Source organism: Duganella sp. CT11-25 (genome assembly GCF_047302815.1).
Taxonomy (GTDB): domain Bacteria; phylum Pseudomonadota; class Gammaproteobacteria; order Burkholderiales; family Burkholderiaceae_D; genus Rugamonas.
The window spans coordinates 862,851-920,521 of sequence record NZ_JBKBFD010000001.1 but is presented as its reverse complement, the minus strand read 5'-3'; the positions used below and the strand labels follow the sequence as shown (position 1 = coordinate 920,521).

The following is a 57,671-nucleotide window of genomic DNA, read 5'->3' as shown; positions in this document are numbered from 1 at the left end:
ATGTCGGGGTCGACTACTATATCTGGTCGCTGCAGGTGGCCGGTGTGGGGACCACGCTATCGGGCGTCAACCTGATCGCCACCATCGTCAAGATGCGCGCGCCGGGCATGAGCCTGATGAAAATGCCGGTCTTCACCTGGACCGCGCTGTGCACCAACGCGCTGATCGTCGCCACCTTCCCGATCCTGACCGTCACCCTGGCGATGCTGTCGCTGGACCGCATGGTCGGCACCAACTTCTTCACCAACGACCTCGGCGGCAACCCGATGTTGTACGTCAACCTGATCTGGATCTGGGGCCACCCCGAGGTCTACATCCTGATCCTGCCGGTGTTCGGCGTGTTCTCGGAGATCGTCTCGACCTTCTCGGCCAAGCGCCTGTTCGGCTACACCTCGATGGTGTATGCGACCGTCGTGATCACCGTGCTGTCCTACCTGGTATGGCTGCACCACTTCTTCACCATGGGTTCCGGGGCCAGCGTCAACTCCTTCTTCGGCATCACCACGATGATCATCTCGATCCCGACCGGCGCGAAGATCTTCAACTGGCTGTTCACCATGTACAAGGGCCGCGTGCGCTTCGACGTGCCGATGCTGTGGACCGTCGGCTTCATGCTGACCTTCACCATCGGCGGCATGACCGGCGTGATGCTGGCCGTTCCACCGGCCGACTTCGTGCTGCACAACTCGCTGTTCCTGATCGCCCATTTCCACAACGTGATCATCGGCGGCGTGGTGTTCGGCTGCTTCGCCGGCCTGAACTACTGGTTCCCGAAAGCCTTCGGCTTCAAGCTGGACGAGTTCTGGGGCAAGGTCTCGTTCTGGTGCTGGCTGGTCGGCTTCTGGGTCGCCTTCACCCCGCTGTACATCATGGGCTTCATGGGCGTGACGCGCCGCCTGAACCACTTCGACGATCCATCGCTGCAAAAATGGTTCGTGATCGCCGCCATCGGCGCGCTGATCATCGCCGCCGGCATCGGCGCGATGCTGGTGCAGTTCTACGTCAGCTGGAAGAACCGCGAGAAGCTGCGCGACGTCACCGGCGACCCATGGGGCGGCCGCACGCTGGAGTGGGCCACCTCGTCGCCACCGCCGGACTACAACTTCGCCTTCACCCCGGTGGTGCACGAGAGCGACAGCTGGGCCGACATGAAGGAAAACAACTACCAGCGTCCGACCAGCGGTTTCGTGTCGATACACATGCCGAAGAACACGGCTGCCGGCTTCATCATCTCGGCGCTGTCCTTCGTGCTGGGCTTCGCCATGATCTGGCAGATGTGGCTGCCGGCAGCGGCGGCGTTCATCGCCATGTTGGCCGCCATCATCACGCATACCTTTAACTACAAGCGCGATTACTACATCCCTGCGGACGAAGTTGTCCGTACCGAAGAAGCGCATACCCGTTTGCTGGAAAGCCATGTCTGAAACTATCGCTAACGGCGCCGTGAGCGCCGACCCAAGCGCACGCTACTACGTGCGCGACCACCACCCGGAAAACGGCACGCTGCTGGGCTTCTGGCTCTACCTGATGAGCGACTGCCTGCTGTTCGCCGGCCTGTTCGCCGCTTACGCCGTGCTGGGCCGCAACTACGCCGGCGGCCCGTCCGGCGCGGAACTGTTCGACCTGCCGACGATCGCGCTGAACACCGCGTTCCTGCTGCTGTCGTCGATCACCTACGGCTTCGCGATGATCGCGTCGCAGCGCAAGAACGTGAAGGCGACCCTGATCTGGCTCGGCATCACCGGCCTGTTCGGCCTGGCGTTCCTGACGCTGGAAATCCAGGAGTTCATGCACCTGATCCACGAAGGCGCCGGTCCCCAGCGCAGCGCCTTCCTGACCTCGTTCTTCGCCCTGGTCGGTACCCACGGTCTGCACGTGACCTTCGGTTCGATCTGGCTGGTGACGCTGATGTTCCAGGTTGGCAAGCACGGCCTGACCGCCGAAAACAAACGCCGCCTGATGTGCCTGTCGATGTTCTGGCACTTCCTGGACGTGATCTGGATCGGTGTCTTTACCTTTGTTTACCTGATGGGAGTCCTGCCATGAGCGCGCCACATAATCACGACCACCACGGCCACGACGACCATGGCCACGGCCATGAGGATGAAGGCCACCACGGCAGCCTGAAGGACTACGCCATCGGCTTCGTGCTGTCCGTGATCCTGACCGCGATTCCGTTCTGGCTGGTCATGGCCAAGGTCTTCGACAAGTCCAGCACCACGGCGGCGGTCATCCTGGCCTTCGCGGCGGTGCAGGTTGTCGTGCACATGGTCTACTTCCTGCACATGAACGGCAAGGCCGAAGGCGGCTGGTCGCTGCTGGCCACCATGTTCACGCTGGTGCTGCTGGTCATCGTGCTGGCCGGTTCGATCTGGGTCATGTACCACATGAACGTCAACATGATGCCGTCCATGGGCACCGACGTGCACAACATGCAAGACATGCAATGACGACAGGCGCATCGCGCCAACGTTCCCGCGCCCTGCGCGTCAGTCTGGCCATTGCGGCCGGACTGATGTTTGCAGGGTTTTTTGCTTTGGGAACCTGGCAAATCTATCGTTTGCAATGGAAGCTGGCGCTGATCGAGCGCGTGGACCAGCGCGTGCATGGCGCCGCCGCGCCCGCGCCGGGCCCGGCGCAATGGCCGCAGCTGAATGCGGATGCGGACGACTACCGTCCGGTGCAACTGAGCGGCTGGTATCTGCACGGCGCGTCGACGCAGGTGCTGGCCTCGCTGGAGCGCGGCATCGGCTACTGGGTGCTGACGCCGCTGTGCGCGGCCGACGGTACTGTCGTCATGGTCAACCGCGGCTTCGTGCCGGCCGGTTCCGGCGGCTGGTCGCCGCAGGCGGCGCCGCCCGCGGCCGCTGCCGATGCCGGCGCGGCGCCGCGCGCCGCAGGTGAGGCGCCGGCCGCCGTCAGGGGCCTGATGCGCCTGAGCGAAGTGGCGGGGCGCCTGCGCGCCAACGAACCGGCGCGCAACTACTGGTACACGCGCGACGTGCAGGCCATCGCCAGGGCGCGCGGCCTGCCGGCGGTCGCGCCGTACTTCGTCGACGCCGATGCCGCATCGGCGCGGGCCGCAGGGCCGGTCGCCGGCGTGCAGCCGGTCGGCGGATTGACGGTTATTTCCTTCGTCAACAACCATTTGGTTTATGCTCTCACCTGGTTCGCACTGGCGCTGATGGTGGCCGGCGCGACTGTTTGGGTCGTCCGCGATGCGCGCAAAGGGCGGCCGCACTGACCTGGAAAGCGACAATGGCGAGGAAAAACGAGAACCCCTACGATCGCGGCCGTCCCGGCATGCCGGTCGTCGAACCGTTGGCGGCGGTGAACGCCTCCGCCAACACCATCACCCACGCCGCCGGCCACAAGAACATGCAGCAGCTGATCCAGCTGCGCTGGATCGCCGTGATCGGGCAGATCACCACCATCGCCGGCGCCTCGGTGCTGCTGGGCGTCGAGCTGCCGCTGCCGGCCATGCTCAACGTGCTGGCCTGCCTGATCGCCTTCAATATCGCCAGCACCTTGCGCTGGCAGGAAAACCAGGTCGTCTCCAACAGCGAGCTGCTGCTGGCGCTGACGGTGGACGTGGCCAGCCTCACGGTGCAGCTCTACCTGAGCGGGGGCGCCACCAATCCCTTCGTCTTCCTCTTCCTGCTGCACGTGATCCTGGGCGCGGTGCTGCTGGAACGTTGGTCGACCTGGACCATCGTCATCGTCACCGGCGCCTGCATCGCCGGACTGGCGTTGTTCTCCGAGCCGCTGGCCTTGCCGCAGGATCACTCGCTCGGCATCTTCAGCCTGTACGTACAGGGCATGCTGGTGTGCTTCATCCTGGACGCCGCGCTGCTGGTCGTGTTCATCAGCCGCATCACCGACAATATGCGCAGCAGCGCAGCCAAGCTGGCCGACCTGCGCCAGCGCGCCGCCGAGGAGGAGCACATCGTCCGCATGGGCCTTCTGGCGTCCGGCGCGGCGCACGAACTGGGCACGCCGCTGGCCACGCTGGCGGTCATCCTCGGCGACTGGAAGCACATGTCCGAATTCAAAGGCAACCCGGTACTGCTGGAGGAAATCGCCGAGATGCAGACGCAGCTCCAGCGCTGCAAATCCATCGTCAGCGGCATCTTGCTGTCGGCCGGCGAAACGCGCGGCGAATCGTCGGCGGCCACCACCATCAACACCTTCCTCGAAGAAGTGGTGGCGGAATGGCGGGTCGGCCGGCCGGTGGTGCAATTCGAGTTCGAGAACAGGATTGCGCCGGACCATCCGGTGGTGTCCGATTCGACGCTGAAGCAAATGATCTGCAATGTGCTGGATAATGCGCTGGAAGCCTCGCCGCAATGGCTGCGCATGGAAGCCAGCGTCGGCGCCGGCGAACTGGTGCTGCAGGTGACCGACGCCGGCGCCGGCTTCGCGCCGGCGATGCTGGCGCAGTTCGGCACACCGTACAACTCCAGCAAGGGGCGGCCGGGCGGCGGCCTCGGGCTGTTCCTGGTGGTGAACGTCGCGCGCACCTTGGGCGGCGCCGTCACCGCCAGCAACCTGGCGCAGGGCGGGGCGATGGTGCGCCTGACGCTGCCGCTGTCGGCCATTGAAATCAAACCGGAACATCAACCGACATGACTATTGAAGAAGAACGGGTACTGCTGCTGGTCGAGGATGATGCGGCCTTCGCCCGTACATTGGGGCGTTCGTTCGAGCGGCGCGGCTACAAGGTACTGCTGGCCGAGAACGTCGACGAAGCCAGCGCGGCGCTGGTCGATCACTCGCCCGGCTACGCCGTGGTGGACCTGAAACTGAAGGGCAATTCGTCCGGGCTGGCTTGCGTGCAGATGCTGCACCAGCACGACCCGGAAATGCTGATCGTGGTGCTGACCGGCTTCGCCAGCATCAACACGGCGGTCGAAGCGATCAAGCTGGGCGCCTGCCAGTACCTGGCCAAGCCATCGAACACCGACGACATCGAGGCGGCGTTCGAGCATGTGGCCGGCGCGGAGGAACTGGATGTGACCAACCGCACGACGTCGATCAAGACGCTGGAATGGGAACATATCCACGCGGTGCTCGCGGAGACCGACTTCAACATCTCCGAAGCCGCGCGCCGGCTCGGCATGCACCGCCGCACGCTGGCGCGCAAGCTTGAAAAGCAGCGGGTGAAATGATGGACCAGCAAAGCCTGTTCGGCGACGACCTGGAACCGCCGCCGAAGCTCACCGACCGCATCTTCTTCGCGATCGTGCCGGACGCCGGCGCCATCGCCGGCATCGGCGCCTTGACGCCGGCATTGAAGGCGCAGCACGGCATGCGCGGCCGTCCGATCGCCGAAGCGAAACTGCACGCCACCTTATGCAACCTGGGCGACTTTCCCGGCATGCCGCACGCGAAGGTGACGCTGGCGATGCAGGCCGCGGCCTCGGTGGCCGCCGTCACCGCGCCATTCGTCGCCAGCTTCGACACGGCGCAAACCTTCGTCAACCGCGCGCGCAACCGACCGTTCGTGCTGGTCGGCGACGACGGCGTGATCGGCGTCAGCGCGCTATACAAATCGCTGGCGACGGCGATGTTAAAGGCCGGCCTGCCCGGCAATCCGCCGAGCTACACGCCGCACATCACGCTGCTGTACGACGACGTCACCGCGCCACCGCAACGGGTGGCGCCGGTCGCATGGACGGTGCGCGAGCTCGTGCTGCTACACAGCCAGATCGGCCAAAGCCTGCCATATAGGGCGCTGGGCCGCTGGCCCCTGCAAGCCTGACCCCGGATCAGGAGGTTTGCGCCATGTCGGCTTCCTGTGCGCGGAGTTCGATGCTGGCGCTGGCCATGACGACGTCGAACGATTCGACGAAGGCGGATAGTAAATCCGCTAATGAGGTCTGTTGCTCCCTGAGCCGGTCTTCCAGCGCCGTTGCTGTTTTGAATAGTTCTGTCGCGGAGATGTTGCCGGCCGCGCCGCGGACTTTGTGCACCAGGTCGGCCGCCTGGATGAACTCGCCGGAGCGGATGGCGTCCTGGATCTGTTGCAAACTGGGCCCGAAATCGTGGGCGAACAGGCTCAGCAGCCGCGACAGCAGCGCGCCGTGGCCGCCCAGCCGCTCCAGCGCGGCGTCGACATCGATGCCGGGACGGGCCGCGATCGGCACGGCGGCCGGACGCGGCGCCTCCAGTTCGGCCACGGCGGCGGCGGCCCGCGCGCTGTCCGGCTTGACCCAGGTGGCCAGCACCGCGTACAGGGTGTCCGGGTCGATCGGCTTGGTGACGTAGTCGTTCATGTCCATGTCCAGGCAGCGCTCGCGGTAGCCGGCCACCGCGTGCGCCGTCATGGCGATGATCGGCAGCGCCGCGTGGCGCTCGTCGCTCCGTATCAGCGCCGTGGCCTGGTAGCCGTCCATGTCCGGCATCTGGATATCCATCAGCACCGCGTCGTAGCTGCCGGCACCGGTCATGCGCGCCGCTTCCTCGCCGCTGTTGGCGACATCGGTCCGCACGCCGGCGCGCTGCAGGATCTCGCTGGCCACCTGCTGGTTGATCGAGTTGTCGTCCACCACCAGCACGTGCGCGCCTCGGATGCGCTGCACCGCGACCGACGGCGGCGCCTTGATCTTGACCGCGGGCTGGCCGGCGTCCAGCCCCAGCGCCGTCATGATCGCGCTGCGCAGCAGGTGGGGATTGGCCGGCTTGTCGAGGAAGGGCATGATGCGGGTTTGCTCGATGGTCTCCTTGTTGTGCTCCCGCGCATACGCCGTGACCATCAGCACCGCCGGCACCGCCGCCAGTTCCGGCTCTTCGGCGATGCGGTGCAGCGTGTCGATGCCATCGAGGTCCGGCATGTCGGCGTCGATCAGCAGCACGTCGTACTGGTCGAGCTGCATCGCCGCCACCGCCGCCGCGCCGGAGGCGACCGTGCGCGCCTTCACGCCCAGGCTGGCCAGCTGGATCTTGAGCATGTGGCGCACCGCTTCGCTGTCGTCCACCGCCAGCACGCGCTTGCCTTGCACCGATGCGGGCAGCGGCAGCAGGCGCGGCGCCTGGTCGGCGGCCGGCTGCAGCTGCACGGTGAAACTGAAGCTGCTGCCGACGCCAGGTTCGCTGTCGACCTTGATCACGCCGCCCATCTTGCGCACCAGCTGCTGCGAGATCGCCAGTCCCAGTCCGGTGCCGCCGTACAGCCGCGTGGTGCTGGCGTCGGCCTGGGCGAAGGCCTGGAACAGGCGCGCCTGCTGCTCCAGGCTGATGCCAAGGCCGCTGTCCTCCACCGTGAAACGCAGCGCGAGCGCGCCGCTGGCGAGGTCGGACTGCACATCCATATCGCGTTCGACGCGCAGTTCGATGTGGCCGCGCGCGGTGAACTTGAGCGCGTTGCCGACCAGGTTGACCAGGATCTGGCTCAGCCGCAGCGGGTCGCCCAGCAGCTGCGACGGCAGGTCGGGCGCGGCCCAGATCACCAGTTCCAGCCCGCGCTCGGCGGCGCGCCACGCGAACAGGTCGGCGATCTGGTTCAGCGTGTCCGGCAGGTCGAAGGGCAGGGCCTCCAGTTCCAGCTTGCCCGATTCGATCTTGGAGAAGTCCAGCACATCGTTGATGATCTCCAGCAGGCTCTGGCCCGCGCGGCCGATCTTGCGGAAGTAGTCCAGCGGCTGCGGCGACAGGTCGAGGTGCGTGCCCAGGCCGGCGAAGCCGAGGATGGCGTTCATCGGCGTGCGGATCTCGTGGCTGATGTTGGCCAGGAATTCGCTCTTGGCGCGGGTGGCCGCTTCCGCGTTGGCGCGCGCCTGCTCGATCATGCGCAGCGCGCGCGCCTTCTGGTAGGCCGAGACGAACGGTTCCTTCAAGGCCTTGAGCAGATCGAGGTCGCTGGGCGCGAAGGCGGCCTGGTACTGGTAGTTTTCGAAGATCAGGTAGCCCTCGACCTGGCCGTCGATCACCACCCGCACCGACAGCAGCGCGCAGACGTCGCCCGGCAGCGAGTTCTGGTGATGGACCTCGAAGATGTCCGGCGCGATCATGCACTCGGCCGGCGCATAGCGCAACTCGGCCTGGCGCAGGTCGATGCGATAGGCGTCGGCGGTGGCGTCGATGCGGCCCCAGGCCGCGCGCAGGCTGAGCGTCGTGGCGCCGGGTTCGCGCACCAGCGCCAGCGCCGAATCGATGCCCTTGATGACGGTCGATTCATGCAGGATGGTGTGCAGCAGCGCGTCGAAGTCCAGCTGCTCGTTGATCGACTTGACGATGGCGTTGAGCTTTTCCAGGTGCTGGGTGCGCGAGTAGACCAGCGCCTGCAGCGCCTCGCCCTTGCGGTGCAGCTGGCGCACGCGCCAGCGCAACAGTGCCCAGGCCAGCGCGCAGGCGATCAGGAAATAGCCCAGCCGCGCCCACCAGGTCTGGTGCCAGGCCGGCAGGATCACCACGTTCAGCGTCACCTCGTCGGCGTTCCACAATCCCTCGCGATTGCTGCCGCGCATGCGCAGGCGGTAGCTGCCGGGCGGCAGCCGGCTGTAGGAGGCGGTGCGGCGGCTGGCGTCGACCTCCACCCAGCGGGTGTCGAAGCCTTCCAGCAGGTAGGAGTAGCGGTTGCGCTGGGGCGCGGAAAAGTCCAGCGCGGCCAGCTCCACTTCAAAGCCCTGGCTGTGCGGCTCCAGCGTCAGGGTGGGACCTTTGGCGTCGGCCAGCTGCGCAGGCGTCAGCGGGCGCTGGTCGATGCGCACCGCGCTGATCACCAGCGGCGGACGATAGCCCCAGTCGTTGAGCCGTCCCGGATAGACCACCGCCATGCCGCCGGTGGCGCCGAACACCAGGTCGCGTTCGGCGGTGATGGTGCTGGCGCCGATGAAGAAGGTACGGAAGGCCAGGCCGTCGGCGCGGGTCAGCGCGCGCGCCCGCAGCGTGCCGGAATCGATGACGGCGATGCTGTCGGAGGTGGCCGCCCAGACCCGTCCCATCGCATCCGACTGCAGCGCGATGACGGTGCCGGCCTTCAGGCCGGCGCTGGTGCCGATGCGCTGGAACACCGGGTCGCCCAGCGTGTCGCGCCCGGTCATGACGCCGATGCCGCCGCCGTAGGTGCCGACCCACAGGCGGCCGCGCCGGTCGATCACCAGCGAACTGATGGTCGCCTCCGACAGCGCGTCCGGCTTGGCCGGATCGGCCTTGATCTGTTCGACCCGACCGCTGTCGGGATCGAGCCGGTTCAAGCCGTTGCGGGTGGCGACCCACAGTGCGCCGTCGGCGTCGCCCAGCACCGCATGGATGCGGTTGTCGGTCAGGCCGCCGCTTTCGGCCGGGCCCTGCTCGTAGCGCTGCACGGTGCCGGCCGCCGGGTCATAGCGCAGCAGGCCGTCGAAGGTGCCGAGCCAGAGCTGGCCCTTGCGCAGCAGGATGGTGCCGATGCGCGGATAGGGATTGCCCTCCGGGAGCGGCACGCGCCGCACCGCGCTGCCGCGTGCGCTGGTGTGGTAGAGGCCCAGCTGGGTGCCGATCCAGGCCTCGCCCGGCTCGGCCTCGGCCAGCGCCAGCACCACGCGGTTGGGCAGCGCGTGGTCCGGGCGGCCCGGGTCGGGCCGCAGCGCCGCGCGGCGCACGCCGTCCTGCGGGACGATGTCGATGCCCTGGTCGGCCAGGCCGACCCACACGTCGCCGTAGCTGTCGGTCATCAGCGCGGTGACCGCCGCCTCCTGCGCCCCCACGGCGCCGAAGACGGAATCGATGCTTTCGCTGTGCGGGTCGTAGATGTCGACGCCGCGCTCGGTGGTGACCCACATCATGCCGCTGCGATCGCGCAGCAGGGCGGCGGTGCGGTCGTTGCTGATGCTGAAGGAGACCGCCGGCTGGTGCTGGATGCGCGTGGCGCGGCCGGTGCCGGTGCGGTATTCGACCACGCCGCCGCCGTAGGTGGTCGCCCACCAGATGCCCGGCACGCTCTCGGTCACGGCCAGCACCATGTTGGCCTGCATGTCCTTGACGCCCTTGAGGGTGACGATGCGGCCGTTGTCGGCCTGGCCGTCGACGATGCCGATGCCGCTTTTCAGCGTGCCGAAGGCGATCTGTCCGCGGCTGTTCTCGCCCAGCGCGAGCACGCTGTCGCTCCAGCCGCCCTGGCCGTTTTGGCCCTCGGCGGCGATGGCGATGGCGGCGATGGTGCCGCCGGGCTTCATGCGTGACAGGCCGGTGGCCGAGCCTATCCACAGGTTGCCGGCGCGGTCGGTGAGCAGCGCGCGGATCTGGTTGTCCGGCAGGCCGGGGGTGTCCTCGTGGCTGTAGCGGCGCAGCGTGCCTTGCACCACGTCGTAGTACTTGAGGCCCGTCGGCGTGCCTATCCACAGGTTGCCCTTGGCGTCGCTGGCCATGGCGCTGATCGGACCCCGGCTCAGTTCATCATTGGGGCGGACGAAGCTTTCCTTGATCTTGTCGTACATGGACAGGCCGGAGGCGGCGGTGCCGACCCACAGGCGGCCGCGTACATCGACGTGCAGCGACTGGATAAAATCGCCGGGCAGGGAGGTGGGATCGGCGGAGTCGTGGTGGAAGCTGCGCACGGTGTAGCCGTCCCAGCGCGCCAGGCCGCTCTGGGTGCCGACCCAGATATAGCCGTCGCCATCCTGCGCCAGCGCCATGCCGACGGCGTGCGGCAGGCCCTGCTCCAGTCCAAAGTGCTCAAACAGCGGCGTGGCCAGCTGGTCCCAGCGTTCCGGCGCAGCGTGGACGCCGCCGACGGCCATGCATGCCGCCAGTGCGAAGGCGGCGCGGCCCAGCCAGCGCAGGGCGGCTGCAAGGAGGTTCTGAATGAGGATGTGGGCGTTCAAAACGGGGCGCACTCCTGTAGAGGTAAGCCAAAGCATACGGAATCGGCGCCGGAAAGTCCATGAGCGGCAACCGGAATTCGGCAGCCCTTGTACAATCGCCACAGGCAAACCCGAGCGGATACCAACATGAAACCTGAAGTACTTGTATTGGCGGCCAGCCCGTCGGCTGCGGTGATGACGCAACTGGAGGCGCTTTTTCATTGCCACCACCTGTGGCGCCAGCCGCGCGAGGCGCAGGCGGCCTGGCTGGCCGGTGTGGCGGGCGGCGTGCGCGGCGTGCTGACCACCGGCGCTATCGGCATCGGCGCGGCCTTGCTGGATCAGCTGCCCAGGCTGGAGATCGTCGCCGTCAACGGTATCGGCGTCGACGCGGTCGATTTGCCGGCCGCGCGGGCGCGCGGCATCCCGGTGACCAATACGCCGGGTGTGCTGACCGACGATGTGGCCGACCTGGCGCTGACGCTGTTGCTGGCGGCGGCGCGCCGACTGCCGGCATTGGAGGGCTACGTGCGCAGCGGCGCCTGGGAGGAAGGCAAGCCGCTGGCGCCGACCCGCGCCCTGCGCGGCAAGGTTTGTGGCGTCTATGGATACGGGCGCATCGGCCAGGCGGTGGCGGCGCGCGCCGCCGCCTTCGGCATGGAGATACGCTACTTCCAGCCGCGCGCGATCGAGGGCGTGGCGGCGGAGCGCAGCGATTCGCTGCTATCGCTGGCGCAGGCCAGCGACTACCTGGTGGTGTGCGCGCCGGGCGGCCCGGCCACGCGCCATGTGATCGACGCGCAAGTGCTGGCGGCGCTGGGACCGGAGGGCACGCTGGTCAACATCGCGCGCGGTTCGCTGGTGGACCAGGAGGCGCTGGTCGCCGCGCTGCGCGGGGGCACGCTGGGCATGGCGGCGCTGGACGTCTTCGACGGCGAGCCGCATGTGCCGGCCGCGCTGCGCGCGCTGGAGAACGTGGTGATGACGCCGCACGTCGGCAGCCTGACGGTCGAGACCCGCCACGCCATGGGGCAGCTTGTCGTGGACAACCTGCGCGCCCACTTTGCCGGCCAACCGTTGCTGACTATTGTTCCATGAATCGTTTCAATAATCGAAAAAAATAATATATAAGTCCTTGAATATGCTATATTTTGGCTATTAAAATCGTTTCAAATAGCGTTTCATATGGCTTATCCTCCCGATCTGTTGCAGATACTCAGGCTGGCGCGGGTGATTTCCGGCGCCGAGCTGCTGCAGCGTCTGCAAAAAAGCCAGCCGACGCTCAGCCGCGCCACCATGATGCGCATGGTGAAGGCGCTGGGCGGGCAGGTCGTGGTGCGCGGCGCGGCACGGCGCACCAGCTATGCCGCGCGGCGTCCACTGCGTGGCAGCGACGACGCCATTCCCTTGTACCGCATCGACCGCGAAGGCCGCGGCGAGCAGATCGCCATGCTGGATCCGATCTATCCGGCCGGCTGCGCGCTACGCTACGAGCAGCGATTCGAATGGCCGCTGGCGCCCGAGATGCGGGACGGCTGGTTCCCCGGCCTGCCATACCCGCTGGACGACATGCGCCCGCAGGGCTTCCTGGGCCGTAATTTCGCCCGCAATTACGCCGAACTGCTGCAGGTCGGCCCGGACCCGCAGAAGTGGCAGGAGGATGACACGCTCTACGTGCTGTCCACGCTGGGCGCGGATGCCCCCGGCAACTACATCCTCGGCGAGGCGGCCTATCGCCGCCATCTGGAGACCATGCGGCACGGGCACGTGCTGATGGCGGCGCCGGACCTGGAGCAGGAGTACACGCGGCAGGCCTCGATCGCGATGGAGGCCGGGGTGGCCGGTTCGTCGGCGGGCGGCGAGTTCCCCAAGTTCACGGCCTTCCGCGAGCACGATGGCGCACGCGCGCACGTCATCGTCAAATTCTCCGGCAATGACAACACGCCCGGTACCCGGCGCTGGTCCGACCTGCTGGTGTGCGAACAGCTGGCGCTGGAGACCGTGGCCACCCATCTGGCGCTGCCGGCCGCGCGCAGCCGCATCTGCCGCTACGGCCAGCGGACTTTCCTGGAAGTGGAGCGCTTCGACCGTCACGGCGATTTCGGCCGTTCACCGGTCTGCACCTGGGCCGCGCTGGACGCGGCGCTGTTCGGCATGGCGGGCGAGGGCTGGAACAAGGCCGCCGCGCGCATGCTGGCCGACCGCTATATCGGCGCCGATACGCAGGCGAACATCAGCCGGCTGTGGCATTTCGGCCGGTTGATCGCCAACAGCGATATGCATGAAGGGAACCTGGCCTTCGTCCCGGGCGGGACGGGCAAGCCGCCGCTGGAACTGGCGCCCGCCTACGACATGCTGCCCATGCTGTATGCGCCGGTGCGGGGCGTCGAGCTGCCGCAACGGGAGTTCGCGCCGGCGCTGCCGCTGCCGGCGGAGCGCGCGGACTGGCTGGCGGCGGCCGGCGCGGCGATCGAATTCTGGAGCCTGGCGGCGGCCGATGAGCGGATCGGCGCGGACTTCCGCGCGATCTGCAGGGTCAATGGCAGGGAGTTGAGGCGTCTGCGGACGCTGGCGGCGTAGTCGGCGAGGTCGGCCCGGGCAGCGGCAGCTGCCAGTACAGCTTGACGCAGTTGCGGCCGGCGCGCTTGGCCGCGTACAGCGCTTCGTCGGCGCGGCTGTAGGCCAGCTCGAAGGTGGTGCCGGCCGGATTCCAGCTGACGCCGACGCTGGCCGTGATCTGGCGGTTGATCGGCGCGCCGAAGACCTGGTCGGCGATGGTGTCGCAGACGCTGGCCGCCACTTGCTGCGCTTCCTCGATCGAGGCGGTCGGCCATACCACCGAAAACTCTTCGCCGCCGACGCGGCCGATCGCCACCTCCGGCCCGAACAGCTCCTGCAGGCAGGTCACCACGGTCTTGATGACGGTGTCGCCGGCCGGGTGGCCGAAGTCGTCGTTGACCCACTTGAAGTGGTCGATGTCGAGCACGATCAGCGCCATGTCGCCGACCGCCAGGCAGGCGGTGGCCTGGTCGATGACGGCGGCGCGGTTCAGCGCCCCGCTCAGCGGGTCGTGGGTGGCGCGGTATTCCAGCTGCAGCGCCAGTTCGTGCAGCTGGCGGTTCATCTGGTTCATATCGAGTTCGGCGCGGTCGCTGCGGCGGATCAGGCGGCGGCTCTCGCGCATCAGGCGTTCGTAATGAACGATCATCTCGGCCAGCGCGGCGCGGGCGTCGGCGCGCGGATCGTCATGCGCGGCCTTGGCGTTGGCCAGGGCGGCGCTTTCCAGCGCGAACAGGTCGGCGTCGGCCGCGGGATTCATCAGCTGCTCACTGGGTGGTCGTGGAAATCGAGGGCGCCGAAATCGTCCTGCAGCTCCTGGCCGAATTCGAGGATGGTATCGTCGTCTTCATCGTGGTACCAGTTCAGGCGCACCTGGTTGCCGGCCACGGCGGCGTCGTTCAACGCTTCGAAGAACGAGAACAGCATCTTGGTGCTGGAGCTGTTGAAGTAGGCCAGCGAGACGTTGACGGTGATGGTGGCGTCATGGCAGTCGGCCAGGTAGGCCAGCACGCGGGTGATCACCGGGCCGTAGAAGGCGGCTGCGTTCTCCGGATAGGATTCGCCTTTGATCGACAGCGTGTGCTGGTCGAAGCGGAAGTCGATTTCCGGCGAGGTCGGCGAGGCGCTGATGAAGAGTGGTTCCATTATAGTTCTCAGTATTGTTCAGATAATCGCTTTGATGCAGAAGACCGTGGCGTCCGGATGCTGGGCATCCTGGACGAATTCGAACTCCAGCGGCTCGCTGGCGTCGCGCGCCATCGTCAGGAAACCCAGGCCCGCGCCCTTGCTGTCGGCCGGCGTCTCGTCGCGCAGCGCCTTCTTGTAGGCGGACTTGATTTCCTCCATGGTCATCGTGTGCAGCGGTTCGAGGCGGCTGCGGATGCGCTCGACGTTGGCGCTGTCGACCGGATTGGCGCACAGCAGGAAGAAGCTGTCGTCCTTCATGCCGATGCAGAACGAGCCGCGCCGCATCTGGTTGTCATGCTCGTGCGGCGTCAGCGTGTCGGACGAGTAGTGCATGATGTTCTGCGACATTTCGACGAAGGACGAGAAGATGCGGCGCCGGGTCGGGCCGGCCGCGCCGGCCGTGTCCAGGCGCGCCTTGATGGTCTCGGAAATGGCGGCCACCACGTGCTGCGAAAAATAGCCCACGTAGAAGAAGATGATATGGCGCTTGCGGGCCACATCCCAGAAGTCGTTGAATTCTTCGTACAGCAAATCGTGCTCCTCTTAGGGGCGGAAACAGAAAAAGGTCAGGTCGTCGCGGCGCGGCTGCGCGCCTTGCCAGGCCTGGTAGTCGTCCAGCATGGCCTGGCCGACGTGGCGCGCGCACTCGGTGCGCTGGGCCAGCAGCACGTCGCGCATGCGGCGCTTGCCGTAGGCGATGTCCTTGGCGCCGCCGATCTGGTCGATCAGGCCGTCGGTGGTGAGGAACAGCAGGCTGCCCTCGGCGATGGTGATGACCTTGTTGGTCCAGGCGTAGTCCAGCGGCGAATCGACGTAGCCGACGCCCATGCGCTCGGCGTCGATGGTCTGCACCGCCTGCTGGTCCGGGTCGAGCTGGAACAGCGGCAGCTTGGCGCCGGCGAAGTGCAGCTGGCGGGTGGCGTTGTCGAACCAGAGGAAGGCGGCGTCCATGCCGTCGTTGGATTCGGGAGCGCCGTTGCCCTCGATCTGGCCCAGCATGCTCTTGACGCCGCGGTTGACTTCCCCGATCAAGGCGGCCGGATCGCGTGGGCCCAGTTGCTGCAAGGCCTTGGTCAAGGTCGACGACGAGATCAGGGTCATGAAGGCGCCCGGCACGCCGTGGCCGGTGCAGTCGGCGATGGCGGCGAACCAGCCATCCTCGTAGCGCGCGAAGTGATAGAAGTCGCCGCCGACCACGTCGCGCGGCTGCCATTCGAGGTGGGCGTCGTCCAGCGCATCGGCCAGCGCCAGGTCGGACGGGCGCAGCAGCGAGCGCTGGATCACGCTGGCGTAGTCGATGCTGTGCATGATCTGGCGGTTTTTCTCGGCCTGCATATTGGCCACCACGTTCATCAGTTGCAGGCCGAAGCCGACGCCGGCCAGCGCGCCGTCGCGGGTGACGATGAAGCCGTCGGCCAGCGCCTTCTCGCCCGATTCGACGGCGCGGAAGGTCAGCGCCTCGATGCTCATGGCGGCGTCGACGATCAGCGGTTCCTTGTCCATGAAGGCGATGCAGCTCTTCTTGCCGTACAGCTCATGGTAGAAGGGCTTGGACATCTGCGACATGAAGATGTTGCGGCTGATCAGGCCGATCGGGCGGTCGCTCTCGATCACCGGCAAACTCATCAGGTCGCGGCGTTCGGTGAACAGGTCCAGTACCGCGAAATTGCTGGTGTCGGACGACACCGAGACCGTCTCTACGCACAGGTCGGCGGCGACGGACAGGCGAAAACGGGGCAAGTGCAAACGAGAGGCATTGAACTCCACGGCCGGTAACCTTTATCAACACAACAGCCGTACATGCTAGCGGGAAATTGTTACGGGCCGATTACATCTTAATCAAAAGAAAATACTCTTATCACTTTGCGCATAAGTGTTGTCATTATTGCTCTGCGGTAATAACCATGTCACATTTGACGGGTACAGTGCCGGCATCCCGACCTTTTTGAAGACTGGCTATGAAACTCCCCCAATTAAATACCGGCATGCGCGTGGTGGCGTCGTTTGCACTCCTGTTGTTCGTGATGGCCTGCATGTCGGGCGTGTCCCTGTGGCGGCTGCAAACGGCCAACGACACGGCGTCCAGCCTGGTCAACGAGAAACTGGCGCGCCAGCAGCTGACTTCGGAATTGCTGGGGGTGACGGAACTGAACGGCTTGCGCGCCATCACCATCGGCCGCAGCGACAGCCTGGAGGTGGCCGACATCTTCCAGTCGCAGCTGAACGCCGGCGAAAAGCTGGCGGGCGCGATGGAGGCGCGGCTGGCGGCGATGCACGCCGAGGGCGCCGAGGCGGAGTTGCAGCGCGCGGTGGCGGGCAAGAAGGCCGCCTACCTGGCCTTGCGCGGGGAATTGTTCAAATTCAAGGACATGGGACGCATCCAGGACGTGAGCGAGCTGCTGGACAACAAGATGCCGGCCGTGTTCAAGGGCTATACGGGGGCGATGGAAAAACTGCTGGCGTACCAGACCCAGGAGGCCAGGGCGCTGGCGGAGCAGTCGGCCAGCCAGTTCCAAGGCAGCCGCGCGCTGCTGATCGGCCTCGGCCTGGCGACGCTGGCGCTGGGCGCCGTGCTGGCGCTGATGCTGACGCGCAGCATCGTGCGTCCGCTGACGCAGGCGGTGGCGCTGGCCGAGCAGGTGGCGGCCGGCGAGCTGCATGTGGCGATCAGGCATGGCCGCAGCGACGAGATCGGCCAGCTGTTCGATGCGCTCAGCCATATGACGGGCCGTCTGGCCGATACGGTCGGCCGGGTGCGCGACGGCGCGGTGGCGATCGATTCGGCCTCGCGCGAGATCGCCAACGGCAACCTGGACTTGTCGCGCCGCACCGAGCACCAGGCGGGCGCGCTGGAGGAGACCGCGTCGGCGATGGAAGAGCTGACCTCGGCGGTCAGGCAGAACAGCGGCAACGCGCGCCAGGCCAACCAGCTGGCGGTGTCGGCGTCCGAGGTGGCGGGCAAGGGCGGCCAGGTGGTGTCGGAAGTGGTGCGGACCATGGCCAGCATCAACGACTACGCGCACAAGATCGTCGACATCACCAGCGTGATCGACGGCATCGCGTTCCAGACCAATATCCTGGCCTTGAACGCGGCCGTGGAAGCGGCCCGCGCCGGCGAGCAGGGACGCGGTTTCGCCGTGGTGGCGTCCGAGGTGCGCAACCTGGCGCAGCGTTCGGCGACGGCGGCCAAGGAGATCAAGGCGCTGATCAACGATTCGGCGGAACGCATCGCCAGCGGCAGCGAGCTGGCCGAGACGGCGGGCGCGACGATGAACGAGATCGTCTTGAGCGTGCAGAAGGTCACCGCCATCATGGGCGCGATCAGCGCGGCCAGCGCCGAGCAGGAGCACGGCATCGAGCAGGTCAACGCCGCGATCGGCGATATGGATGACGTTACCCAGCAGAACGCCGCGCTGGTGGAGGAAGCCGCCGCCGCGGCCGACGCCATGCAGGCGCAGGCGAGGGAGCTGGCGCAGCTGGTCGGCTCGTTCAAGATCGATGCGGCCGGCTGGCGCGCGGACGTGCGCCATCTGCCGTCCGCCGGCGCCCGCGCCGCGCTGACTGCGCCTGCGCCGGGAGCCTTGCGCAGGGCCGCCTAAGCCGCCATCGCGTCGGCCATTGTGCGCGCGCAAATGTCGTCAGGACCGCCTTTGATCTAATTGAATCAGGAGTATCGCTTCCGATATCTCCACCGGTTCAACCAGAGGGAGGCTCTCATGAGAACGCCGAGAAAGGCGACATGCTGCGCGTTTGCGCTAGCAGCGGCAATTGCGATTTGGCCCAAGGCGCAGGCGCAGGTGGCGCAGCCGTCGCCACCGATGCCGGCCGGCCATCCGACCAGCTATATGAAGGTGGATATCACCGAGGACTTCGGCGTCACGATGGCGCGCATGAAGGCGGCGCGCGCGGCCATCATGCAGCGCCAGCTGGCCTTGCTGGCGGCGCGCTACGACCTGGCCGACCGGCCGGCGCCCGGTGTGACCATGTTTCGCGGCAAGCCGGTGCAGGAAGCGGTGCGCGTGCGCCTGCCCAAGGGCGTGACGTGGGACCAGCTGGCGGCGATGAGCCCGCAGGAGGTCCGCGACAAGAACCTGTTCCCGGCCGGCTTCCTGCCGCTGCCGCACCCCAACCAGGCCGAGGGCGGCATGCTGTTCCCGCAGTTTGAAATCGACGAGATCAAGCGCCAGGAGGCGCGCGACCTGCAGCGCTTCGACCTCGACCTGGATTTGCCGGACCACTTCCTGCCTGAGTTTCCCGCGCCCATCTTCCTGACCACGCGCCATGACCTGGGCGACGTCTCCAGGGGCAAGCTGCTCACCATCGACAATTTCCACGAGATGTTCAACGGCCTGCTCAACCCCAAGCAGCTGGAAGGCCTGCGCCTGCTGTTGACGCCGTTCCCGCAGCAGCAGTTCAACCAGACCGAGGACCGGCGCAGCGAGCGCCCCAGCCGTGGCGTGGCGTGCCTGGATTGTCATTCCAACGGGCATACCAACGCCTCGACCCATCTGGTCGGCGATATCCGTCCGCAGGAATTCCGCCATCGCATTGACACGCCGACCTTGCGCGGCGTGAATATCCAGCGCCTGTTCGGTTCGCAGCGGGCCTTGAAGACGGTCGAGGACTTTACCGAGTTCGAGCAGCGCGCCGCCTACTTTGACGGCGACCCGGTGACCGCCGCCAAGAAGGGCATCAATCCGCTGGAGCGCGGCAGCCAGGTGCACTTCATGTCCGAATTCCAGGCCTTGCTGGACTTTCCGCCGGCGCCCAAGCTGAAGGTGGACGGCAAGCTGGATCAAAAGCTGGCGACGGCGGCCGAGTTGCGCGGACAGGCCGTGTTCAACGGCAAGGGGCAATGCGTCAGCTGTCACGCCGCGCCGTACTTCACGGACAACCTGATGCACAACCTGAAGACCGAGCGCTTCTACAAGCCGCAGACCATCAACGGCATCCGGGCGGTCGGCGACGGTCCGATCAAGACCTTCCCGCTGCGCGGCATCAAGGAATCGCCGCCGTACCTGCACGACGGCCGCTTGCTGACGCTGGAGGACACGGTGGAGTTCTTCAACCTGGTGCTGGAAACCCGGCTCGGCACACAGGAAAAAGCCGACCTGACGGCCTACCTGCGCGCCCTGTGACAGGCGCCTAAAGCCCCAGCAGCGGCGTAAAGGTGGTGCTGTTTGAGGGACTGAGGGGCGGGGCGCGGGCGCATGATGATTCCATGCAGCAAACCCAGTGAGGCCATCATGGATCCACTACCGCAACACACGCAAACCACGCATCCCAGCAAACAGGCCGTGCGCGATCATCTCCTGCAACGGCGCGCCGAACACGCGCCGCCGCCGGCGCCGGAGCGCATCCGGGAAGAGCTGGGCTGGCACCTGATTCCCGCCAACCATCCCTGAGCCCGGCCCGAGCACTTACAGCTTGTACGACGCCTGTATCGAAATAGTGCGCGGCGCCATCGGCATATCGTACGGAATGGTCAGGCCAGGACCCGGACTAGGTTCGCGCACATCGGCGCTGAAGACATTGCGCAGCGCCGCCGTGAAGTTCCACTGGTTGCGCCCGTTGCGGGTGGCCAGCGTCAAGTCCAGCGTGGTGTAGTCGTCGATCGCGGAGCGCGCGTCGCCAAACGCGCGCTTGCGGCCCGCGACCCAGTTCAGCTGCGCACCGGCCTGGTAACCACTGGCGAAGCTCCAGTCGGCGCGGCCGAACAGGTGGTTGTGCGGCGCGTAGCCGGCGTCGGTGTTGGTGGTCTCGTCGACCGAGCGCTGCCAGGCGTAGTTGCCCGACAGCCGCAGGTCGCGCGTCACCGTCCAGTTGGATTCCAGCTCGATGCCATGGCCCTTCTGATTGCCGGTGTTGGCGTAGGTGGCGCCGGTCCCCGGTGTGGCGTTGGTCACGGTGCGGATGATGTCCTTCATGTCGTAGCGATAGAAGGTCAGGTTCACCGTGGCGTCGGCGCGGGCTTGCCAGGCGAACGACAGTTCGGTGGTGGCGTTGCGCTCCGGCTTCAGGTTAGGATTGCCGATCGCGACCGGATTGGTGATGCCATAGCTTTCCGAAAACGACGGCGCGCGGAAGGCGCGGCCGTACAGCAGCTTGGCGGTCAGGTCGAAGCTGGCGTCCCACACCAGCGCCAGGCGCGGATTGGTGGTGTCGCCGAAGTCGGAGTAGTGGTCGTGGCGCACCCCGGCCGTCAGGTTCCAGTCCTTGGCGAAGTTCCATTCATCCTGCACATACAGGTAGTCGATCTTGCGCCGCTGCGGCCGCAGGAAGGGCGTGGTGAACGTGGTCTCGACCACCGCCGGCAGCGGAATCGGCGTGCCGTTGGCGGCGTAATTGAAGTTGCGATACTCGCGCACGCGGTACAGGTCGATGTCGTCATGGCCGGCGCCGATGCGCACATGGTGGCCGGCCAGGCCGCTGTAGTCGGCATAGCCGGACAGGCGGTAGGTCCGTTCCCAGGTCTCGGGAGCGCCTACCATGCCGTTCGGGAAAGTCCCGGTGGGGAAGGCGGCGCCGGCCGGCAGCAGGCGGTACAAGACCGGCACTTCCTGCGAATACTGCTGGGTGCTGAACCCGGCGCCCAGGCCCCAGTCGCGCGTGACCAGCGGCTCGGCCCAGTTCAGGCTGGTGGTGATGCGTTCGCTGCGCTGGCGCCCTACCGGGTCGAGCGCGAAGGCGATGCCGGCGCCGGTGCCCATGTCGTAGCGCTTCTTGTAGCCGAAGCGGGCCCGCCACTGGCCGTAGACCAGGTCCAGGTTGGCGTCGGCGGACTTGACCTGGTTGTTCAGGGCGCCGGGCGCCAGACTGGCGTGGGTCTTGAACAGGGTATCGTTGCGGGTTTGGGCGTCGGCGCCGATGGTGCTGTCGAGACCATCGGTCGCGCCCATGCGCACATAGGCCGCCACCTCGACCGGGCCCAGCTTGCCGCCATGCTGGAGCCAGGCGTCGCGGGTCTGGAAGGTGCCGACCCGCGCGCCGAGTTCGGTTCCTTGCGCCTCGGCGCTGCCTTTGGTGATGATGTTGATGACGCCGGAGAACGCGTCCGAACCGTACAGCGCGGAACCCGGGCCGCGGATGATTTCAATCCGCGAGATATGCTCGACCGGATAGCCGCCCCACAGGTTGCCCTTGTTGCCGATGAAGGCGGTGGTGATCGGCACGCCGTTCTGCAGCATCAGTACCTGCGGGGTGTAGGCGCTGACGATGCCGCGCACCACATATAAAGGGTTGTTGCTGTTGGGGCCGCGGTTGACGTGGACCCCGGGAACGGTTTCCAGCACCTGGTCGAGGTCGGTGGCGCCCATGGCGGCGATGTCGGCCGCCGTGATGACCGAGGCCACCGCCGGCGCGCGGCGCAAGGCCAGCAGGTTGCCGGTGGCGATGCTGACGCTGTCGCTGTCGCCATACACCAGGCTCAGCTCGTCTTCTTCACTGGCGGCCGGGCCGCTGGCCTGGGCGTCAAGGGCTTGTGCCGAAGGCAGGGCCAGTGCGGCAGCCAGCCAGAAAGGGGACGCGTAGTAAGACTTCAACATCCGTTCTCCAAGGATATATTTTTGTTCATTGTAGCCGCAGCAAACGCAATCTTGGGCAAAAAAGCAGCCCAAGTTGCTTGCGTGTTGCTATCTGCGCATCCAGGGACGGGCGGCGGGTCCGTTGTAGGCCACCGCGCCGCATGGCGTGGGGAACAGCGTGCCCTCAGGTTTTTCCATCGCTTCCGCCACGCAGGGCGCCATGCCGCCGAGGAAAACCGGCACCCGCAGCAATTGGTACTGGCGCAGCGTCAGGCCCATGTCGGCCACCAGCGCCGCGTGCGGCGCCGCGAAATTCATGCGCAATTGCGGGTAGCGCGTCAACAACACTTTCTCGATCTCGAAGGCCAGCGCCAGGTGCGGCCCCTGGCGCATGCCCAGCCGCTCGGCGACGGCCATGACCACCGGGATGCGTTCGTCCGTCGAGCTGATCGGCCGGCCGTAGCCGTAGATCCTGGTGCGCTCGACCTCGGCCCAGACCACGTCTTCCAGCGCCTCGCCGGCGGCGACCCTGGCCAGCGTGGTTTGCAGGAAGCGCATCGAGCGCAGCGCCGCCTTGCCGCCGTACACGGTGGCCTCGGACACGGCGGCGCCGGCGATCATGCCGAGATTGGCGCTGCTGCGGGCGTTGGCGGCCAGCGCCGCCACCCGGTTGTTCCACAGCCGGGCATCCGGGTAGCTGGTGCTGACCCACAAGGCCTGCACCATTTCAATGTGTTCCGGCGGCAGCTGGCGGCCGGTCACGCCGTAGGCGTAAAGCGCCACCCATTCCATCCGCTGCAGGTCGCGGTGCAGGTTGTGGCCGCGAAACACCGCGTGGCTGCCCGGGAAGGCGGCGCCTACGCCGGTGCGCAACACGCCGGCATGCTGTTGCAGGAAGTCGGGGCCGCGCATGCCGTCCTTGTCGCTGGTATGGTCCCTCATGCTGCCTCCTTGGGCGTGGCGGCCGGGTCGAGCTCCAGCCGGTAGAACGGGAAGTGCTTGAAGCCGACCGCCTGCTGCTCCAGCGCGTGGGCGGCCGCGCCGGGCAGGCGCAGCAGCAGGTACAGCATCTCGCCCTGGTCCGGGCTGAAGCCCAGGTCGTGCAGCGCGCAGGCGGCCACGCCGCTGATGGCCAGCGGCAGGCCGATGGCCAGCGCCGCCTGGTCCAGGCTGGCATGCAGCCAGTCGATGCCGGGCCCGGCGCCCAGGCCGGCCAGCGTGGCGGCCAGCTGGCGCACCGGCAGCGGCGTGCCGGCGCCGTACGGGTCGAAGCCCGGCACATGGGCGCGCTCCGGGAACACCTCCACCGGGTCGCCGGCGCTGGCGACCAGATAGCCTTGCCAGGCCGCCAGGTCGGGGCCGCAGCGCTGCCACATGGTCATGGCGTCGTGCACTTCGCGCGCGCCGCCGTTGCGGCCCGCGCCGACGGCCAGCGCGGCGATCAGCGCCGACGCGGCCGGCGAACCGCCGATGCCGGCGCACATGGCGGCGTGCACCGACGGGTCGCGCGGGCCGGGATTGGCCAGCGCCACCGCCAGCGCCTCCAGCACGTCGAGCTGGCGCGGCGCGGCCGGCAGCTCGGGCCGCATCAGCAGCCACAGCATGTCGACCCAGCGCGCCCGGCCGACCATCTCGCCGTGCACGTCGTAGCCGCGGCAGCGCGCGCTATGGGCGGCGAAAGGGTTGTCGGCCTCCGGCGTCTCGTGCCAGATGGCGGTGTGGATCAAGTCCTTGGGCGACGGCGCGGACGCGGTGCCGGTAGAAATTGCCATGCTGCGCTCCTTATTCGCCGCCGTTCAGCAGCACGCGCAGGCGGCTGCCCATCGGCGGCACCGCCTCGGGATCGATCTGCACGTCGAGCAGCGTCGGGCCCGGGTGGTTGCAGATGGCCTTGATGTCCAGCGCCTGCAGGTCGGCCGCCGAGCGGATCGTGTGGCCGCGCCCGCCCAGCGCGCGCGCCAGCCCGGCGAAGTCGGTCGGCGGCAGGGCGAAGGCGATCTGCTCGCCGCCGCCCAGGCGCTGGCCGTGCTTGACCATGCCCAGCGCGGCGTCGTTCAAGATCACGAACACCACGCACTGCTGTTCCGCCACCGCCACCGACAGCTCCTGGCCGCTCATCAGCATGCTGCCGTCGCCGGTGATGCACACCACCGGCGCGCTCGGATTGCCGGCCGCCGTGCCGACCGCCGCGCCGATCGCCCAGCCCATCGGCGCGAAGTGCGACGTCAGGCGCAGCCAGCCGCCGGTGCTGCGGCGCTTGCCCAGCTCGCGCGGACCGTCGTCGAAGCCGGTGCGGCGCTCGCCGAGGCGGCGGTCGCGCGGCTGCAGGTAGTGGATGGCCCAGGCCGCGCTGCTGCCGGCGTCGGCCAGGAAGCGGGTGCCGTGCGGGAACAGGCAACCCAGCTCCTTCATCAGGCGCTGCGGCTTGATCGGCACGGCGTCGCTGTCGAAGGCGGCGGCGTCGGCCATGATGGAGGCCGGCTGCCAGCGCGCGCAGGCTTCGGCCCGCAGCGCGCGGCGGCGCTCGCGGGCCAGGCAAGCCTTGGCCGGGGCGGCGGCGCGTTCCGGCGACGCCTCGATCACGGCCTGGCCGTCGCTGACGATGCCGTCGACCAGGTGGCTGAACAGGGCCGCCAGCGCGCCGCGCACATGCAGGCCGGCCATCGGCGTGCGCGCCAGGTGTTCCTCGGTGTTGCCGATGTGGACCAGGCGATTGTTGAGCAGGCTGTCGCTCCAGCCGCCGGTGTCCCATTCGCCCATGCTGCAGCCGGCCGCCAGGATCAGGTCGACGGACGGATCGCGCAGCGCGGCGTCGGCCGTGGCGTGGCCGCCGAAGCCGAAGGTGCCGCGGTACAGCGGATGGCGCGGATTGACCAGGCCCTTGCCGTCGGTGGTGGCGATGAAGGTGGCGCCTTCCAGGTCGGCGAACTGCAGGATCGAGTGGATGGCGTCGCCGCAACCGCCGCCGATCAGCATCACCACGTTGCGCGCCTTGGCCAGCTGGACGCGCAGCTTGTCGATCGACGCATGGTCGATCAGCCCGGCCGGACCCTGCAGCGCCGCCAGGTCGTAGCTCGGCGCGCGCTGCTTGCTCGGCGCGCGGAACACGTCGGACGGCACGCTCAGGTGGACCGGGCCGGGCGTGCCGTGGCTGGCATGCTGCAGTGCGGTGGCCAGCTTCCATTCCAGCTGGTCCGGGTGCGACACCATGGTGTTGTAGCGGGTGCAGTGGCGGAACATCGCCAGCACGTCGATGCCGGTGCACGACGATTCCTGCAGGCCGGTCTTGCCGAACGAGGGCAGGTTGGGCTGGGCCGTGATGACCAGCACCGGGATGCCGTTGGCGTGCGAGGTGGCGACCGCCGTCAGCATGTTGGTCGCGCCCGGCCCGGAGGTGGACATGCAGACGCCGAGCTTGCCGGTTTCGCGGGCATAGCCGTCGGCCATGAAGGCCGCGCCGGCTTCGTTGCGGGCGACGATCTGGCTCAGGTTGCCGCCGCGGCGCTGGTTGCGGGCGATGGCGTTGTACAGCGGTTCGATGGCGCCGCCGGGCACGCCGAAGATGTAGTCGACCCCCAGTTGTTCGAGGTAGGCGACCAGCAGGTCGGCCATGTCCATGGCGTGGGTGGCGGGGGCGGTGGTGACAGGACGTGAGTTCTCCTGCCGGTCTAATTCAGCATTATCAAACATTACGGGTTCCTAAATTGGGCAACTCGGCTTGTGGGTTAAGCCGGAAAAATAAACTAGCAGGCTGGCAACACAGATTGTTCTCAAACAATAAATGTTGCAGTGCGAGATCATAGCTTAAAAATAAGGCAAAGTGTGAGAATCAGTGAGAATTCTACAAATATTTTCATTTTGTGTATTTTGCCCTGGACGAAAAAAAAGCCGGAAGCGGTGGCTTCCGGCCGGTGGCGGCGCGACGTTCGAGGGCGATCAGGCGCGCGCGGCGGCGGCCTCGCGCTGGCGTATCAGTGCGGCGAACTGGTCGGCCGGGACCGCCGCGCTCAGGTGGTAGCCCTGCATCAGGTCGCAGTTGCGACCGCGCAGGAAGGCCAGCTGGGCCTCGGTCTCCACGCCCTCGGCCACCACCTCCAGGCGCAGGCTGTGGGCCAGCGCGATGATGGCGGTGACGATGGCCATGTCGTCGGCGTCCTGCGGCACGTCGCGCACGAAGGAGCGGTCGATCTTGATGATGTCGACCGGGAAGCGCTTGAGGTAGGACAGCGACGAATAGCCGGTGCCGAAGTCGTCGATCGACAGCCGCACGCCCAGCGAGTGCAGGCGGTGCAGCGCGGCCAGCGTGTCCTGGGCGTTTTCCATCAGCGTGCTCTCGGTGATCTCCAGCTCCAGCAGGTGCGGCGCCAGGCCGGTGTCGGCCAGCACCGCCTCGACCGAGGCGGCGAAATCCTTTTGCAGCAGCTGGCGCACCGACAGGTTGACCGCCACCCGCAGCGGCGGCAGGCCGGCGCGGATGAATTGCTGCAGCTGGGCGCAGGCGGTGCGCAGCACCCAGTCGCCGAGCGGATTGATCAGGCCGGTTTCCTCGGCCAGCGGGATGAAGTCGACCGGCGCGATCATGCCGCGGCTCGGGTGGCGCCAGCGCACCAGCGCCTCCATGCCGACGATCTTGCCGTCGGCCAGGCGGGCCTGCGGCTGGTAATGCACTTCGAGCTGCTGTTCCTGCTCCAGCGCGCGCCGCAGGTCGCTCTCCAGCCGCACGTGCTCGGAGATCGAATGCTCCATCGACGACTCGTAGAACTGGAAGCCGCTGCTGGTGCGCTTGGCGCGGTACATGGCGCTGTCGGCGTGCTTGACCAGGGTGGCGACGTCGCCGCCGTCGTGCGGATACATGGCGATGCCGACGCTGGCGGTGACGAAGATGTCGTGGCCGTCGACCGGGAACGGCGCGGCCAGCGTGCGCACGATGTTGTGGGCCGCCGTGGCCGCCGCCGCCGGGCTGTCGAGTTCGTTGAGCACGACGGTGAATTCGTCGCCGCCCAGGCGGGCCACGGTGTCGTCGCCGCGCACGGCGGCGCGCACGCGCTTGGCCACGGCCTGCAGCAGGCGGTCGCCGACATGGTGGCCGAGGTTGTCGTTGACGTACTTGAAGCGGTCCAGGTCCATGAACAGCACGGCGACCTGGCGGCCGTCCTGGCTGGCCTGCTCGATGCTCTTGCCCAGCAGCTCGAAGAACAGCGTGCGGTTCGGCAGGTTGGTCAGCACGTCGTTGTAGGCCAGGTGGCGGATGCGCTTTTCCGCGCGGTTGGCCTCGATGATGCGGCGCACCCGCTGCGACAGCACGGCGTAGTGGATCGGTTTCGGGATGTAGTCGCTGGCGCCGGCCGCGAAGGCGCGCTCGACCGACGAGTTGTCCTGCAGCGCGGTGATCATCAGCACCGGGATGTCGCCGCCGTTGGGCAGCTCCTGCATGCGGGCGCAGGCGGTGAAGCCGTCCATCACCGGCATCATGGCGTCCATCAGGATCACGTCCGGCTGGAAGCGCGCCAGCATCGCCAGCGCCTGGGCGCCGTCGGCCGCCTCCTCGACGCGGAAACCGTCACGCTGCAGCGTGTGGCGCAGCGTGCTGCGGGTGCTGCGGTCGTCGTCGACCACCAGCACCTGCGGCGTGTCGTCGGCGGCCGGGTGGACGTCGGCGTGGACGCCGCCGATTTCGCCGTGCAGGAAGGCGGCCAGCGTCTCGTAGTGGGCGCGCAGCGGCGCCAGCAGCGGCAGGATCTGCGCCGCCTCGCGGGCGGCGGCGAGCTGCTCGGCCTGGAACGCCAGGCCGGCCAGCGTGTCGGCGCCGAAGTTGCCCGACGAGCCTTTCAGCGCGTGGGCGCGGGCGCGCGCGGTGTCCATGTCGCCGGCGTGCACCGCCTGCTCCAGTTCATCGAGGCAGCCGGGCGTGTCTTCCAGGTAGGGCATGACGGCGTGCGGCAGGGTATCGCCCAGCACCTCGCGCAGCTTGTCGAACACCGCCGGGTCGACCGGGCTGGGGCCGGCCGCGACGCCGGTGCGCGGCGCCGCGTGCTGCGGCGCCGCCGGCAGGCCGCCGTGCGGCAGCCATTTTTCCAGTTTCTGGCGCAGCTCGACCAGCGTGATCGGCTTGGCCAGGTAATCGTCCATGCCGGCCGCCAGGCATTTCTCGGCGTCGCCGACCTGGGTGTTGGCGGTCATCGCCACCAGCGGCGTGCGGCGGCCCAGCGCCAGCTCGGCCAGGCGGATGTGGGCGGTGGCTTCGTAGCCGTCCATTTCCGGCATGCTGCAATCCATCAGGATTAGGTCGAAGCGTTCGCGCTGCGCGGCGCGCACCGCCTCGACGCCGTCGGCGGCGAATTCGCAGACGCAGCCGTTCATCGCCAGCATGCCGGCGGCCACCATCTGGTTGGTGCGGTTGTCTTCGGCCACCAGCACCCGGAACTGGCGCTCCGGCTGCGGGGCGGGCAGGGCGGCCGGCGCCGGCGCGGCGGTTGCGCTGGTGCCGGCCGCGACCGCGCGCAGCGGGAAGGCCAGCTCGCCTTGCACCGGCGCCGGACGGCAGCGGATCGAGAAGCTGAAGCTGGTGCCGCTGCCGGGCACGCTGTGCACGCCGATCTGGCCGCCCAGCAGTTCGACCAGCTGCTTGCAGATCGCCAGGCCGAGGCCGGTGCCGCCGAAGCGGCGCGTGGTGGCCGGATCCGGCTGCACATAGGCTTCGAACAGGTGGCGGCGGACGTCCTCGGTCATGCCGATGCCGGTGTCGCGCACTTCGAAGCCGAGGCCGAATTGCTGGCCGGCGTCCGCCGGCGCCAGCGCGATGCTGACCGCCACCTCGCCCCGTTCGGTGAACTTGACGGCGTTGCCGATCAGGTTGATGAGGATCTGGCGCAGGCGCAGCGAGTCGCCGCTGATGCGTTCCGGCACGTCCGGGGCGATGGTCCAGCCCAGGCCCACGCCTTTTTGCTGGGCCGGCCGGGCCACCAGTTCCATCACTTCGGCCATCAGCGTGGCGAGGTGGAACTCGGTTTCCTCCAGCTTCAGCTTGCCCGCCTCCATCTTGGAGAAATCCAGGATATTGTTGATCAGCGCGATCAGCGTGCGCGAGGAATTCCACGCCACGTCGACGAACTCCTGCTGGCGCGGGTTCAAGCGGGTTTCCTTCAGCATGTCCAGCATGCCGACCACGCCGTTGAGCGGGGTGCGCACCTCGTGGCTGACGGTGGCGGCGAACTGCGCCTTCATCTGCGCCATGTTGACGGCGGCGTCGCGCGAGTCCTTGAGTTCGGCCTCGCGCTGCTCCAGCACGTTCATCATCTGGTTGAAGGCGTGCGCCATCTCGATCAGGTCGCGCGGCCCGGCCGGCGCGGCGCGCATGCCGGATTCGCCGGACTCGGCGCGGCGCATCAGGGTCGACAGCGCGTTGAGCGGATTGATCATGTGGCGCGTCAGCAGGCGACCCAGCACCAGCAGCACCACGGCGAACGACAAGGTCAGCGCCAGGTTGCCCAGCAACAGCGACCAGGTCAGCTTCTTCAGCGTGTCCTTGGCGATCTGCACGTAGACGTAGCCCAGCAACTGCTGCTGGTGTTCCTGCAGCTCGAACGGCGAGGCCTCGGCCTGGCCGCCGTACACCGGCGCGGCGAACAGCCAGCCGTCGGCGTTCTCGCCGACCAGCCCCGCATGGGTGGGCTGGGCCTGGGAAATGATGGACGGATCCAGCGTGGCGCCGCCCTGTACGCGCGACAGCAGCACCTTGCGCTTGGCGTCCATGATCTGCAGGCCGGCGACGTCGGGGAAGGACAGCGTCGAGTTGACCACCTCGCGCGCGTTCTCGGCCGAGTGGAACAGCAGCGCCAGCGTGCTCTGGCGCGCCAGGTTGTCGGCGATGCGCTGGCCCTGGCCGAGGAAATAGTCGCGCATGCGGGAATTGGCTTCCCAGGAATTCATCAGCGCCGAGAACACGGCCAGCCCGAGAATGGCGCCTGAAACGATGATGGTCAGCTGACGCTGAAATCCGGTACGGCGTAAAAAATTGCGGAACATTTTCATCTAGTTCAGGAATCCAGGTGTCCGGCGTCAGGGTTGCGGATAAACGAAATCGAAACTGCGCTGCTGCAGCGCGCCCAGCTTGATGCCGATGTGGCTGGCGGTGCGCAGGTTGATCGCCGTCTGCAGCTCGCGCAGCGGCACCAGCGTGCGGCGCCGCACCTCACCGGCCATCACGCCCATCGCCGAGGCGGCCAGCGTGCGGCCCAGCTCGACGTTGTCGGGCACCATCGCGAACAGCGCGCCTTTCTTCACATGCAGCACATTGCTGGAGAACAGCGGCACGTTGCTGTTCCAGGATTCCTTCAGCACCAGCGGCAGGATGGTGCTTTCCTCGACGGTGGTGCTGTCGTGCGGCAGCCAGACGGCGTCGTGGCGGTTGTCGGCGCCGCCGATCAGCTGGGTGTACAGCTTGGCCGCGCTGGCCAGGTCGCCGGCCACGTGGGCCGACAGCTCCAGCCCCTGGGCCTTGGCCGCCTCGCGCGCCAGCTTGACCAGCCATTCGGATTTCTGCGGGTTGTAGACCACGATCACGCGGCGCAGCTCGGGCAGCAGCACGCGCAGGCGCGAGAACAGCATGGCCGGGTCGGGCGTCATGCTGATGCCCATCACGTTGTCGGACTCGGACAGCAGCAGCACGCCGCCGGCCAGCACCGAGATCTCGCGGTCCAGCCCGGCGGTGGCGTTCAAGCCCTGGCGGCCCAGCGCGATCACCACCTTGGTGCCGGTGCGCTTCAGCGCGGCGTTCAGTTCGGCGGTGTCGACCCTGGGGTCGACCGGATAGCTGCGCACCTTGAGCTTGATGCGGTCTTCTATGCCTTGGATCATGGCGACAAAGGCCGAGCGGAACGGCTCGTCGACGTTCGGGTAGACCACGGCGATGCTGCCCTTGCCGAGCGAGGCTTGCACTTCCGGCCGGCGCAGTTGGTCTTCCAGCTGGGCCAGCGTGACGGGGCGCACGTCCGCGCGCAGCGGCGCCGGCACGGTGACGGTGTCGAGCGTGTCGAACAGCATGCCGCCCGCGCCCGCCAGGCCGGCGTCCGGCGCGGCGCTGGACGGCAGGGTGGACCCGGAGGCGAAGGCGGCGCCGGCGAGCAGCAGGGAAACGGCGGCGAGAAGGGCGGTTATTGTGTTTTTCATCATACTATCGTTGCTGCACCTGCACGCCCGGAGAGCGTTGTAAAGATGCCCCCATAGTATAAGGCGAGTCTTTGCAAATCGGAAAGAAATTTGCCTACTGAAACTCATGGCTACGGTTGGGGAAACACGGCGTCGAAGTTCCGTTGTTGACTTGCGACAAGATTTAAGCCGATGTGGCTGGCGGTCCGGGTGTTCAGCGCGGCCCGCACGGCCCGCAGCGGCGCCACGCCGCGCCGCACCGGCTCGCCGTTCTGGATCGCCAGCGCCAGCACGGCCAGGTCGCGTCCCAGCTGGACATTGTTGGGATACAGGCCGAACAGCACGCCGCGCTTCACGTGCAGCACGCTGCTGGAAAACACCGGCAGGCTGCGGCCCCAGGATTCCTTCAGCACCATCGGCAGGATGGTGGTTTCCTCGGCGGTGACGGCGTCCTGCGGCAGCCACAGCGCGTCGTGGCGGCCGTCGGCGCTGGCTAGCTGGGCCTCGTAAATGCGGGCCGCGTCGGCCAGCGTGGCCGCCTCCAGCGCCACCAGCTCCAGCCCCTGCGCGCGCGCCGCCTCGCGCGCCAGCCGTATCAGCGCCTCGTTGGCCTGCGGGTTGTAGACCACGATCACGCGGCGGATGGCGGGCAGCAGGTTCTTCAGCAGTCCGAACAGCAGCGCCGGGTCGGGCGTCAGGCTGATGCCGCTGAGGGCGCCGCCCCGTTCGGCCTCCGGCGCCGCGCCGACGCCGCCCACCACCACGCCGGTGGCCGGATCGAGCGTCTCGGCCGCCCTCAGGCCCTGGCGGCCCAGCGCGATCACCACCTTGCCGCTTTTCATGATGGCGCGCACGTCGACCGGCTCGCGCGCCAGCGCGATGCCGCGCACCTTGGCCTTGGACTGCTCCTCGATGCCCTGGATGATTTCGGCGAACACCGTGCGATAGGGCTCGCCGATCTCCGGGTACAGCACCGTCAGCGACTGGGTGCGTCCGGGCACGCTGAACAGCAGCAGGGCGGACAGGCAGGCAACGCGGGTGCTAGTAAATGGCACGATACGAGTCAGGGGGCGGATGGCAATGCACGCAGTGTACCCTTTTGCCGCGATAGATTTTTTAAATAATGAAAATGAAAGCGCTTCCACATGTTATAAACTAGAACTATTTGGCAACACCAATTTACTTGACGAAGACCTGATTTCCATGCCTGCCACCAAAACGCCGATCCGCACGCCGCCCATGTTCAATCTTGCCTGGCCGCTGCTGGTCGAGCTGGGGCTGGCGATCGCCTCCAGCGTGGTCGGCACGGCGCTGGCCTCGCGCATCTCGGACGAGGCCGGCGGCGCCTTCGCCATCGCCAGCCAGGTCTCGGCGGCGCTGTTCATCTTGTTCCGCATCATCGGCGCCGGCGTCAGCGTGGTGGTCACGCAAAACCTGGGCGGCGGCCAGCGCGACATCGCCAACCGGGTCGCCTGCGCGGTGGTCGGCGCCAGCACTTGGCTGGGGGCCTTCACCGGCCTGATGGCGCTGCTGGGCGCCAACGGCCTGCTGCACCTGCTCAACACCCCGGCCGAAGTGTTCCCGATCGCCGCCCCGTTCCTGATGGCGCTGGGGCCGGCCATGCTGTTCGACGCGTGGAACGCCTCGATGGCCGGCGTCATGCGCGCCCACCTGCGCACCCGCGACACGCTGGTGGTGCTGATCATCATGCACGTCAGCCATTTGCTGCTGGCGATCCCGATGATGTACGGCTGGGGACCGCTGCCGGCCATGGGCTTGCCCGGCTACGCCTTCGCGCTGGCCATCAGCCGCATGATCGGCCTGGCCCTGCATTTGCTGATGTGGCGGGTCCATCTCGGCATCACGCTGCGGCGCGATGACTGGTGGCGCCTGCCGCGCCGCGAGCTGGCGGCGGTGCTGCATATCGGCCTGCCCGGCGCGGCGGAAAACATCGCCTGGCGGCTGGCCTTCATGGTCAGCATCGCCACGGCGGCGGAACTGGGCGCCAAGGCGCTGGCCACGCAAGCCTATGTGCTGCAACTGATGGGCGGGGTGATGATGTTCAGCATCGCCACCGGGCTGGCGGTGGAAATCGTGGTCGGCTACCTGATCGGCGCCGGAAGGCTGCGCGAAGCGCACGGCGTGGTGCGGCGCTCGCTGGGGCGCGGCCTGGTGGTCTGCGTGCTGATCGCCGGCGTCGCCGCGCTGGCCGGCCGCTGGCTGCTGGGCTGGTTCACGCAGGACCAGGAAATCATCACGGCCGGCGTCACGCTGATGTGGATCACGGTGCTGCTGGAGCCGGGCCGCACCTTCAACCTGGTGGTGATCAACGCGCTGCGGGCGGCCGGCGACGCGCGCTTCCCGGTGATGGCGGGCGGCTTGTCGATGCTGTTCGTACTGGCCGGCGGCAGCTGGCTGCTGGGCGTGGTGCTGGGCTGGGGCCTGCCCGGGGTCTGGATCGCCTATGCGGCCGACGAATGGATACGCGGCCTGATCATGTGGCGCCGCTGGCAGACCCACGCCTGGGTGCCGCACGCGCGCGCCTCGCGCAAGCGCTTGCGGCCGGTCATCGTGGTCGAGGGATAGGGCCTGTTGCATTCCATACGCATCGACCCGCAATCTTGCCTGGAAAGAGAAATTCCATAAGGTAAGTGTGTTAGATTTGGTTATAGTTTTCCAACTGCGGCGCCGATGGCGAGTCTGCGGCGCGTGTTCAGGACAAAGTGCCGCCGTGCTCATCGGCGGCTACAGGGTACGCCAACCGCGAGGGCTCTATGGCCAGAAACGCCAGCTATTCATGGGGATTACTCGTTACAACCATGCTGGCCTCGGCCTCGGCGCGCGCCGAGGTGGCCGAGGCCCGGCCCATCGCAGACATGTCGCTGGAACAGCTCAGCGATGTCATCGTGACGTCGGTGTCGCGCCAGGAAGAACGGCTCAGTAACACGGCCGCGTCCATCTTCATCATCGGCGCCGGCGATATCCGCCGCAGCGGCGCGCAGTCGCTGCCCGAGGCGCTGCGGCTGGCGCCCAACCTGCAGGTGGCCCAGGTCGATGCGCGCAACTGGGCCGTCACCGCGCGCGGTTTCAACAGCCCCTTCGAGAATAAACTGCTGGTGCTGATCGACGGCCGCAGCATCTACAGCCCGCTGTTTTCCGGCGTGTTCTGGGATGCCCAGGATGTGGTGATGGAAGACGTCGAGCGCATCGAAGTGATCAGCGGGCCCGGCGCCACGATCTGGGGCGCCAACGCGGTCAACGGCGTCATCAATGTCATCACGCGCAACTCGGCCGACACCCAGGGCGGCCAGCTCAGCGCCGCCGGCGGCAGCCAGGATAGAAACGGCTCGCTGCGCTATGGCGGAACCCTGCCCAGCGGCGGCACCTATCGCGTATATGGCAAATACCAGCAGTTCGACGATACCTACACCGCCAGCGGCGGCAACACCAATTTCGGCATGCATCGCACCCAGGCGGGCTTTCGCGCCGACTGGGGCTTGCGCGATGGCGCCCTGACCGTGTCCGGCGACGGCTACCAGGGCCAGCTGGGCCAGCTCGTCGCCTTGCCGGTGCAGATCTCGGGCGCCAATCTGATGGGCCGGCTCACCCGCAAGCTAGCGTCCGGCGACAATCTGCGCGTGCAGCTGATCCTGGACCACACCGAGCGCAACCAGCCGGGCGCCTTCGTCGAGCGCCTCTCCACGCTGGACCTGGACGCCCAGCACGACCTGCGCCTGGGCCAGTACAACGTGCTGACGTGGGGCGGCGGCTACCGCCAAAGCTGGGACAGCGTGACCAACACGCCGGGACTGGGCTTCCTGCCCGGCGACTTGACGCTGCATTGGGCCAATCTGTTCGCGCAAGATGAATACACCGTCACGCCGGAGCTCAAGCTGACCGCCGGCGCCAAGGTCGAGCACAACAACTACACCGGCGCCGAATACCTTCCCAGCCTGCGCCTGGCATGGACGCCGACGGCCAGCCAGCTGGTCTGGGCCAACCTGGCGCGCACCGTGCGCGCGCCATCGCGCTTCGACCGCGACCTGCACACGCCGAGCGCGCCGATCACCATCGGCGGGCGCAGCTTCTATTTCCTCGGCGGCGGCCCCGATTTCCAGTCCGAGGTGGCCAAGGTGATCGAAGTCGGCTACCGCGCGCAGCCGATCTCGACGCTGTCCTATTCGGTGACGGCCTTCTACACCCGCTATGACAAACTGCGCACGCTGGAGCCGCAGACCAGCCCGACGGCGCCGGCGCTGAGCGTGTTCCAGAATATGGGCGAGGGCAGCTCGCGCGGCATCGAGATGTGGGGTCGCTGGCAAGCATCGCCGGTTTGGCGGCTGAACGCCGGCCTGGTGCTGCAGCACGTGCAAACCGATTTGCTGCCCGGCAGCCGCGACACCAGCGCCGGCAACGGCGGCCTGGCCACCAACGACCCCAGCCGCCACTGGCTGCTGCGCTCCTCGTACGACCTGACCGACAACAACTCGCTGGACCTGACGCTGCGCCACGTCGGAGCGCTGCCGCTGCCCGCCGTGCCGGCGTACTACGAGCTGGACGGGCAGTGGATGTGGAAACCGCAACCGAACATGGACGTGGCGCTGATCGGACGCAACCTGCTGCATCGTTCGCATCCCGAATTCGCCGCCGCCCCGGGACGCAGCGTGTTCGAGCGCAGCGTGCTGCTGAAGCTGACGTTGCGATTCTAGACGTGACGACGCGCACCGGCTTCGCTGGGATACGCAACGGCCTCATGGCCGCGCTGCTGTGCTGCCTGCTGCTGCCGCCGCCGGCGCTGGCGGCCGGCGAAGTCAGCGCGAACGGCGTCGAGGCCCAGGTGAAGGCGGCGTATATCTACCGTTTCGCCGAGCACATCGAATGGCCGCCGGCGGCCTTCGCCAGCAACGCCGCGCCGCTGGCGATCGGCGTGGTGGACGCGGACCCGGTGGCCGCCGAGCTGAACCAGCTGCGGCTGACGCGCCAGATCAATGGCCGCGCCGTGACCGTGCGCACGCTGCGTCCGGGCGATGCCGCCAGCGGCGTCCAGGTGCTGTACATCGGCGCGCTGGACGGCCCACGCCTGAAGCGGGCGCTGGAGGCCGCCCAGGCCGCGGGCGTGCTGGCCATCACGGACGGCGAGGGCACGCTGGCCGCCGGCAGCGCGATCAGCTTCGTGCAGGTCGACAACCGGATCCGGTTCGACGTTTCGGTTGCGCACGCCGAGCGCAGCGGCTTGAAGATCAGCGCCAGGCTGCTGGCGGTGGCGCATAAAATCGAGGGGGACAGGCCATGAGGTTGCAGATACGCTCGGTGCGCCGCAAGCTGCTGCTGCTGGTGCTGGCGACCAATCTGTGCGCGCTGGCGCTGGCCGGCGTCAGCCTGCTGTATCACGACCTGAGCGACAACCGCGCCACCACGGTGCGGGAACTGACCTCGATCGCCGCCATTCTCGGCCAGGGCAGCGCGCTGGCGATCGAGTTCGACGACGCCAAGGTGGCCAACGAAAACCTGGCGCTGCTGCGCGCCAATGCCAACATCCTGACGGCGGCCATCTACACCACCCGCGGCCAGCTGTTCGCCGCCTACCGGCGCGACGACTCGGCGCCGGCGCCGCCGGCCGTCCTGATGCCCGGCGACGGCGCCGAATTCGGCACCGGCGACCTCACCGTGTTCCGCCGCATCGTCGACAAGGAAGGGCTGCGCGGCACCGTCTATTTGCGCGAGCACTACGACCTGGGCGCATGGCTGCGCGGCTATCTGGCCATCCTGGCGGCGGTGCTGCTGGGCAGCCTGCTGCTCGGCCTGGGCTTGTCCTCGCTGCTGCAGCGCTGGATCTCGGGCCCGATCATGAGCGTCAGCGAGATCGCCCGCCAGGTCATGCGGGAGCGCAACTACGGCCTGCGCGCCCCCAAAGTCAGCGAGGACGAGGTGGGGCAACTGACCGACGCCTTCAACGGCATGCTGCAGACGCTGGAACACGAGATCACCGAGCGCGCCTCCGCCGAGACCGAGGTGCGCGCGCTGAACGCGGGTCTGGAAGCGCACGTGGCGGCGCGCACCGGCGAGCTGAGGGTGGCCAACGCGGCGCTGGAGGTGCGCACGGTGGAGGCGGAGGCGGCCAACCGCGCCAAGGCCGACTTCCTGGCCAATATGAGCCACGAAATCCGCACGCCGATGAACGGCATCATGGGCCTGGCCTACCTGCTGGAGCAGCGCCAGCTCGACGCCGACTCGGCCGACCTGGTGCGCAAGATCCGCAACGCCGGCCGCTCGCTGCAAGCCATCATCAACGACATCCTGGACTTGTCCAAGATCGAGGCCGGGCGGCTGGAGATCGAGCGGGTGCCGTTCGACCTGTCGGACGTGCTGGACAACCTGGCCAGCATCATGGCCGCCAGCGCCGGCGACAAGGATGTGGAACTGACGATCGCGCCGCCGCCGCGCGTCGGCCAGCTGGTCGGCGACTCGCTGCGGCTGGAACAGGTGCTGATCAACCTGACCGGCAACGCCATCAAATTCACCACGCATGGCGCCGTCAGCATCGGCCTGACGCTGCTGGAGCACGCCGACAACCGCGCCGTGCTGCGCTTCGCCGTGATCGACACCGGCATCGGCATCCCCGCCGACAAGCTGCAGCACATCTTCTCGGCCTTCAGCCAAGCCGACAGCTCGACCACGCGGCGCTACGGCGGCTCCGGGCTGGGGCTGACCATCTGCCGCCATCTGGTCGAGCACATGGGCGGCGAAATCGGCGTGACCAGCGTGCCGGGGCGCGGCAGCGAGTTCTGGTTCGTCATTCCTTTCGATTGCGTGGCGGCCGGACAGGTCGAGCCGGCGGCGTTGACCAATCTCGACGTGCTGGTGGTCGACGACAGCGACATCTCGCGCGACAACATCGCCTTGATGGCGCGCGGGCTGGGCTGGCGCGCCAGCCAGGCCGTCTCCGGCACGCTGGCGCTGGAATGCGTGCGCCAGCGGCACGGCGCGGCCGGCGGCTTCGACGCCTTGCTGCTGGACTGGCAGATGCCGGGCATGGACGGCATGCAGCTGGCGCGGCAAATCCGGCTCAACTATCCAAGCGACGCGCAGCCGGTGCTGATGATGGTCACCGCCTATGCGCGCGACGAGTTGCTGCGGCAGCCCGACATCGAGCTGGTCGACGGCATACTGACCAAGCCGGTGACCAGCTCCTGCCTGTACAACGCGCTGGCGCAGGCGCTGCGGCGGCGCGCCGGCGAGGACGACCGTCCGCAGGAGCGGCCGGCCAGCTTGCGCATCGCCGGCGTGCGGGTGCTGGTGACCGATGACAGCGACATCAACCGCGAGGTGGCTTCGCGCATCCTGAGTGCCGAGGGCGCCACCGTCAGCCTGGCCAGCAATGGACAGGAGGCGGTCGACTGGCTGCGGCTGAACCCGGACGCGGTCGACATCGTGCTGATGGACGTGCAAATGCCGGTGCTCGACGGTTATGAGGCGACGCGGCTGCTGCGCGAGTCGCCGGTGTTCGCCGACCTGCCGGTCGTGGCGCTGACCGCCGGCGCCTTCAAAAGCCAGCAGGACGAGGCGCGCGAGGCCGGCATGAATGCGTTCGTCGCCAAGCCGTTCAACGTCGACGAACTGATGGAGGTGGTCCGGCGCCTGGCGCGCGTCGCCCCGACGGCGCCGGCCGCCGCCTCGCCCGTCCCGGTCCCGCACGCGGCGCCGACCCCGGCACCGTTGCCGCTGCCCGGCATCGATCTCGCGCGCGCGCTCGTGGTCTGGAAGGAACGCGAGCCGTACAGCGCCATCCTCGGCCGTTTCGCCGCCGACTTCGGCGACATCGCCGACCGGCTGGAGGCGGCACTGGCGGCGTCCGGACCATCCGGCATGGACGCGCTGTGTCATCAGCTCAAGGGCGTGGCTGGCAACCTGGCCCTGCCGGAAGTGGCCCGGGTCGCGGCGGAGCTGCAAAAGGCGGTGGCGCACGGTGGCGACGCCGCCGGGCTGATCGTGGCATTGCGCGACGCGCTCGCCACGGTACTGGAATCGATCGCCGTGCTGGCGGTGCAGGTGGCTGAGCAGGCCGCCGCCGCGCCGGCGCCGTCCACGGCCGCGCAAGATGCGGCGGGCGCCGCGCTGGACGCGCAGACCACGACGGAGCTGCTGGCCGCGCTGCTGGCCTGCCTGGACCAGGACAACCCGGACGCGGCGGCGCCGTTGCTGGCGGCGCTGGCGTCGCGACTGCCTGCCGGCGCGGCCGACGCCGTACGCTCGCGGCTGGACAACTTCGATTTTCGTGGCGCCGAGGCCGAGGTGCGCGCGCTGATCGACGCGCCGCAGGTCACTACGGGAGGTGCGCGATGACCGGCCCCATCCTCATCATCGACGACGAGCCGAGCAACCTGGCCACGCTGCGGGCCATCCTCGGCGAGGATCATCAACTGGCGTTCGCGCGCAACGGCGCCGACGGCCTGGCGGCGGCGCGCAAGCATCGCCCGGTGCTGATCCTGCTGGACGTGCAGATGCCGGACATGGATGGCTACACCGTCTGCCGCCAGCTCAAGGCGCAGGCCGACACCAGCGACATACCGGTCATCTTCGTCTCGGCAATGAGCGAAGTCGGCGACGAGGCTGCCGGCTTCGCCTGTGGCGCGGTCGACTACATCATCAAGCCGGTGTCGCCGGCGCTGGTGCGGGCGCGCGTGCGCACCCACATGTCGCTGGTCAACGCCAACCGCCTCGCCCATTATGTGCAGGAACTGGAGTCGCACCAGCTGAAAATCGCCCGGCTCAGCCGCATCAAGACCGTCCTCAGCGGCATCAACTCGGCGGTCATCCGCATCCGCGACCGCGCCGCGCTGTACAACGAGGCTTGCCGCATCGCCGCCGAGGATGGCGGCTTCGACACGGCCTGGATCGCCTTGCGCGACGGCGCCGGCATGAAGGCCGCCGCCTGGCGCGGCACCAGCCCGGAACGGCTCGACCGGTTGCTGCAGGCGATGGCGCTGGAGCCTGACGATGAGCTCAGCGTTCCGCGCCAGGCGTTGACCCATGGACGGGCGGTCTGCTGCAACGACCTGAACGCGCCGGAGCAGGGCGGCGCCGCCAGCGCCGACGCCCGCGAACAGGGCTTCCTGTCGCTGATCGCGCTGCCACTGATGCTGGGGCCGACGGCTGCCGGCGTGATGGTGCTGTATGCGCGCGATGCCGGTTATTTCGACGCCGAGGAACTGGCGCTGCTGGACGACCTCGCCGGCGACATCTCGTTCGCCATGGAATACATCGCGCAGGAGGAGCGCGTCAACTACCTATCCTACTACGACGCGGTGACCGGGCTACCGAACCACGCGCTGTTCCACGACCGGCTGGGCCAGATCATCCAGTCCGGCAAGCACGAGGGTGGCCACGCCTTCGTCTTCATGATCAACCTCGACCGCTTCAAGCGTCTCAACGACGCGCTGGGATCGCGGGTCGGGGACCGGGTGCTGCGCATCGTCGCGCAACGCCTGGTCAACGGCCTCAGCCGCCCCTGCACGGTGGCACGGCTGGCCGGCGACGTCTACGTTATCGCCGGCGCCTGCGGCGCCAACGAAAATCTGCTGCCGGTGATCGAGCACGCCGCCGAGTTGATCGGGCAGGCGATACACCTGGACGGCAACGACATCCACCTGACCGTGCATGGCGGCATCGCCAGCTACCCGCGCGACGGCGCCGACGCCGAGGCGGTGTTCCGGCACGCCGAGGCCGCGCTGAAGCAGGCCAAGGCAGGCGGCGAGCGGCTATCGTTTTATTCGCCCGAACTGAACGCGGCGATGGTGGCCAAGCTCGAACTCGAGAGCATGCTGCGCCGCGCCAGCGAGGAGCACCAGTTCGTCATGCACTACCAGCCCAAGGTCGACCTGCGGACTGGCCGCATCGCCGCCGCCGAAGCGCTGATACGCTGGATCCATCCGGTGCGCGGCATGGTCTCGCCGGCGCAGTTCATTCCGCTGGCCGAGGAGAGCGGCTTGATCCTGGAAATCGGCGCCTGGGTGATCGCCAGCGTCTGCGCCCAGCAGGCCGAGTGGGTGGCGGACGGCGTGCCGGTGGTGCCGGTGGCGCTGAACCTGTCGGCCCTGCAATTCGGCCAGGGTGACCTCGCCGTGCAGGTCGCGGATCTGCTGCAGGCACATGGGCTGAGCAGCAACCTGATCGAGCTGGAGCTGACCGAATCGCTGGTGATGCACGACCCGGCCAGCGCCGAACAGACCATGCTCCAGTTGCGCGCCCTCGGGCTGCACCTGTCGCTGGACGACTTCGGCACCGGCTACTCGTCGCTCGCCCACCTGAAGCGCTTCCCGTTCAACAGCGTCAAGATCGACCGCGCGTTCATCACCGACATCACGACCAACCCCGACGACGCCGCCATCGCCTCGGCCATCATCGCCATGTCGCATAACCTGCGCATGCTGGTCATCGCCGAAGGGGTGGAAACGGCGGCGCAACTGGAGCAGCTGCGCGCCAAGGGCTGCGACCAGATCCAGGGCTACTACTTCAGTCCGCCGATACCGGCGGCGGCGTTCGAGGCCATGCTGCGCGCCGACAAGCACATCGACCTGCCGGCGACGGCGGACGCGCAGGAGCGCACCTTGCTGATCGTCGACAATGAAGCGTTGCTGGTGGCCGCTGTCAAGCGCGCCTTGCGTTCGGAAGGGTATCGCATCGTCGCCGTGGATAGCGCGGAAGCCGCGCTGGAGGTGCTGGCGCGCACGCCGGTGCAGGTGATTTTGTGCGAGCACCGGCTTCCGGGCATGAGCGGCCCGCAGTTCCTGGCGATCGCGACGCGGCTGTATCCCGATACCATGCGCCTGATATTGAGCGGCTACACCGAGCTGGAGTCGGTGCTGGACGCGGTCAACCGCGGTGAAATCTACCGCTTCCTGACCAAACCGTGGGACGATGTGCAACTGCGGCAAAATATACGGGACGCATTCAAGCGGCATCAGCCGACGCCCGCCATGTTGCCCGCCCTTGATGGCGGACTATCACATTCAAACGATATTTCATGAAAACGCAAGCTTCCACCACCACTACTGAACAAGAACAGCGAAAAACACATCGATCCTCGCAGCCCGTGTCGTTGATGGAAAAGTCCGGCGCCATGCTGGACGACGCCCGCCCTGCGGCGGCGACACAGCAGCGTATCCAAAGAATCGCCGAGACCAGTCCACGCGCGGCGCTGCCGCAGACCATGCAAGCGATGATGGCGGCAAGCCCGCAAACGCGCCAGCTCATGTCGTCGAAAGCGATGATCAGCCAGGGCGCGAAGGCGGGAGCGGTACAACTGCGTTCATTTAATCCCTACGCGGCCGCCGATGGCAGCACGGGGCACCATATCATTCCCCACTCGGTGCTGGTCAAGAATATGGATCGCATCCCATTGGGCGAGCAGCCTGCCGTCATGTGCAAATTCTTGCCTGCGCTGGACAATCTGACGCTGGCGAACCTCATCAGCGCCGCGATCGAGGTGAACGAGGTTCCCTTTGTGATCAAGTACAACAACGTAATCATCAATAAACACAAGCTGACGAATAATCAGCCGGCGGGAATTCAGGCGGTGGCGGCAACGCCGCTGGCATCGCTGAACGGTGTGGAGAGGGGCCTGCTGACGTTTGATGACGCGACCTTCGATACCTTCACGGCGCGCTATACCGCTATCAAGGACAATACGGCCACAGACTTGACCGCCAAGGAAAAAGGGATGCTGTCGGCTTTCTATGAATGGCAGGCGGGAAATCAGTTCGCCGGCCCCTCACAGCGCTATGAGCCGGGAACCTCCGACGAATTTGATTCCGATGCCCAGTTCGCTCTGAACGACGAAGCGTACACCGCTGAGCTCAATAAAATATATAAGGTCTTGAAGCCGAATGCGGACGCTCAAACTTTAACGCCGGAGGCGCTCAAGTTGCAGCTAACCAAGCTGGCGAATCTTACCAGAGGCAAAAACGTTCCCGATGTCGATGACACGCGATGGGTGGAGCTGAACTCCGACGCACGGCAAGGTTTGTTGACAGCCATTGAAGGCTATGATCGTGTCGTGGCATCCGGCGCCATTGGAGCGAGAAACAATAATAAGAAAGTCCATAAGGACTTGATTACCTCCGTTATTACCTCCGTTGATAGTGGAAAGTTGGAAACAAAAATCAGGGACAATATGGCGGCATACAACGAACGGGGGTGGCGCTGGGTGTTGGACGATCTCAATAACAACCGCATTCCTCCAGCGATAGCGCACCCGTTCTACCCGGATTGGAGCGTGGTTGTCGCCGAGCCCAATAAGCTTAAGCTCCGGGAGCTGCCAGGGATCGCGGCGGTGCCCGTCGAGATCAATCATAAAAAATATCAGGAACCCGAACTGGTGAGCGCCTTGTGCACGCTGTTTATCGCCGGGTTGAGGAAGACATTCTCACTCTAATGCGGGGATTGCGGTAGCCGCCGCTGCCAGAAAGCCGATTGCGGCCAGCGGCGCTCCTGGCCGTAGCAATATGCCAGATGCCGCCGATAGGCGGCGCTGATGCCGGCGATCTCCTGACAATAGCCATACTGCGCCGTCGCATCGCCGGCCAAGGCGCGGTCGGCCGCTTCGGCGGCCGCCAGACCGGTGTAGAGGGCATTGAAAATGCCTTGCGAGGACAGCGGATCGAAGCTGACGGCGGCGTCGCCGGCGGCGAACCAGCCGGCGCCGGCGGCCGGCTCCAGCATGGCGGAGTGCGCGGCGGTGGTGCTGGCCGGCGTCTCGGCCGCAAAACCGCCGCGCGCCAACAGCATACCCATGCCCGGCAACGCGCGCGCTGTGGCCAGCAGCGTATCGGCGTCACGCTGACCGGACCGGGCGTCCAGGTCGGCGTCGGTATGGAAGGCCAGCACGCGGCGTTGCTCCGGCAGCGCGGCGCTGTACCACCAGCCGTGTTCGCTTGCTTCGATGTCGGAATAACCCGGAGCGGCCGCCAGCAGGTCGCGGCCGTACAGCCAGGTGCAGGCCAGGCGGTCCAGGCGTTGCCGGCGCGCACCCAGCTTGCGGGCAATCAGAGCGCCGCGTCCGCTGGCGTCGATGATGATACCGGCGTGGACCTGCACCGTGGCATGTGCGGTGCGCAGCAGCACCTGCCAGCCGCCTTCGCGTGCGTTCACCTCCTCGACATTGGCCGGCGCCAGCAGCGCGGCGCCCCGGCCGCGCGCTTCGGCGCGCAGCCACGCGTCGAATGCGTCGCGCGCCAGATGCCAGCCGTGGCCATCGAGGTCGCGCAGGAAGTGATGCTCGGTCTGCACGCCGTTCCATAACGCGCGGTTGCCGTGATAACAGCTATGGCCTTGCCGCAGGAAGCTGTCGAGCAATCCCATGTCCGCCAGCAGCCGGCCTGCGGCGGGCGGCAGGGATTCGCCGATGCGCGGCGCTGGCGTTTCTTGCCGATCCACCAGCAGCACGCGGCGGCTGCCCGCCAGGTTGAGCGCCGCCGTGGCGCCGGCGGGACCGGCGCCGACGATCAGCACGTCGGCCTGCAGGATGCTCAAGAACGATGCCGACGCAGGTGGCGTGCCTTCTCCGTATTCTCAAGGTCGATCTCCGCGAAGCCACCGGGCCGGGCGACCGTGGCCAGCAGCTTCGCGTGCGTGCCGGCCGGTAACTGCTCAACCTGCAGCACCGCCGGGAAACGGTCGACATCCGTTGGCCCGGGGCGCGCTTCCACCACGCCCATCTGGGCGATGTTGGCGACCAGATTGTTGATCCTGTCTTCGTAACCGGTATCGCCCAGTGGGCGCAGCCATTCGGCACGCTTGGCGAAAGCCTGCAGCCGCTGGTCGAGCGGCGTCTCGCGGTTCATCACGATGTCGTAGGTCTGCTTGTCCATCACCTGGTTGGGCACCCGGGCCGGCCAGAAGGTCGGCACATAGGGATCGTAGCTCTTCTGATAGCCGGAGCTGCAACTGGCGGTGTCGGTCTGCCACGGCACGGCCATCCAGCGGCTGATGCCGCCGGCGATTTGCGCCGAACAGGGACCCGAGATATTGTCCGGCGTCAGCACCGCGCCATAGTCGGGTTCGATCCAGCCCGGCGGCTGGTGGGCCAGCCGGAACGGCGCCATGTACATGCCGATCTGGCGCATCGGCCAGGTCATTTCACAGCCGGGGTGGAACGCGTCGGCCAGGCAGAACTCCATCGCGGCGCGCACCAGCATGTCGGGCTGCGCGGCCAGCGGCACCTGGTCCAGGCTGCGCGGCGGCTCGGCGTCGGGCGCGTAATCGGCGATGAAGTCGCCGCGCGCCCATTGCCCGAGGAAGCGCAGTTGCAACTCGCTCAGGGCCGCATTCTGGCGCGGCGTATCGGCCGGCGGTATCGCCATCGCGTCGCCATACAACCAGGGCCAGGGCGAGGGCGCCCAGGCATCGCGCTTGAACTGGCGGAACTGGTTGTAGATCACCTGGCGCCATTCCTTGTTGCTGACGTCCGGGCTGGCCAGCCGCAGCATCCATGCGCCCTGGCTGAACGGCGTGCTGCCTGCCCAGCCGAAGGCGGCGGCGAAGCCCGCGTTCACCCACTGTAGATTGGACAGGCGCTCGAAGATCGGCCGCAGGTCGTCCTGGAACGATGGCCGCGCCGGTGCGGCCAGCTTGCCGTTGGAGACGAACAGGTCGCGCATCAAATCCCACATGGTGCGCACCGATTTTTGCAGCGGCGCGTAGTCGGGCGGCGCCACGACGATCCAGGCCGGATCGACTTCCAGCTGGCTGCCTTGATAATGCACCGTCGCGCGCACGGGGCCGTCCGCGACATCGTCATGCCAGCCCTCGTTATTGGCGAAGGTGATCGCGCGAGCGCCGTTCCATGAGGCCGACTTGCCATGGCCGCCCAGCACGATCAGGCGGCCGGCCGCGTCGGTACGCAGTTCACCCAGATAGACCTCGGTGCCCATGAACTTGCCGTTGTCGAAGCGCGGCCCCTGGGTGTCGCGCCCGCTGACGGAGCGCTCGCCGGGCGTGATGGCGAGCAGCGAACGGTCGGCCACCGCCATATTGCGCAGGAAGGAAGAGGGCGCATCGGCGGCCTCCGGAATGTCGAGCGCGATCTGGAACTGATACCACGCCGCCTTGGTGTTGGCCAGCGTAACGTGCCACTCGATGTCGGCATTGGCGGCATCCAGTTCCGCCACCGCCTCGCCAGCCGCGTTCAGCCCGTAGATGCGGAAGCGTGCCGCCTGGCGCTTGATCGCGCCGCTGGCGTCGCGGTAATAGCCGGGCGCTTCCGGCTTGGGCGCCGTCACCTCCGGTCCCAGGTAGTACTCGGTGGGACTATTGCCGACGCGGGCGACGCCGATCGGCGGATAGATCGCTGCCTTGACAATGGTGGTATCTGCGGGAACCGTCTGGCCGGAGGCTTGCATGTTGTTCCTTTCCAATGGGTGTGATAGTTCGGGAAATATACCCGCAAAAAACCCTGGAAAAAACGCGCTTTGTCACATGGAAGTCATGCGGCGGTGGGTTTTGTCGCAACAGATTTGGTATGGGCTGAGCAGTGAATGTTCGTTTAGAGAGTGTTGCATTAATGTCGTAAAACAAACATCAATGAAACTAGTTTTGTTTGGATGGCGCCTTTATCTAAAGCTTTCTTGCTTACATTATCACCAATTGTCTCAAGGAAATAATTTAAAAATGTCTTAATAAAAATAGAACTAGCATGCTACCGTGCAACGCAAATTTAAAATTTTTGGACATATTGACGTTTTCCTATAGCTCGCTACCTACGCAGACAGACTATGAATATTTGCGCTTGCCGAAAAACCGTGCCTAGTATCTACACCATGCTCTCAAAGTATGGGCGAATCGTAGTGACGTTCTTGATCTTCATAGCGACAAGTTTTTCGTTCTGTAGCGCGCAGGCCGCCATTACCTTTACCAACCTAACTGTGACACCCACGAGCGCTACGGTAGCGGCGGGTGGCACGGTCACGGTAACGGTGACAGGCTCGGCATCATATGTCGGAAGCGGTGATACAGTCTTTCAGGTTATCGTCGGCTCGGACAGTTCTGCGACCAACATCAGCGCCCCCAAGAACTGCCAGCCGCAATTTCAATCAGGTGGCGAAATTCCCATCAATAAGGCGTGCGGCTTTTCCCTAAGCTTAAACCTGCCTGTCGGCGCACACCCGGTGAATGTTGCTGCCTTCACTTGGAATGGCGGGAGCGCATCGTCTCCATCGACGACGGTTACAGTGACAGGGCCGACGATTGTCGATAGCGCACAGATAAATTCGCTTAGTAGTCCACCCAGCACGGTAACGGCAGGGCAGAGCTATACCATTTACGCGGACGTTCTCAATAACGGTACAACGACTTGGGTTGCCGGCGGGAGCCAGCCGTACCGTCTAGGCGCCCAAAATCCTCAGGACAATTCAAATTGGGGCATTAGTCGGGTTGACCTTCCATCCGATATTTTACCCGGCGGTGTAGCGCACTTGGTTTTCAATGTCATCGCGCCAGCGACGCCGGGAACGTACAATTTCCAATGGAGGATGTTGCACGAGTATGTCACCTGGTTTGGTCCGACATCGACCAACCAGACCATTACGGTAGTGACGGGACCTCCCGTTGTTGGCATCACATCACCAGCCAACAACGACCGGATTATCACCACTACGTCGTCGGCTCCTGTTACGCTGGTCGGCACGGCGACTGCGGCCACTGGCGCGACCATTAGCTCAAGCAGTTGGAGCGTTGACAGCGGTACTGCTGTTTCCGGCTCTAGCTACACCCCAACACTTGGCCTGGGCTATCACACTGCGAAGTTTACCGCGACAGACAATCGCGGCAATAGCGGGTCCGCGCAAGTAGGATTCACCGTTGCGGCGCCCAATCCTACCGTGACCCTATCGACGCCAATCAACGGCAGTACGGTCACGCTGCCATATGGAAGCGGAGTATCTCTGAATGTGGTCGGAACGGCCACCGCTAATGGCACGGCAAAGCTCTCGCAGGTGACGATTGTCGATACGCTCAATGGCACCGCCACTAATTTTCCGGTAACGGTACCAAGCGGGGCAACGTCGGTTAACATCAATACGAATGTCATGATCCTCTCCAAGTCTGCAGCTGATGTGCACAAGTTGCAGATCAACGCGAGCGACAATTCAGGCGGGTCTGGAAACTCTGGACAAATCACATACACGGTGGCCAAGGCACCGCCGAGTGTATCGATAACGGCGCCAGGCGATGGGGAGACGCAACTTATCACATCGGGGACTACTGCCTCAGTCACTGTGACCGGAACAGCAACAGCTATCTATTCCGGGGCAACGATTACTAAACTGGAAGTGTTGGACAATGGAGCTGCAATTGGTACGCCATCCACCACCGGTTCGATCTCAGCCCCAGTGGCATTAAAAGCTGGTGTTCATAAGCTGCAACTGCGCGCGACCGATAGCAATAGTGCGACTGCGCTCAGTGCTATCTCGAATGTTACTGTAAAAGGGCAGGCACCGACTGGCTCGCTAACCACCCCGATCAATGGGCAAGTGTTTCCGACATCTGGCTTGACCGCAACGGTGACATTCACTGGGACGGGCACTCCTTATGGCGGTGCGACGATTGGTAAGCTCGAAGTGTTTGAGGTTGTTGGAGTGCAAAATGTCTCTCTGGTGTCGTCGTCCACGGCGAGCTTGAGTGCTTCGAAGGCGATGTCGGCCGGCCCGCATACGGTATTCTTGCGCGTTTCCGACAGCACCAGTCAGAGCACGGATCTAGCGCCGATTACCTTCACCGTCGGTGGCGGAGATAGTGCGCAGTTTATTAGCCAGTCGATTCCTGGTCCTATGCCACTTCGGGCGGGGCAGCCTTACGCCGCTACTGTCACGATCAAGAATACCAGCACGGTAGATTGGCCGGCCGGCGGTTTGTACCGCTTGGGCGCACTCAATCCGCAAGACAATCGCATCTGGAACAACCAAGGGCGAGTATATCTGCCGGCGATAGCGCATGGTGCGCAGGCTACTATCTCGATTCCCTTCACTGCGCCGTTCAAACCGGGCACCTATAATTTCCAGTGGGGCCTCGTTAAAGAGGGAGTTGCTTGGCTGGATATGCGGACAGATAACGTTCCTATCACCGTCGCAGTAGGTCCAGGGCCGACATCTACCCTGACTATGACACCCACCAATGTGCGCGTATCAGGTACGGCGTCGGCGACCCTTAGTTTCACTGGTACTGGCACAGAAACCGGCAAAGTGATTTCGAAAATAGAGCTGTTCAAGGATAGTGGTACTGGCTACCCGGCAACGGCGACCGCGACAAAAGCTAGCGGAACCACGGCGACCATGACGCTGACGTCCTCCACATCAGTCCCCGCTGGCAATTACTGGTTCAAGCTACGTGCCACCGACAGCACTGGTGTGGCCACAGACAGCGCGCCGGTCTTCGTCAACGTGACCAACAGCGCCTTGCTTGGCTTGGTAACTGGTGTAAGGCTTGGTGCGGATGATAAACCCGCGTTGGTGGGCTGGGTGTGTCAAGGTGGAGGCTCGACCGAAGCACTCAGCTATAAAGTACTTCTCGACGCACCGACTACGGCACTGGGCGGTACCTTACTTACCTCTGGCACGGCAAATCTGACAGCGGCGCCAGATAGTACCTCCGTCCAGTCACAATGCGGCTCGGGGGGGCATCAGTTCAACGTTGATCTCAGCCCGTACACGGGCGTTTATGACGGCCGCTCGGTATATGTTTATGCGTCGAACGCGGCAGGAACGAATATCGCTCTGCCATGCGTGGACAACAGCTGCACGATGCCGGGCTCGATGCGCATTGCGCTGAGCACACCGGCCAACAACGATCGCTATCAGGCGCCTGCAACTGTCTTCATGCGAGCACAGATCAGCGGGGTCAAGGGGCCTTACGATGAGGTAGCCGTCAGCTTCGACAACGGCGCATGGACGGCTGCAACGGCGGATGGACAGGTTCCCAATAGCTACTACTTGAGCAAGGCAAGCGTCGCGACGCGGGCCGCGCAGTATGTGGTACAGGCGCGCGTGCGCAAGGGCAATGTGACCGTTTATTCACCCCAAAACCTGATCACGGTTGGTACTACGGCTGCGGTCCAGTTGGGGATGACTAGTCCGTTGGATGGTGCGACATTTGCGTCGGGTGCACCCATTACGCTCAGTGTGACACCCACCGGTACTGTGGCCAATGTCAAGAGCCTGCAGTTCTATGACGCCGGCGTATCGATTGCTACGGCGGTGCTGAATGGCTCAACCTGGACCGCCAATTGGACTACCGCCAAGATGGGCGCGCATGGAATTGTCGCCAAGGCGTTTGATGGCGGCGGCGCATTGTTGGCACAATCCTCGCAGGCCAATATCGTGGTCGGTGTGTCGCAAGGCGGCACGTCCGGCAATGCGATTCCCGTCATCGTCACGCCGCCGGCGATCGGCACGCAGGATGCTGGCACGCTGCCGGGTGCTCTGTCTGTGGGCGCAGGTGGCGACGCAACTTATAACTTGGCGATAGCTGTGCCGCCAGGTACGGCGGGCATGCAACCGACCTTGGCGTTAAATTACAGCAGCTCGGGAACCAATGGTATCGCGGGCTTGGGCTGGAGCCTCAGCGGCCTGTCGAGCATTAGTCGCTGTGGCAAGACCATCGCACAAGATAAGTTGAACGGTCCGATCAGCTTCACGAACGCAGACCGCCTTTGCATGGATGGCCAGCGCCTGGTGCGCGTGAACAGCGCGGTTGTTAGTCCCAATGCCGACCCTGCAACCAAGGATTTTTTTTACTGGACGTCTGGCGGAGAGTACCGCACTGAAATCGATACGCTGAGTCGTGTGACAATGATCAGCGGTCCGACTATCGCTGGTGTCTCGGCGATTGCGTTTAAGGTGGAAACCAAGGACGGCAAGATCCGCTACTACGGCTGCGATGTGAACAGCGAGGGGTGTGCCAGTACCAATGCGTCGAACAGTTATGTCGCGGTGAACTCGACCGCACTGTATCCCCAGAATAGTGGAGCACCAAACAAGGTTGGCCAAGCCATTTCTTGGGCGCTGTCGAGCATCGTAGACCGCTCTGGCAACCACATCGACTTCGACTATAGCCTCGACGTCAACACGGGCGAGCACCTGCCGGTACAGATCCGTTATGGCGGCAACTATGCCAAGCCGCAGAACCACTATGCAGCCGTGCGCTTTAGTCCTGAAGTCCGGCAGGATGCGTGGACCCGCTACATCGCCGATGCGCGCAACGATCAACGCAATCGCCTGAAGAGCATCAGTACTTACATTAACACTGCTGGCTCCGTTAACGACCAGAGTGGGAAGCAGATTCGAAACTACACGCTCACCTACGAACGTAGCTTGTCGAGCGGCCGCAGTCTGCTGAATAGCGTGCAGGTCTGCGCAACTGATAGCGGCGGCATCCAATCTTGCCTGTTGCCGACGACGTTCGCTTGGGGGCGGCCGTCGGGTGCTGCGCAGGCATTTGTCAGCCAGACCCCTAACTTGGGCTGGGGTAGTGCGGCTGGTTGCACCAGTGGCGCAGGCAACACGGCTCCTTGCCTGCTTACGCATGGTTTCGTCCAGTTCTTTTCGACCAACACCGCCCGCTACCATCCAGAATATTTTGACTTCAGCGACTTCGAAAACAGTGGTCGGGTTCACGTTCTGGAAAAACGGGTAGCCGACCCATCGTCGGGCAAGCCGCGGTCGAGTGAAACGGTTGATGAGATTCTTGCGGAGGACCTGTCCAATCCTCAAAAGATGCCTGGAACGCTGCAGAAGAATTATCGTTACTTCCATAACACGGGTGAACCTTCTGGTGGCTTCCAGCAGTACACCTATTCCTTGGATACTCTTGAATATTTTGCCGTGCTAGGAGTGTCGGACTTTGATGGAGATGGCTATCCCGACCTACTGGTACTCACTAGCGACAGTGAATCGGCGGGTGGCGACGGCTCCGGCACTCCCAAGGTTTGCTTGTCGCCGTTGGCATCAGGTGTAACTGCGAACATAGTGTTTCATTGCAGCAGCACGTTGCTGGCGCTAGGCGACAACTCGGCACTCAATTCACCAACGCTAATTGATGTGGTCGGCGATGGCCGTGCAAGCATCTACGGACGTACGGTGTGGGACGCCACCATGCGCAGCAGCGCGCCGCTGGTGGTCCAGGACCAAAGCTACACGCGCACCGATCTGCCACCGGTACTGGCGACGAGGAACGCACCTTCCTACATGCTGGAGATGTTCCCATCTACGCGTAGCTTTGTCGGGGACCAGCAGATGGTGGATTTTAGTGGCACAGGCAAGTTGGAGATAGCGCAGTGGAGTGTGATCAACAGGACCGCTAGCTGCGTAGGACCAACCTGTAGTCCTTGCCCTCCGCAAGACACGGCAAATTGTCTCACCTGGAACGACACTGTCCCTGTAGTGAAAACCAACTCGTTCACCGCGCCTGGCGCGCCTGCCGCGCCGATGTTCGGATATACCCATCCGATCACCGCGCCATCCGATGGCAGCATGTTCCCGCTGTATTCATTTAGTCGAGGCATCAATATGTCCTCGTCGTCAGGCGACTTCAATGGCAGCGGCTACAGTAGCTTGTTTTACGGCCTGGACATCAACGGCAAGGAAAGCTCGGGCAATGTCGTCGCGGCGCAATCCCAAGGTGTCCAATGTCTGTCAACCGGCAAGCATCTGGACTGCACGGTGCGCAAGGCGCTGAGCAGCGATGTCAACAATGGCACTACGAGCTACCTTCATACGCTCGCTGTCGCGGACTTCGACGGTGACGGTCAGCCCGACTTGTTGATGATCGCGGTCGACAATAAGGAAATTCCAATTGGCGATACCCTTCAGCTGTGCCACCTGATGGGAGACCAAACACCGGGCGCGACGGACACCAATGTCAGTTGCAGTCCGTGGGCCGTGGACGGCATCGACATGGCACGCCTGCGTACCACACTGTACTATTCGTCAGGTGCCCCGATTCTGGGTGATCAAGTGTATCTTCTTGACCTGATGGGAACAGGGCGTCCCCAACTGGTGTACTATCACGCCGGATCTTTCAGCGGTAGCACATGGGTAGAAGATGGTCGCTGGGAAGTATATGCGCCTAACGATCTGGCGAGAAGTGGCGAAGCGCTGGACCGTATCTACAGTGTTGCCAATGGACTAGGTGCTACAGCAAAAGTCACCTATGTAGATGGCCTCCGTAATAATATTGTCGGTAAATCCGGCACGTCGACGCTGGCCTATCCACAGCGCTTGACTCCCCGTACCGGCAAGATCGTTAGCTCCCTATCCGTCAACAACGGCAGCACCAGTACGCTCGTCACAAACTACCATTACTGGGATGCCGCGATGGACGCTCAGGGCCGTGGCTCGCTGGGCTTCGGCAAGGTAGAGGAGTTTAACCAGAATAGCAATATCACAACCACAACGAGCTATCGACAGGGTTGGCCGTTGTCAGGCATGGTGGATTCGATAGTCATCGCGCACGGCGGTACAACCTTGTCGAGCACAATTAACTCGCTGCAGGACGTGCTGCTGCCCCAAGCGAATGGCGCCATTACCCACTGTCCGTACGTGAACCAAAGCGACACCGCGCGGACCGACCTTGACGGCAGCGCCATGGGTACCAGCAGAACGACTATTGTGCTCGATGATTGGTGCAATGTGACGCAGAAGACGGTTTCGTCCTGGGCCGATCCAAACCAGAAGTTCATTACCGATACCGTTACTCCTTTCAACAATGATAGCTCCACTTGGCTGATAGGCTTGCCACAACAGGTCACGATCACCAAGACGGATCCAGTCAGCGGCAGCGTGACGCGCCGTGTCGGCTATGGCTATTACGCGACCACCGGGCTGCTCGAAAAGGAAACGGTGGAGCCAACCGACGCGCAAGTGCCGGATGCGCTGCAGTATCAGATCGCGACCACTTATGGGCGTGACCCTGTCTATGGCTTGGTCAATACGGTGACGCAGTCCTGGCTCGACCCAACTGGCAAGACCGTTGACTGGGCCACGACTGCTTGCAGTAAGCCACAGCAGCGTACAGTGTCGAATACAACCTATGATCCGTTGGGACAGTTCCCGCAGACGGTGACGAATGCCCTGTGCCAGCAGCACAGCTTTGCCTACGATCAGGGTACTGGCGTGCAGCTAAGCGTGATTGACCCGAACGGCCTGACGGTGTCGCGCATGGCGGACGGTTTCGGCCGCTTGACGAAAGAAACTGATCCGCAGGGAAATGAAACGCGCCGCGCTGTGAAAGCGTGTGGTGGTGCTTGTCCGCTGGGTGCTTCGGCGGTGGAACTGGTGGAAGTCTACAACGGCACTAACCAGATCCGCGTGCCGCAGTTGACCTATAGCGACTACGCCGGCCACGTCCTGCGCACCCAGGCTTGGGGCTTGGATCCCAACAAGGCCATCGTGATCGATCGCCGTTACGATGACGTGGGGCGACTGCAGGAAACAGACCAGCCTCGCTTTGACACGGCGACGTCCGCCCTTGCACAGCGTTTGGATTACGACGATCTGGGTCGGGTGACTAATGTCAAAGTGCACGATGAACTCGGGCGCGACCGGGACACGAAAAACGAATACCACGGTCTGAAGGTGACATCGATTAATCCGCTGTTCTACACGCGCACGGAAAACCGAAACGTGATTGGTCAGCTACTGGAAGTGATCGATGCGAAAAGCGGAAGCACTAAGTTCTCTTATGAACCGTTTGGCAACCTGGCTAACACCTGGGATCCTCGCAACAATAAGACTACCGTGGTGTACGACCGCTGGGGCCGCAAAATTGAGCTGCGTGACCCGGATTTGGGTTTCACGCAGTACAAAGTTGATCCGCTGGGCATGACCTGGGCACAGATCAGCAACAAGCAGCAGGGCACGGGTAAGCAGACCAGTATAGTGTACGATCCGCTCAACCGGATGACGGCGCGCTATGAGGTCGACCTGGAAAGTCACTGGGTGTATGACAAAAAGACGACCACCAGCTATGGCATAGGCCAGCTGTCGGAGGCCTATACGGTTGTTGGTGCCAGCAAGGAATATGACCGTAATCATACATACGACAAGTGGGGCCGCCTGATTCTGACGACGCAGCAGTTAAGCGATGGGCCGTATTCGGCGCTGACCGACTACGACGCCTGGGGGCGTGTGATGACGCAAACATACCAGCGTGGCGCGGATACGGCGAAGGTATTTGGCTGGCGCTATGGCCAGACAGGTCTGCTGGAGCGCGTCGAACGTGGGAACCTGTTGCTGTGGCAACTGACGGCCGAGGATGCGTCGCGCCGCGCCACGGCCATGGTGCTTGGCAATGATCTGAATGAGACTAAGAGCTATGACCCGAACACTGGCCGCCTGATGAGCGGTGGACTGCTACCCGTTGCTGGCGGTGTAGCGCCGGTGACGGAAGGCTATGCATACGATGCACTGGGCAATGTCATTCAGCGTGTCCTGCACTGGAACAGCGGTGGCTTCACCGAATACTTTACATATGATGAGCTGAACCGGCTGAGCACGAGCAAGATAGGCAGCAATACGTTGACATTTACTTACGACGCGGCCGGCAGTATCCAGACCAAGACCGACGTCAATACCAATGCGACCTATATTTACCCGGGCCAGGGTGAGACCTCGACACAGCCGCATGCATTGATAGGTTTCGGAACGGCAGGCGGCTTCGCCTACGATGTCAATGGCAACCAGATCACGGCGCCGGGCCGCAGCGCGACCTGGACCAGCTTTGATATGCCGTTGCAGCTGTCCAAAGGCGGTACTCTGAATCAGAGCTTATTAGTCTGCCAGACTGTGACCGGCTCGTATAGCTGCTTCAGCTATGGTCCCGAGCACCAGCGTTTAAAGCAAACGCGCAATGACGGCACGGTAATTGTCTATGCCGGTGCGCAGGAAGTGGAGACCAAGTCGGGCCAGGTGACGGTGAAGACCTATTGGCCAAACGGACTTGGTGTTGAGATAGATCGTTCAGGCGCTCAGTCGACGGAGATGAGCTGGACCTATGAGGACAACCTGGGAAGCCCGATTGCGCTAACTAACGAGCAAGGTGGCATTCGTGAAAAGTTGGCGTATGACGCCTGGGGGAAGCGCCGCAATGCAGACGATAGCAGCAGTACGGGCGGCGCTATTGACAACAAAGGTTTCACTGGCCACGAGATGCTGGACCAGTTGGATTTGGTGCACATGAATGGGCGAGTATACGATCCGTTAATCGGCAGGTTCCTGAGCGGTGACCCGCTGGTGCAGGATCCGACCAACGGTCAGAACTATAACCGCTACAGCTACGTGTATAACAACCCGACGAATCTGACCGATCCGACAGGATTTGCGGCTGGGGAGTTGACATGTGAGCAGCGCCCGCATTGCATGTCGATCTCTTTTGATCAGACCTCGACGCAGGCGCCATACAGGAAATCGGCTGTAGCATCAAGTGTCAATGTTTCGCTCAACTCAAGTGGCTTTATGCATTTCGACGCAAAAGGTCAAGGGCGGGGTGACGGATGTGACTCGTGTCCTGTTGAATATGTTCACCCGCCTGGTCGCGAGGATGCCCCCGGGATTCGCTATCGTGGCAGCGTTAGGCAGTGGGTTTCGGAGCTGACGCTTGCTCCGGCTCGTCAGACCGTGCCGCAAACTATCCGCAAAGGTGTTGCTGATTATAACAACCTCAGGACATACCTCACGAACTACCAATTCCATCATCCTGCAAGTGGTCAGACGCAGTCGCTGGTGCCAGATATTTTGCTGTTCTTGGTCTTGGGGCCTGGTGGTACAACGGGGCGCATTGCACTAGAAGATGCTGCGGTAAAGGGCTTGCTGCCGAGTGCAGGAGGAGTTGTTCGACAATTTGAGCAGGTCGGCGATAAGGTCTATTACCGCGTTTTTTCAGGTGATGCTAATGTCGGTGGATGGCTAACTGCTGTTCCCCCAAGAAGCAGCGCTTGGGCGCAGGAAGCCCTCGCGCTTCCTCCAAGCAATACCGCGACCATGATTCAAGAGGTACTTGTTCCTAATGGTACACTCTTGGAACGATCACGCGCTATACCGATGCCTCAATGGGGGCGGATGCGCGGCGGTGCCGAGCAGTTCAAGCTGCTTGATGAAATTCCCCTTCGAAACTTTGGCCCAGGGAGTCCTTTGCCATGAGCATTTCTTTTCAAGGTAAGACGCTGGTGATCGATGGTCATTCAATTCAACTGGCATGGCCGGTACTTGATGCTATTGAAGACACAGACAAAGTCTTCGTCTTGTTCGATCCTGATTCGTATCTCTTAGACCCCAGTTATAAAGTGATGCGTAGGCAGGGGGCACCGGCCATTAAAAATCTTATTGCTCTTACGAAGGCCGGTGTGAAATTGTGGGAAGCTGAACTGCCGGAGGCTTCTGACTACTATTATCGGCTTACTTCAACTATACCGTTAGTTGCAAACTCGTTT

The 57,671-nt window shown here is 65.1% G+C and carries 34 protein-coding genes (2 of these 34 cut by a window edge); 20 read left to right on the top strand and 14 right to left on the bottom strand.

Going from position 1 to position 57,671, the window contains the following annotated elements; all coding sequences use genetic code 11:
* The 7 genes in view from cyoB to ACEN9F_RS03575 are tightly spaced (at most 14 nt apart) and all read left to right on the top strand, a layout consistent with a single transcriptional unit that may run on beyond the window.
* Positions 1–1,424 carry the 3' portion of a cytochrome o ubiquinol oxidase subunit I gene (gene cyoB / locus ACEN9F_RS03605; protein ID WP_413417910.1) on the top strand. Its footprint begins 577 nt before the window's first position, so only the last 1,424 of its 2,001 coding nucleotides appear in the window; its start codon lies beyond the left edge, outside the window; the stop codon is at positions 1,422–1,424.
* Positions 1,417–2,046 (top strand): cytochrome o ubiquinol oxidase subunit III, encoded by a 630-nt coding sequence (cyoC, locus tag ACEN9F_RS03600; RefSeq protein WP_413417908.1) that lies wholly within the window; start codon positions 1,417–1,419, stop codon positions 2,044–2,046. Before cyoB ends, cyoC begins: the two co-directional genes overlap by 8 nt.
* Entirely contained in the window at positions 2,043–2,450 is a 408-nt protein-coding gene (gene cyoD, locus ACEN9F_RS03595) for a cytochrome o ubiquinol oxidase subunit IV (RefSeq protein ID WP_413417906.1), read from the top strand. Before cyoC ends, cyoD begins: the two co-directional genes overlap by 4 nt.
* A complete protein-coding gene (locus tag ACEN9F_RS03590) occupies positions 2,447–3,244 on the top strand; it encodes an SURF1 family protein (RefSeq protein WP_413417904.1) in 798 nt (265 codons plus the stop codon). The genes cyoD and ACEN9F_RS03590 overlap by 4 nt, the downstream gene beginning before the upstream one ends.
* A gap of 14 nt (positions 3,245–3,258) precedes the next feature.
* The gene (locus ACEN9F_RS03585; protein WP_413417902.1) at positions 3,259–4,629 is read left to right on the top strand and encodes an ATP-binding protein; all 1,371 of its coding nucleotides are present in this window, start codon (positions 3,259–3,261) and stop codon (positions 4,627–4,629) included.
* Positions 4,626–5,168, top strand: a complete 543-nt coding sequence (locus ACEN9F_RS03580) for a response regulator transcription factor (RefSeq protein ID WP_413417900.1) — start codon at positions 4,626–4,628, stop codon at positions 5,166–5,168. Before ACEN9F_RS03585 ends, ACEN9F_RS03580 begins: the two co-directional genes overlap by 4 nt.
* Positions 5,165–5,761 (top strand): 2'-5' RNA ligase family protein, encoded by a 597-nt coding sequence (locus ACEN9F_RS03575; protein ID WP_413417898.1) that lies wholly within the window; start codon positions 5,165–5,167, stop codon positions 5,759–5,761. Before ACEN9F_RS03580 ends, ACEN9F_RS03575 begins: the two co-directional genes overlap by 4 nt.
* Positions 5,762–5,768: 7 nt before the next feature.
* Here the strand turns inward: ACEN9F_RS03575 and ACEN9F_RS03570 are convergent, their stop codons facing one another.
* Positions 5,769–10,802 carry a response regulator gene (locus tag ACEN9F_RS03570; protein ID WP_413417896.1) on the bottom strand — a complete coding sequence of 1,678 codons (5,034 nt, stop codon included), beginning with the start codon at positions 10,800–10,802 and terminating at the stop codon, positions 5,769–5,771.
* A gap of 126 nt (positions 10,803–10,928) precedes the next feature.
* On the opposite strand from ACEN9F_RS03570, the gene ACEN9F_RS03565 reads away from it, so the two are divergent.
* Both ACEN9F_RS03565 and yjjJ read left to right on the top strand, forming a co-directional pair.
* Entirely contained in the window at positions 10,929–11,879 is a 951-nt protein-coding gene (locus ACEN9F_RS03565; RefSeq protein ID WP_413417894.1) for a 2-hydroxyacid dehydrogenase, read from the top strand.
* Positions 11,880–11,966: 87 nt separating this feature from the next.
* Entirely contained in the window at positions 11,967–13,361 is a 1,395-nt protein-coding gene (gene yjjJ, locus ACEN9F_RS03560; RefSeq protein ID WP_413417892.1) for a type II toxin-antitoxin system HipA family toxin YjjJ, read from the top strand.
* Here yjjJ and ACEN9F_RS03555 read toward each other — a convergent pair.
* From ACEN9F_RS03555 to ACEN9F_RS03540, 4 genes are read right to left on the bottom strand one after another with little or no spacing between them, the layout of a single operon-like run.
* On the bottom strand, positions 13,318–14,100 hold the full coding sequence (locus ACEN9F_RS03555) for a GGDEF domain-containing protein (RefSeq protein ID WP_413417890.1): 783 nt from the start codon (positions 14,098–14,100) through the stop codon (positions 13,318–13,320). The two genes, yjjJ and ACEN9F_RS03555, sit on opposite strands and share 44 nt — an antisense overlap.
* On the bottom strand, positions 14,100–14,486 hold the full coding sequence (locus ACEN9F_RS03550) for a DUF1987 domain-containing protein (protein ID WP_413417888.1): 387 nt from the start codon (positions 14,484–14,486) through the stop codon (positions 14,100–14,102). Before ACEN9F_RS03550 ends, ACEN9F_RS03555 begins: the two co-directional genes overlap by 1 nt.
* An 18-nt stretch (positions 14,487–14,504) precedes the next feature.
* Complete coding sequence (locus ACEN9F_RS03545; protein ID WP_413417886.1) at positions 14,505–15,059, bottom strand: SiaB family protein kinase; 555 nt, start codon at positions 15,057–15,059, stop codon at positions 14,505–14,507.
* Positions 15,060–15,071: 12 nt separating this feature from the next.
* Positions 15,072–16,274, bottom strand: a complete 1,203-nt coding sequence (locus ACEN9F_RS03540; protein WP_413417884.1) for a SpoIIE family protein phosphatase — start codon at positions 16,272–16,274, stop codon at positions 15,072–15,074.
* 212 nt (positions 16,275–16,486) lie between these two features.
* On the opposite strand from ACEN9F_RS03540, the gene ACEN9F_RS03535 reads away from it, so the two are divergent.
* The 3 genes from ACEN9F_RS03535 to ACEN9F_RS03525 all read left to right on the top strand — a co-directional run bounded on the left by ACEN9F_RS03535 (position 16,487) and on the right by ACEN9F_RS03525 (position 19,933).
* A complete protein-coding gene (locus ACEN9F_RS03535; RefSeq protein WP_413417882.1) occupies positions 16,487–18,127 on the top strand; it encodes a methyl-accepting chemotaxis protein in 1,641 nt (546 codons plus the stop codon).
* Between the two features lie 117 nt (positions 18,128–18,244).
* Positions 18,245–19,666, top strand: a complete 1,422-nt coding sequence (locus tag ACEN9F_RS03530) for a hypothetical protein (protein ID WP_413417880.1) — start codon at positions 18,245–18,247, stop codon at positions 19,664–19,666.
* Between the two features lie 108 nt (positions 19,667–19,774).
* Complete coding sequence (locus ACEN9F_RS03525) at positions 19,775–19,933, top strand: hypothetical protein (RefSeq protein WP_413417878.1); 159 nt, start codon at positions 19,775–19,777, stop codon at positions 19,931–19,933.
* Between the two features lie 15 nt (positions 19,934–19,948).
* Here the strand turns inward: ACEN9F_RS03525 and ACEN9F_RS03520 are convergent, their stop codons facing one another.
* The 7 genes from ACEN9F_RS03520 to ACEN9F_RS03490 all read right to left on the bottom strand — a co-directional run bounded on the left by ACEN9F_RS03520 (position 19,949) and on the right by ACEN9F_RS03490 (position 32,253).
* A complete protein-coding gene (locus tag ACEN9F_RS03520) occupies positions 19,949–22,072 on the bottom strand; it encodes a TonB-dependent receptor plug domain-containing protein (RefSeq protein ID WP_413417876.1) in 2,124 nt (707 codons plus the stop codon).
* Positions 22,073–22,159: 87 nt separating this feature from the next.
* Positions 22,160–22,993 (bottom strand): hypothetical protein, encoded by an 834-nt coding sequence (locus ACEN9F_RS03515; protein ID WP_413417874.1) that lies wholly within the window; start codon positions 22,991–22,993, stop codon positions 22,160–22,162.
* Positions 22,990–23,823, bottom strand: coding sequence for a citryl-CoA lyase (locus tag ACEN9F_RS03510; protein ID WP_413417873.1), 834 nt, complete (start codon positions 23,821–23,823; stop codon positions 22,990–22,992). The genes ACEN9F_RS03515 and ACEN9F_RS03510 overlap by 4 nt, the downstream gene beginning before the upstream one ends.
* A 10-nt stretch (positions 23,824–23,833) precedes the next feature.
* Complete coding sequence (locus ACEN9F_RS03505) at positions 23,834–25,741, bottom strand: thiamine pyrophosphate-binding protein (RefSeq protein ID WP_413417871.1); 1,908 nt, start codon at positions 25,739–25,741, stop codon at positions 23,834–23,836.
* A 246-nt stretch (positions 25,742–25,987) separates the two neighbouring features.
* On the bottom strand, positions 25,988–30,082 hold the full coding sequence (locus ACEN9F_RS03500) for an EAL domain-containing protein (RefSeq protein ID WP_413417869.1): 4,095 nt from the start codon (positions 30,080–30,082) through the stop codon (positions 25,988–25,990).
* A 27-nt stretch (positions 30,083–30,109) separates the two neighbouring features.
* A complete protein-coding gene (locus ACEN9F_RS03495; protein ID WP_413417867.1) occupies positions 30,110–31,219 on the bottom strand; it encodes an ABC transporter substrate-binding protein in 1,110 nt (369 codons plus the stop codon).
* A gap of 110 nt (positions 31,220–31,329) precedes the next feature.
* Positions 31,330–32,253 (bottom strand): ABC transporter substrate binding protein, encoded by a 924-nt coding sequence (locus ACEN9F_RS03490; protein ID WP_413417865.1) that lies wholly within the window; start codon positions 32,251–32,253, stop codon positions 31,330–31,332.
* A 148-nt stretch (positions 32,254–32,401) separates the two neighbouring features.
* On the opposite strand from ACEN9F_RS03490, the gene ACEN9F_RS03485 reads away from it, so the two are divergent.
* From ACEN9F_RS03485 to ACEN9F_RS03460, 6 genes are all read left to right on the top strand, one after another.
* Positions 32,402–33,784 carry an MATE family efflux transporter gene (locus ACEN9F_RS03485; RefSeq protein WP_413417863.1) on the top strand — a complete coding sequence of 461 codons (1,383 nt, stop codon included), beginning with the start codon at positions 32,402–32,404 and terminating at the stop codon, positions 33,782–33,784.
* A 188-nt stretch (positions 33,785–33,972) separates the two neighbouring features.
* Complete coding sequence (locus ACEN9F_RS03480; RefSeq protein WP_413417861.1) at positions 33,973–35,907, top strand: TonB-dependent receptor plug domain-containing protein; 1,935 nt, start codon at positions 33,973–33,975, stop codon at positions 35,905–35,907.
* A gap of 2 nt (positions 35,908–35,909) precedes the next feature.
* Positions 35,910–36,491: a YfiR family protein gene (locus tag ACEN9F_RS03475; protein ID WP_413417859.1), complete on the top strand. Its 582-nt coding sequence runs from the start codon at positions 35,910–35,912 to the stop codon at positions 36,489–36,491.
* Positions 36,488–39,541 (top strand): response regulator, encoded by a 3,054-nt coding sequence (locus ACEN9F_RS03470; RefSeq protein WP_413417857.1) that lies wholly within the window; start codon positions 36,488–36,490, stop codon positions 39,539–39,541. The genes ACEN9F_RS03475 and ACEN9F_RS03470 overlap by 4 nt, the downstream gene beginning before the upstream one ends.
* Entirely contained in the window at positions 39,538–42,225 is a 2,688-nt protein-coding gene (locus tag ACEN9F_RS03465) for an EAL domain-containing protein (RefSeq protein WP_413417855.1), read from the top strand. The genes ACEN9F_RS03470 and ACEN9F_RS03465 overlap by 4 nt, the downstream gene beginning before the upstream one ends.
* Positions 42,222–43,631, top strand: coding sequence for a hypothetical protein (locus tag ACEN9F_RS03460; RefSeq protein ID WP_413417853.1), 1,410 nt, complete (start codon positions 42,222–42,224; stop codon positions 43,629–43,631). The genes ACEN9F_RS03465 and ACEN9F_RS03460 overlap by 4 nt, the downstream gene beginning before the upstream one ends.
* Here the strand turns inward: ACEN9F_RS03460 and ACEN9F_RS03455 are convergent.
* Together ACEN9F_RS03455 and ACEN9F_RS03450 are read right to left on the bottom strand one after the other, a co-directional pair.
* Positions 43,628–44,728, bottom strand: a complete 1,101-nt coding sequence (locus tag ACEN9F_RS03455; protein ID WP_413417852.1) for a tryptophan 7-halogenase — start codon at positions 44,726–44,728, stop codon at positions 43,628–43,630. The two genes, ACEN9F_RS03460 and ACEN9F_RS03455, sit on opposite strands and share 4 nt — an antisense overlap.
* Positions 44,725–46,596, bottom strand: a complete 1,872-nt coding sequence (locus ACEN9F_RS03450) for a LodA/GoxA family CTQ-dependent oxidase (protein WP_413417851.1) — start codon at positions 46,594–46,596, stop codon at positions 44,725–44,727. Before ACEN9F_RS03450 ends, ACEN9F_RS03455 begins: the two co-directional genes overlap by 4 nt.
* Before the next feature lie 444 nt (positions 46,597–47,040).
* On the opposite strand from ACEN9F_RS03450, the gene ACEN9F_RS03445 reads away from it, so the two are divergent.
* Together ACEN9F_RS03445 and ACEN9F_RS03440 are read left to right on the top strand one after the other, a co-directional pair.
* Entirely contained in the window at positions 47,041–57,381 is a 10,341-nt protein-coding gene (locus ACEN9F_RS03445; RefSeq protein WP_413417849.1) for an RHS repeat-associated core domain-containing protein, read from the top strand.
* Positions 57,378–57,671: the 5' portion of a hypothetical protein gene (locus ACEN9F_RS03440; RefSeq protein ID WP_413417847.1), read on the top strand. The gene runs 66 nt beyond the window's last position; 294 of the gene's 360 nt are visible here — the first part of the coding sequence; it begins with the start codon at positions 57,378–57,380; its stop codon lies off the right edge, out of view. The genes ACEN9F_RS03445 and ACEN9F_RS03440 overlap by 4 nt, the downstream gene beginning before the upstream one ends.

Bases quoted from the DNA above. Each gene is read 5' to 3' on its own strand.
- ACEN9F_RS03550 (WP_413417888.1), bottom strand. From the start codon at position 14,486: ATGGAACCACTCTTCATCAGCGCCTCGCCGACCTCGCCGGAAATCGAC.
- ACEN9F_RS03485 (WP_413417863.1), top strand. From the start codon at position 32,402: ATGCCTGCCACCAAAACGCCGATCCGCACGCCGCCCATGTTCAATCTT.
- ACEN9F_RS03565 (WP_413417894.1), top strand. From the start codon at position 10,929: ATGAAACCTGAAGTACTTGTATTGGCGGCCAGCCCGTCGGCTGCGGTG.
- cyoD (WP_413417906.1), top strand. From the start codon at position 2,043: ATGAGCGCGCCACATAATCACGACCACCACGGCCACGACGACCATGGC.
- ACEN9F_RS03520 (WP_413417876.1), bottom strand. From the start codon at position 22,072: ATGTTGAAGTCTTACTACGCGTCCCCTTTCTGGCTGGCTGCCGCACTG.
- ACEN9F_RS03555 (WP_413417890.1), bottom strand. From the start codon at position 14,100: ATGAATCCCGCGGCCGACGCCGACCTGTTCGCGCTGGAAAGCGCCGCC.
- ACEN9F_RS03450 (WP_413417851.1), bottom strand. From the start codon at position 46,596: ATGCAAGCCTCCGGCCAGACGGTTCCCGCAGATACCACCATTGTCAAG.
- ACEN9F_RS03580 (WP_413417900.1), top strand. From the start codon at position 4,626: ATGACTATTGAAGAAGAACGGGTACTGCTGCTGGTCGAGGATGATGCG.
- ACEN9F_RS03500 (WP_413417869.1), bottom strand. From the start codon at position 30,082: ATGAAAATGTTCCGCAATTTTTTACGCCGTACCGGATTTCAGCGTCAG.
- ACEN9F_RS03515 (WP_413417874.1), bottom strand. From the start codon at position 22,993: ATGAGGGACCATACCAGCGACAAGGACGGCATGCGCGGCCCCGACTTC.
- ACEN9F_RS03505 (WP_413417871.1), bottom strand. From the start codon at position 25,741: ATGTTTGATAATGCTGAATTAGACCGGCAGGAGAACTCACGTCCTGTC.
- ACEN9F_RS03535 (WP_413417882.1), top strand. From the start codon at position 16,487: ATGAAACTCCCCCAATTAAATACCGGCATGCGCGTGGTGGCGTCGTTT.
- ACEN9F_RS03465 (WP_413417855.1), top strand. From the start codon at position 39,538: ATGACCGGCCCCATCCTCATCATCGACGACGAGCCGAGCAACCTGGCC.
- ACEN9F_RS03590 (WP_413417904.1), top strand. From the start codon at position 2,447: ATGACGACAGGCGCATCGCGCCAACGTTCCCGCGCCCTGCGCGTCAGT.
- ACEN9F_RS03575 (WP_413417898.1), top strand. From the start codon at position 5,165: ATGATGGACCAGCAAAGCCTGTTCGGCGACGACCTGGAACCGCCGCCG.
- ACEN9F_RS03530 (WP_413417880.1), top strand. From the start codon at position 18,245: ATGAGAACGCCGAGAAAGGCGACATGCTGCGCGTTTGCGCTAGCAGCG.
- ACEN9F_RS03470 (WP_413417857.1), top strand. From the start codon at position 36,488: ATGAGGTTGCAGATACGCTCGGTGCGCCGCAAGCTGCTGCTGCTGGTG.
- ACEN9F_RS03460 (WP_413417853.1), top strand. From the start codon at position 42,222: ATGAAAACGCAAGCTTCCACCACCACTACTGAACAAGAACAGCGAAAA.
- ACEN9F_RS03510 (WP_413417873.1), bottom strand. From the start codon at position 23,823: ATGGCAATTTCTACCGGCACCGCGTCCGCGCCGTCGCCCAAGGACTTG.
- cyoC (WP_413417908.1), top strand. From the start codon at position 1,417: ATGTCTGAAACTATCGCTAACGGCGCCGTGAGCGCCGACCCAAGCGCA.
- ACEN9F_RS03480 (WP_413417861.1), top strand. From the start codon at position 33,973: ATGGCCAGAAACGCCAGCTATTCATGGGGATTACTCGTTACAACCATG.
- ACEN9F_RS03525 (WP_413417878.1), top strand. From the start codon at position 19,775: ATGGATCCACTACCGCAACACACGCAAACCACGCATCCCAGCAAACAG.
- ACEN9F_RS03495 (WP_413417867.1), bottom strand. From the start codon at position 31,219: ATGAAAAACACAATAACCGCCCTTCTCGCCGCCGTTTCCCTGCTGCTC.
- ACEN9F_RS03585 (WP_413417902.1), top strand. From the start codon at position 3,259: ATGGCGAGGAAAAACGAGAACCCCTACGATCGCGGCCGTCCCGGCATG.
- yjjJ (WP_413417892.1), top strand. From the start codon at position 11,967: ATGGCTTATCCTCCCGATCTGTTGCAGATACTCAGGCTGGCGCGGGTG.